Origin of the sequence: uncultured Gilvimarinus sp. (genome assembly GCF_963972205.1) — a bacterium.
In the GTDB taxonomy this organism is placed as follows: Bacteria; Pseudomonadota; Gammaproteobacteria; order Pseudomonadales; family Cellvibrionaceae; genus Gilvimarinus; species Gilvimarinus japonicus.
The window spans coordinates 1-57,671 of record NZ_CAXAUC010000009.1 but is presented as its reverse complement, the minus strand read 5'-3'; the positions used below and the strand labels follow the sequence as shown (position 1 = coordinate 57,671).

Annotated in this window: 49 protein-coding genes and 1 pseudogene (1 of these 50 running past the window's edge); 14 read left to right on the top strand and 36 right to left on the bottom strand. The window is 51.0% G+C overall.

Going from position 1 to position 57,671, the window contains the following annotated elements; translation table 11 throughout:
• On the bottom strand, positions 1-57 hold the start of the coding sequence (locus AACY82_RS13545; RefSeq protein WP_339617372.1) for a response regulator transcription factor. 633 nt of this gene lie to the left of the window's left edge; the window shows 57 of its 690 coding nt (coding positions 1-57); it begins with the start codon at positions 55-57; its stop codon lies beyond the left edge, outside the window.
• 149 nt (positions 58-206) lie between these two features.
• On the opposite strand from AACY82_RS13545, the gene AACY82_RS13540 reads away from it, so the two are divergent.
• Positions 207-782: a hypothetical protein gene (locus AACY82_RS13540; RefSeq protein ID WP_339617371.1), complete on the top strand. Its 576-nt coding sequence runs from the start codon at positions 207-209 to the stop codon at positions 780-782.
• An 18-nt stretch (positions 783-800) separates the two neighbouring features.
• Here AACY82_RS13540 and AACY82_RS13535 read toward each other — a convergent pair whose 3' ends face one another.
• From AACY82_RS13535 to AACY82_RS13520, 4 genes are all read right to left on the bottom strand, one after another.
• On the bottom strand, positions 801-2,780 hold the full coding sequence (locus tag AACY82_RS13535) for a glycoside hydrolase family 97 protein (protein WP_339617370.1): 1,980 nt from the start codon (positions 2,778-2,780) through the stop codon (positions 801-803).
• 98 nt (positions 2,781-2,878) lie between these two features.
• Positions 2,879-5,041, bottom strand: a complete 2,163-nt coding sequence (locus AACY82_RS13530) for a CBM35 domain-containing protein (protein WP_339617369.1) — start codon at positions 5,039-5,041, stop codon at positions 2,879-2,881.
• A gap of 81 nt (positions 5,042-5,122) precedes the next feature.
• Positions 5,123-7,864 (bottom strand): TonB-dependent receptor, encoded by a 2,742-nt coding sequence (locus tag AACY82_RS13525; RefSeq protein WP_339617368.1) that lies wholly within the window; start codon positions 7,862-7,864, stop codon positions 5,123-5,125.
• 223 nt (positions 7,865-8,087) lie between these two features.
• Positions 8,088-9,950, bottom strand: coding sequence for a glycoside hydrolase family 13 protein (locus AACY82_RS13520; RefSeq protein ID WP_339617367.1), 1,863 nt, complete (start codon positions 9,948-9,950; stop codon positions 8,088-8,090).
• Positions 9,951-10,165: 215 nt separating this feature from the next.
• On the opposite strand from AACY82_RS13520, the gene AACY82_RS13515 reads away from it, so the two are divergent.
• Positions 10,166-11,665 carry a tryptophan halogenase family protein gene (locus tag AACY82_RS13515; protein WP_339617366.1) on the top strand — a complete coding sequence of 500 codons (1,500 nt, stop codon included), beginning with the start codon at positions 10,166-10,168 and terminating at the stop codon, positions 11,663-11,665.
• Positions 11,658-11,945, top strand: coding sequence for a transposase (locus AACY82_RS13510; protein ID WP_339617365.1), 288 nt, complete (start codon positions 11,658-11,660; stop codon positions 11,943-11,945). Before AACY82_RS13515 ends, AACY82_RS13510 begins: the two co-directional genes overlap by 8 nt.
• An 84-nt stretch (positions 11,946-12,029) precedes the next feature.
• Here AACY82_RS13510 and AACY82_RS13505 read toward each other — a convergent pair whose 3' ends face one another.
• The 5 genes from AACY82_RS13505 to AACY82_RS13485 all read right to left on the bottom strand — a co-directional run bounded on the left by AACY82_RS13505 (position 12,030) and on the right by AACY82_RS13485 (position 19,642).
• Positions 12,030-15,455, bottom strand: coding sequence for a CBM35 domain-containing protein (locus AACY82_RS13505; RefSeq protein WP_339617364.1), 3,426 nt, complete (start codon positions 15,453-15,455; stop codon positions 12,030-12,032).
• A 508-nt stretch (positions 15,456-15,963) separates the two neighbouring features.
• A complete protein-coding gene (locus tag AACY82_RS13500) occupies positions 15,964-17,259 on the bottom strand; it encodes a TRAP transporter large permease (RefSeq protein ID WP_339617363.1) in 1,296 nt (431 codons plus the stop codon).
• 10 nt (positions 17,260-17,269) lie between these two features.
• Complete coding sequence (locus AACY82_RS13495; protein WP_339617362.1) at positions 17,270-17,746, bottom strand: TRAP transporter small permease; 477 nt, start codon at positions 17,744-17,746, stop codon at positions 17,270-17,272.
• A complete protein-coding gene (locus AACY82_RS13490; RefSeq protein WP_339617361.1) occupies positions 17,746-18,714 on the bottom strand; it encodes a TRAP transporter substrate-binding protein in 969 nt (322 codons plus the stop codon). Before AACY82_RS13490 ends, AACY82_RS13495 begins: the two co-directional genes overlap by 1 nt.
• A gap of 22 nt (positions 18,715-18,736) precedes the next feature.
• On the bottom strand, positions 18,737-19,642 hold the full coding sequence (locus tag AACY82_RS13485) for a sugar kinase (RefSeq protein ID WP_339617360.1): 906 nt from the start codon (positions 19,640-19,642) through the stop codon (positions 18,737-18,739).
• A gap of 250 nt (positions 19,643-19,892) precedes the next feature.
• Between AACY82_RS13485 and AACY82_RS13480 the strand changes: the two genes are divergently transcribed.
• The gene (locus AACY82_RS13480; RefSeq protein ID WP_339617359.1) at positions 19,893-20,588 is read left to right on the top strand and encodes a FadR/GntR family transcriptional regulator; all 696 of its coding nucleotides are present in this window, start codon (positions 19,893-19,895) and stop codon (positions 20,586-20,588) included.
• Between the two features lie 47 nt (positions 20,589-20,635).
• On the opposite strand, the gene AACY82_RS13475 is transcribed toward AACY82_RS13480, so the two are convergent.
• Together AACY82_RS13475 and uxaC are read right to left on the bottom strand one after the other, a co-directional pair.
• Positions 20,636-22,111, bottom strand: coding sequence for a mannitol dehydrogenase family protein (locus tag AACY82_RS13475; RefSeq protein WP_339617358.1), 1,476 nt, complete (start codon positions 22,109-22,111; stop codon positions 20,636-20,638).
• On the bottom strand, positions 22,108-23,514 hold the full coding sequence (uxaC, locus tag AACY82_RS13470) for a glucuronate isomerase (RefSeq protein WP_339617357.1): 1,407 nt from the start codon (positions 23,512-23,514) through the stop codon (positions 22,108-22,110). Before uxaC ends, AACY82_RS13475 begins: the two co-directional genes overlap by 4 nt.
• 372 nt (positions 23,515-23,886) lie before the next feature.
• On the opposite strand from uxaC, the gene tpiA reads away from it, so the two are divergent.
• The 3 genes from tpiA to AACY82_RS13455 are packed head-to-tail and all read left to right on the top strand — an operon-like array spanning position 23,887 to position 26,732.
• Positions 23,887-24,663 carry a triose-phosphate isomerase gene (tpiA, locus tag AACY82_RS13465; protein WP_339617356.1) on the top strand — a complete coding sequence of 259 codons (777 nt, stop codon included), beginning with the start codon at positions 23,887-23,889 and terminating at the stop codon, positions 24,661-24,663.
• A gap of 16 nt (positions 24,664-24,679) precedes the next feature.
• Positions 24,680-25,762 (top strand): class II fructose-bisphosphate aldolase, encoded by a 1,083-nt coding sequence (gene fbaA / locus AACY82_RS13460; protein ID WP_339617355.1) that lies wholly within the window; start codon positions 24,680-24,682, stop codon positions 25,760-25,762.
• Positions 25,755-26,732: a class 1 fructose-bisphosphatase gene (locus tag AACY82_RS13455; RefSeq protein WP_339617354.1), complete on the top strand. Its 978-nt coding sequence runs from the start codon at positions 25,755-25,757 to the stop codon at positions 26,730-26,732. The genes fbaA and AACY82_RS13455 overlap by 8 nt, the downstream gene beginning before the upstream one ends.
• A gap of 78 nt (positions 26,733-26,810) precedes the next feature.
• Here the strand turns inward: AACY82_RS13455 and AACY82_RS13450 are convergent, their stop codons facing one another.
• Positions 26,811-27,236, bottom strand: a complete 426-nt coding sequence (locus AACY82_RS13450) for a helix-turn-helix transcriptional regulator (RefSeq protein ID WP_339617353.1) — start codon at positions 27,234-27,236, stop codon at positions 26,811-26,813.
• Positions 27,237-27,581: 345 nt separating this feature from the next.
• Here AACY82_RS13450 and AACY82_RS13445 point away from each other — a divergent pair, with 345 nt between their 5' ends.
• Positions 27,582-28,829, top strand: a complete 1,248-nt coding sequence (locus tag AACY82_RS13445) for a glycoside hydrolase family 5 protein (RefSeq protein ID WP_339617352.1) — start codon at positions 27,582-27,584, stop codon at positions 28,827-28,829.
• An 89-nt stretch (positions 28,830-28,918) separates the two neighbouring features.
• Here AACY82_RS13445 and AACY82_RS13440 read toward each other — a convergent pair whose 3' ends face one another.
• Entirely contained in the window at positions 28,919-30,268 is a 1,350-nt protein-coding gene (locus AACY82_RS13440; protein ID WP_339617351.1) for a gluconate:H+ symporter, read from the bottom strand.
• Between the two features lie 490 nt (positions 30,269-30,758).
• Between AACY82_RS13440 and AACY82_RS13435 the strand changes: the two genes are divergently transcribed.
• A complete protein-coding gene (locus tag AACY82_RS13435; RefSeq protein WP_339617350.1) occupies positions 30,759-31,655 on the top strand; it encodes a hypothetical protein in 897 nt (298 codons plus the stop codon).
• Between the two features lie 17 nt (positions 31,656-31,672).
• The gene (locus tag AACY82_RS13430; RefSeq protein ID WP_339617349.1) at positions 31,673-32,314 is read left to right on the top strand and encodes a hypothetical protein; all 642 of its coding nucleotides are present in this window, start codon (positions 31,673-31,675) and stop codon (positions 32,312-32,314) included.
• Between the two features lie 48 nt (positions 32,315-32,362).
• Here the strand turns inward: AACY82_RS13430 and AACY82_RS13425 are convergent.
• The 10 genes and pseudogenes from AACY82_RS13425 to fucP form a co-directional block, all read right to left on the bottom strand.
• Positions 32,363-32,551: pseudogene (locus tag AACY82_RS13425) on the bottom strand (DNA translocase FtsK).
• Positions 32,552-32,863: 312 nt separating this feature from the next.
• Positions 32,864-34,129 (bottom strand): GDSL-type esterase/lipase family protein, encoded by a 1,266-nt coding sequence (locus AACY82_RS13420; protein ID WP_339617348.1) that lies wholly within the window; start codon positions 34,127-34,129, stop codon positions 32,864-32,866.
• Between the two features lie 33 nt (positions 34,130-34,162).
• A complete protein-coding gene (locus tag AACY82_RS13415) occupies positions 34,163-35,008 on the bottom strand; it encodes a fumarylacetoacetate hydrolase family protein (protein ID WP_339617347.1) in 846 nt (281 codons plus the stop codon).
• 38 nt (positions 35,009-35,046) lie between these two features.
• Positions 35,047-35,772 (bottom strand): SDR family oxidoreductase, encoded by a 726-nt coding sequence (locus AACY82_RS13410; protein WP_339617346.1) that lies wholly within the window; start codon positions 35,770-35,772, stop codon positions 35,047-35,049.
• 35 nt (positions 35,773-35,807) lie between these two features.
• On the bottom strand, positions 35,808-37,028 hold the full coding sequence (locus AACY82_RS13405; RefSeq protein ID WP_339617345.1) for a UxaA family hydrolase: 1,221 nt from the start codon (positions 37,026-37,028) through the stop codon (positions 35,808-35,810).
• Positions 37,021-37,359 (bottom strand): UxaA family hydrolase, encoded by a 339-nt coding sequence (locus AACY82_RS13400; RefSeq protein WP_339617344.1) that lies wholly within the window; start codon positions 37,357-37,359, stop codon positions 37,021-37,023. The genes AACY82_RS13405 and AACY82_RS13400 overlap by 8 nt, the downstream gene beginning before the upstream one ends.
• Before the next feature lie 41 nt (positions 37,360-37,400).
• Positions 37,401-38,438 carry an aldo/keto reductase gene (locus tag AACY82_RS13395; protein ID WP_339617343.1) on the bottom strand — a complete coding sequence of 346 codons (1,038 nt, stop codon included), beginning with the start codon at positions 38,436-38,438 and terminating at the stop codon, positions 37,401-37,403.
• A gap of 136 nt (positions 38,439-38,574) precedes the next feature.
• Positions 38,575-39,363: an IclR family transcriptional regulator gene (locus tag AACY82_RS13390; protein WP_339617342.1), complete on the bottom strand. Its 789-nt coding sequence runs from the start codon at positions 39,361-39,363 to the stop codon at positions 38,575-38,577.
• A 180-nt stretch (positions 39,364-39,543) separates the two neighbouring features.
• Positions 39,544-40,374 carry an amidohydrolase family protein gene (locus AACY82_RS13385; protein WP_339617341.1) on the bottom strand — a complete coding sequence of 277 codons (831 nt, stop codon included), beginning with the start codon at positions 40,372-40,374 and terminating at the stop codon, positions 39,544-39,546.
• 4 nt (positions 40,375-40,378) lie between these two features.
• Positions 40,379-41,674, bottom strand: a complete 1,296-nt coding sequence (fucP, locus tag AACY82_RS13380) for an L-fucose:H+ symporter permease (protein WP_339617340.1) — start codon at positions 41,672-41,674, stop codon at positions 40,379-40,381.
• A 193-nt stretch (positions 41,675-41,867) separates the two neighbouring features.
• Here fucP and AACY82_RS13375 point away from each other — a divergent pair, with 193 nt between their 5' ends.
• Entirely contained in the window at positions 41,868-43,028 is a 1,161-nt protein-coding gene (locus tag AACY82_RS13375; RefSeq protein WP_339617339.1) for an L-lactate dehydrogenase, read from the top strand.
• Here AACY82_RS13375 and AACY82_RS13370 read toward each other — a convergent pair.
• Complete coding sequence (locus tag AACY82_RS13370) at positions 43,015-44,844, bottom strand: hypothetical protein (RefSeq protein WP_339617338.1); 1,830 nt, start codon at positions 44,842-44,844, stop codon at positions 43,015-43,017. The two genes, AACY82_RS13375 and AACY82_RS13370, sit on opposite strands and share 14 nt — an antisense overlap.
• Positions 44,845-44,929: 85 nt before the next feature.
• On the bottom strand, positions 44,930-46,300 hold the full coding sequence (locus AACY82_RS13365; RefSeq protein ID WP_339617337.1) for an MATE family efflux transporter: 1,371 nt from the start codon (positions 46,298-46,300) through the stop codon (positions 44,930-44,932).
• Between the two features lie 204 nt (positions 46,301-46,504).
• On the opposite strand from AACY82_RS13365, the gene AACY82_RS13360 reads away from it, so the two are divergent.
• Entirely contained in the window at positions 46,505-49,516 is a 3,012-nt protein-coding gene (locus tag AACY82_RS13360; protein ID WP_339617336.1) for a DUF748 domain-containing protein, read from the top strand.
• A 9-nt stretch (positions 49,517-49,525) separates the two neighbouring features.
• Here AACY82_RS13360 and lpxC read toward each other — a convergent pair whose 3' ends face one another.
• A complete protein-coding gene (gene lpxC, locus AACY82_RS13355; RefSeq protein ID WP_339617335.1) occupies positions 49,526-50,452 on the bottom strand; it encodes a UDP-3-O-acyl-N-acetylglucosamine deacetylase in 927 nt (308 codons plus the stop codon).
• Between the two features lie 144 nt (positions 50,453-50,596).
• On the opposite strand from lpxC, the gene AACY82_RS13350 reads away from it, so the two are divergent.
• Entirely contained in the window at positions 50,597-51,607 is a 1,011-nt protein-coding gene (locus AACY82_RS13350) for an AraC family transcriptional regulator (RefSeq protein ID WP_339617334.1), read from the top strand.
• Here AACY82_RS13350 and AACY82_RS13345 read toward each other — a convergent pair.
• The 4 genes from AACY82_RS13345 to AACY82_RS13330 all read right to left on the bottom strand — a co-directional run bounded on the left by AACY82_RS13345 (position 51,577) and on the right by AACY82_RS13330 (position 53,625).
• Entirely contained in the window at positions 51,577-52,089 is a 513-nt protein-coding gene (locus AACY82_RS13345; protein WP_339617333.1) for an N-acetyltransferase, read from the bottom strand. The genes AACY82_RS13350 and AACY82_RS13345 overlap by 31 nt on opposite strands.
• Positions 52,090-52,334: 245 nt before the next feature.
• Complete coding sequence (locus AACY82_RS13340; RefSeq protein WP_339617332.1) at positions 52,335-52,862, bottom strand: lipocalin family protein; 528 nt, start codon at positions 52,860-52,862, stop codon at positions 52,335-52,337.
• Between the two features lie 94 nt (positions 52,863-52,956).
• Entirely contained in the window at positions 52,957-53,181 is a 225-nt protein-coding gene (locus AACY82_RS13335; protein ID WP_339617331.1) for a VF530 family protein, read from the bottom strand.
• An 18-nt stretch (positions 53,182-53,199) separates the two neighbouring features.
• Entirely contained in the window at positions 53,200-53,625 is a 426-nt protein-coding gene (locus tag AACY82_RS13330; protein ID WP_339617330.1) for a DUF3010 family protein, read from the bottom strand.
• Positions 53,626-53,845: 220 nt separating this feature from the next.
• Between AACY82_RS13330 and AACY82_RS13325 the strand changes: the two genes are divergently transcribed.
• Positions 53,846-54,055 (top strand): DUF3622 domain-containing protein, encoded by a 210-nt coding sequence (locus AACY82_RS13325; protein WP_339617329.1) that lies wholly within the window; start codon positions 53,846-53,848, stop codon positions 54,053-54,055.
• A gap of 78 nt (positions 54,056-54,133) precedes the next feature.
• Here the strand turns inward: AACY82_RS13325 and AACY82_RS13320 are convergent, their stop codons facing one another.
• The 5 genes from AACY82_RS13320 to AACY82_RS13300 form a co-directional block, all read right to left on the bottom strand.
• The gene (locus AACY82_RS13320) at positions 54,134-54,823 is read right to left on the bottom strand and encodes a carboxylesterase (protein ID WP_339617328.1); all 690 of its coding nucleotides are present in this window, start codon (positions 54,821-54,823) and stop codon (positions 54,134-54,136) included.
• Positions 54,824-54,978: 155 nt separating this feature from the next.
• Positions 54,979-55,863 carry a diguanylate cyclase gene (locus AACY82_RS13315; RefSeq protein WP_339617327.1) on the bottom strand — a complete coding sequence of 295 codons (885 nt, stop codon included), beginning with the start codon at positions 55,861-55,863 and terminating at the stop codon, positions 54,979-54,981.
• Positions 55,864-56,078: 215 nt separating this feature from the next.
• A complete protein-coding gene (locus AACY82_RS13310; RefSeq protein ID WP_339617326.1) occupies positions 56,079-56,483 on the bottom strand; it encodes a nuclear transport factor 2 family protein in 405 nt (134 codons plus the stop codon).
• A 525-nt stretch (positions 56,484-57,008) separates the two neighbouring features.
• Entirely contained in the window at positions 57,009-57,302 is a 294-nt protein-coding gene (locus AACY82_RS13305) for a HigA family addiction module antitoxin (protein ID WP_339617325.1), read from the bottom strand.
• Positions 57,302-57,580, bottom strand: coding sequence for a type II toxin-antitoxin system RelE/ParE family toxin (locus AACY82_RS13300; RefSeq protein ID WP_339617324.1), 279 nt, complete (start codon positions 57,578-57,580; stop codon positions 57,302-57,304). Before AACY82_RS13300 ends, AACY82_RS13305 begins: the two co-directional genes overlap by 1 nt.
• Between the last annotated feature and the right edge of the window lie 91 nt (positions 57,581-57,671).

The following is a 57,671-nucleotide window of genomic DNA, read 5'->3' as shown; positions in this document are numbered from 1 at the left end:
CAAAATGGACTCCGCGAGGTTGCGGTCGTCCTCTATCAACAATACCCGTGTATTCATATAATCTAGAAACCTTTGCCGTTTGCAGTGAGGGTAAAAGGCATTATTGTGGTTATTTATGTCCCTATTTACCGTTGCATTCGTATGCACTACCACTTAACTGCTTATTTACGTTACATTATGGTCGCTGCACATAATAAAGGTCACACATGCGTTCGCTTCACTTGCCCATTTCCCGCTCAGCCGGTGTCTTTTCGGCGATAGGAATAATTATTATTACCGCCCTAATGGTGACGGCTTATAATGCGTGGCACCAAAGCTGGACGATTAAGCCCGAGTATACACCAGTGGTAACACTAAACACCTTTAACCAGACAGTGGGCTATAAGCTGGGGTACGATTTATTTATGCCCAACTCATTTACCGGCTGGACGCCCAACCCTAAAAATAAGCTGCATTTTAACAGCCTAACCAATACCTATGAAATATACGGCGTAAACGTTGCCAAAACGCAAGTCGATGACTGGGGTGCTCGCTTTAAAATTACCAGTATCGACTGGCAAAACGAATTTGGCGTGGCTGTGGCCGAGGCCACCAATGAACAATCAAAATTTGGGATTCCCCTCGAGGGCGCTATCGTGCACCTAACACACTATGTTGACTCACGAGATATTTACTTTGAGTTACCAAAAGCCGTTGCGGCGAAAGCCTTAAACGTCAAGGTAAAAATTACCTCACAAGACTTTCACCCAACGGCACTCCTGTACGTCACTTTAGTCGAGTAACATGGCAACAGGCCATCGCTACAAAGCGGTAAATCGAACAGCCGCGCCACCACACTCAACCAGCTGCAAATTTAGTACCTCTGAGGCAGTGACCGTACGGGTGACGATCTCATAGTTCTCGGCCCCAGCGGCGCAATCGGTTTGCGCTGTGTCTTGATAAATCTCGGCTTGATACTGTTTTTCTGGCAGCAAAAAATCCAATGGTAAGGATAGCCTTCGCGCACTCGTTCCAGTCGTGGCCCCCAACATCCATACATCACCGCTGCGCCGGGCGATGGCGACATACTCACCAATCTCACCATCTAAGACTTGTGTCTCATCTATATCCGGGTCGAAGTCGCGAATAAACTTAAACGCAGGGTGATCTATGTAATTTTCAATCATGTCCGCCATCATCTGTAACGGACTGTATAATGTGACGAGGTTAGCCAGCTGATGACTTAGGGTTGTGTGTACCCGGAATTGACCTGTTTGCGGCTTGTTTGACCAATCGTAGCGCTGCCCCGAAAATCGACTGTAATCAATATCAAAGATGCCTACGGTGTAATCCATAGGCCCGGCCAAGAGCCGGGTAAAGGGTAAAATTTGTGTATGGTTGGCGTTATTTCCCGCGCTCCAGGCATTCCACTCGCCGCCGCGCGCCCCTTCACGCGTCATCATGTTAGGCCAGGTCCGGCGAATACCCGTATCTTTAACCGGCTCGTGCACATTGAGCATAATATGATATTTAGCCGCGAGTTTAACAATACGGCGGTAATGATTTACACCCCATTGCCCCTGGTGATGCTCACCATTGCTAAAACCCTGCTCGGCGACATAACCAGTTTTTACCACCCGAATACCCAGTTTTTGGTAGAGCGAAAAAACCTCTTCAACATGTTGCTCATAGGCCTCAACATTGCCGCCTGTTTCATTGTGGCCAACAATACTAACGTTTTTTGCACGGGCGTAAGCGGCGACCTCTTGTAAATTAAAATCGTCGGTCGGTACTAAGTAAGCCTCGCGCGTACCCCAGTTATCCCAACCTTTGTTCCAACCTTCAAATAGCACACCACCAATGTTGTTAGCGGCGGCAAAGTCGATGTATTGTTTAGCCCGTTCAGTGGTAGCGCCATGGCGCGGCCCCTCTTGCCAAGTATGTACGCCAATATGAACGCCCCACCATACACCGATAAAGTTCATAGGCTCTATCCAGCTAGTATCATCAATACGGCTAGGCTCATTAAGATTTAACAGTAAATCTGATTGCAACAAACCGCTCGCGCTATCGGTGATTTGCAATGTTCGCCAAGGCGTCTGAAAAGGTGTAGCCGCTTTTACTTTAGTACCGTCCTGCCAAGGCACTAACTCAGCTTCTAGGTTGTACTCTCCTTGATGAGAGAGCGTCATGCTGGCGTAATCGGTCAACGCAGCTTCATGAATACTCACGTACTGGCCGGCCGGCGTTTTCATGGTAAGCGGTGTTTGTACCTGGCGTAACTCCGACACCTTGCTGGTCTTGTAGAGCTTTTCGTAGCTATCGTAATCAGCCGGAATCCACCAGGCTGTGCTATCTTCTGCCAGGTTGAATTGGGTCATCTCGTTCATAATCACGAATGATTTAAACGCTGACTGCTGCGGGAACTCATAGCGAAATCCCAGGCCGTCATCGTACAAACGAAACCTGACGTTAAGCTGCCGGTCGCCACGCTTTTCTTTAAACTCGACAAACAGTTGATTGTAGTTATTGATAATGCGCTTACGCTCACCCCACACTGCAGTCCAGGTGTTATCGTAAGAGCTTAGCTTTGCATCGACTAATTCAAACTTGTCGAGTGGTGGATGTCCTTTAAAGCTAAAACCTAGCTTTGAGGGGGTAATTATCGCATTACCGTCGCGTCGCACCTGATAAAACAACTCCCCTCGCTCATCCAAATGCAGCTGTACCGCCAAGTGTTTATCTGGCGATACGACTTCAAGCGTTTTACCGCCACCCAAACAACCAGCCAAGGCCAGCATACTTATTATCAGTGTAATAAAACGCCGCAAAAGTTTATCTCCGTATTTTTTATAACAAACACACAATAGGCGACCCAACAACGGGCCGCCTGGATACATCAAAATCCGCTATTGCTACCTTCTTCGATGATATTCATGCCCCAGTTATCAAGTGCTACATCGGTGGTATTTGCTACGGTTACGTTCTCAAGCGTTAGCTCCCCCTCCGCCACAGCAAGCTTTATTCCCATGCTCCCGGCGCCGTCAATCTGGCTATTGGAGAGCTGCAGCGCATCAACGGCTTGTTCGTAACTCACCAACACCCCATCGTACACGGCGTCTTTAATGGTTAAGTGATCAATCTTTATAGCTCCTGTAATTGGAGCTCCGTCCGTAAACACCCACAGTGCGCCAAAGCTGGTATTCCAACCGTAATCCCACCCCCCGGTGCGATATAGGCTATTGTTGGCAACCACCGTTGTGCCGCTAAAAGGCTTGGGGTTAAAGCGGTGGCTCAAGGCAATGCCCGCCGATGACACCACAGTATCCATAGCAATATTGTTAAGCAGCTTATTTGAGTCGCCACCGTAAATAGCAAAACCATTGGCCAGCATTGGTAATTGCGCCGTGTTGTAGCTAAACACATTCGCCGTATTGGTGGCGCTGGTGCCATTTTCTGACCACATGGCAAAAGCGTCATCGCCACTGTTGCGTACATTAAAGTGACTTACTTGGCTTCTTAGTACGCCCTGATGAAAGTTAAAGCCATCGGCGTACGTATCCCGCACACGACCATTGATCATTAATAAACCATCGGTGCCTTTAGCAATCCAGGCACCAACTTTCATATGCTCTACCCAGATGTTTTGCACGAGCGAATTAGTGCCAAAGTTACCCTCAATGGCGGCGTGATCTTCACTGTCGCGACGGCTGGTAGCATCGCCGATGATTTTAAAATCGGTTAACCTAGTGTTGCTTCCGGTGGCAAAGAACCCACCTTTACCATTACGCCCCATGATACGGGTGTGCCATATACCTGCACCCTGAATATGGACACCGTTTAAAGAGACTCGGTTAGTAATACTGTACTGCCCCGCCGGCATATACACACCGGTGCCCGCGGATTTGGCGTCGTTAATAGCATCGTTAAGCAAACTGGTAGCATCGGCGGTGCCGCTCGTATCCGCTAAGTACGGCGCTTCGGCTAGATTGATATAACCCTCGGGTTGCTCGATAGGCGCCGGCACCTGCTCTAGCTCGATCAAATCAAGCGTGTAGTAGGCGGCGGTATCTTGTGCGTCTTTTTGTAAACGCACAGTGGCACCGGCTGGAATACTGACGTGATATGCACTCTCATCATAGAAGCGATGAGCCTCACCATCACTGGGGTTATTGCTATAGGGAAAAGCGCCGTACACCCAGGCATACTTGGAGGTTACCGCGAGATCTTGCCGCTCGCCGTTTACATATAATCCAAGTGTGCTTACTGTGCCCTCACCGCTGGCGCTGTCAGGTATTGCGTAGCGCAAAACCAAACCGGATGCGGCTGCCTCGCTACTTAACTCGACGTAATCGCCGGTGTTTTTTAATTGTACCGCCCTGCGCCCCGATGCTTCAGATGCGAGCGTTTTATAAGTGGTATCAAATGCTAGTACTTCAGCGTTGGTGTTCTGTAGTTCTGCTTCAAAGGTTGTATAAACCGCACCCTTACCTCGCTCAGGCATCTCGGCGCCATTAGCCACGTAGAGCGATCCGACAAAGACATCGCCATTTTCTTGGTTGTCGGCTTGCACACTGACCGTATTCACACCGGCACGCAGCGCTAGATTTATACTGTGGCTTGCCCACGTAGCGTCACCGGTACTGGGAAATTTTACGTCTTGAATTTTCAGACCGTTAAGATAAAGCGCGAGTGGCTGCTCAGTGGTGGCAATATTGGCATAACGAATGGTGATAGCAGAGGTGTTAGCGCTGTTACTGTTAACAGAAAAAATAACCCGATCGCCGGCTTTTTTAAAGCCCCCGACGTAGCTTTCGCTCTTTGTCACAGCGCCGCTTATAAACTGATCCTCCGCCTGATAACGCGTACCCTGCTGGCTGGTGTCGTCTGTTTCTGGCACGCTTGGCGCGGTGACCTCGGGCTGTGGTTCGGGCTCGGGGGTGGGTTCGACCACCGGCGGCGGGTTAGCGGATGATGGCGCATCACTCCCGCCGCCTCCACCGCAGGCGACTAACCCCGAAAGTAAAGCCATTAACAGAATGTGGTTTCGATACTCGCGCATAGGGGACTCCTGTTGCACAAATAATGGAATAAAAAGGCATCGGGCAAACCTACGATCTACCCGACGCAATATGGAGGAGAGTTAGAAACGGTAGCTGGCCGATAACAAATAGTTAGTGCCGTACACCTGGTAGTCGCGCACCAAACGAGGATCGCCCGACGCATAAGCGCTGAATGGTTCATCCGTTAAGTTATACACTTGCAACGATAAGGTTAACCCATCAAGTGCATCGATACCGGACTCGGAAAAATCGTAGCCAATCTGCGCATCAACCACTGTGCTACCTGCAATAAGAACAGGATCGGCGTCATAGCCAAGCTCTGCCGGAAAGTCATCGCGCTGACGCATACTGGCGCGCAACTGCCAGCCGTAATTTTCATAGTAGGCGGTGAGGTTGTACATGGAGTCCGACAAACCGGGGATATTGGCCTCTTGCCCTTCTACCTCAATGCTCGAATCAAGATATGTGGCACTGGCGGTTAAACCAAAACCGTCCATCGACTCGTGAATAAGATGCCCCGGCAAAGACACCGATAGTTCGGTACCCTCAATAGTGCCGCCGTCAGCGTTATCCCACTGCCAGTAGTAACCTTGATTAAACTCTGCCACTTGGCCGTTGGGCGGTGCAATAGCGCTAAAGTCGTAATCGGTTCGTGTACTTACCTGCCAGGACTCTAAGTCTTTATAAAACGCCGCAATCGACACATAACCATCGGCCGCAAAATAATACTCGTACGAAAGGTCATAGGTGTTGGCAACTTGCGGACGCAGCTCTGGGTTGCCCCCATTTGCGCTCCAGGGAGAGGCCTCGATAGTGGCGCTAGGTGTGTTTAATACTTCATTAAAACCATAACTTAAACTGGCGTTCATACGATCCATACGCGCCCGGGACATAGTCTTAGTCGCGCCCATACGCAGCCAGTGATCGTCAAACATATTCAGGTTTAAGCTTAACGATGGTAGTACATCCGTATAGTCCGCGCCGCCGCTTACTGGGGTAATAACCACCAAGCCCTGATCATCGTTACTGGCGGCATTGCCATTTGAGCTCTGATCGGTGTTAACCGCTTGTACCCCTACGTTACCCGTTAGTACGATGTGATTGGTCAAATCGCCAGCAAAATCTGCTTGTATATAGGCCGTGGTTACACTCTCGCTCACCGACCAAGAGTTGGTCGCGCGGAAGGTAGCGGTCAAATCCTCACTGGTTTCGATGTAGTTACCATCTTGGTAAAAACCAAAGGCGTCGTAACTTAGCATGTTGCCCATACCGATAAATTCAAGCGAGGCGCTAGGCAGTAAATACTCGTCCGGTACCCTGGTCATCTCTGGGTAGCTTGGTAAAGTTAAGAAGGTACCAGAATCTCTTTTAACTTTTTCTCGTTCAGTGTAATAGACACCGCCTTCAACGCTTTTTACCCATCCGTCAAACTGGTGACTAACGCTCAACTTAAAGCTGGACAGCTCGTCATCCAAATCGATAGTCGAGATAAAACCATCTTGGTCATCCGCCGCATCGTACAGGGTATTACCGCCCCCCCAGCTCAATGCGCCACCCATCATGTACAAATCCGGGTCGCTGTAATCGTGCCCGGGGCTAAAGGTAACCCCGTAGTTACTGTCGTTCATGGTAAAGCCAATGTTGTCGGCCGGGCCCACACCATCGCCGCGACCACTACCGGCATACGATTCCATCAGCCAGCCGTCGCGCTCTACTTGCGAGTGACTAACGTCCAATTCAACCATAGTGTTGTCAGTAATGTTGTACTCAATGTTTAGGCCAAAAGCACCCAGCTCGGCGTCATTGCGGCTATAATCATTACGTACCACTGGACGAACGCCATTGATCACACCCTCGGTAACAAAACCATCTTCAACGGCTAAGGTGTCCATGGTAATGCCCGCGCCCCAACGAGCCGGAATTTCGATCCCACGTAAGATATTCTCGACGCTGTAATCAATATAGAGCGCATCGGCGGTTATGTGCAGCTGATCGTTCGGCTGATACTCCAAAACGCCCATAATGGTGTTGCGATCTTCAATACCCGAGCGAACATAGGGCTTGGCGCCGCCCAAAATAATGTTGCCGGCATCGTCGGTGGGCCACTCAGTGCCGCCCCAAGCGTTCCAACGCTCTTCTTGGTTGGGCGACGAAATGGAGTTGATCGTCACCGCAACGCCAACGGTATCGTCTGCAAACTGATCAATATACGATCCAGTAACCCGATAACCGCTGTCTTCACCGTCCGGGTTAAGCTGACCTAAACTGTTTTCTTCATATAAACCGCCAATTTTAATCACCTGCTCGCCGGTTGCCAAAGGCTTAACCGACTGCATATCAATAACCCCGGCAATACCCTGAGTAGTAAGCGAGGCCGAGGCCACTTTATGAACAGTTACTCCGCCCATAATTTCGGCAGGATACAGCGAAAAATCCACACCGCGATTGTCACCAATAGAGACCTGTTCGCGGCCGTTAAATGTGGTGGCGATGTAATCTTCGTTTAAGCCGCGCATCGAAATTGCACTGGCGCGACCATCAACCCGACGAGCCGACAAACCGGGAAGTCGCGCGATGGTTTCTGCAATACTCGGGTCGGGGAGCTTGCCGATGTCTTCGGCGGTGATCGCCTCGACGATAGTGGTGCTGTTTTCTTTAACCGCCTGACTTTTTATCAAACTGGCGCGAATACCCGTTACCACGACCTCTTCCAGAGATTCGCTATCAAGGTTAGTGGGCTCTTGCTGCGCAGACACTTGTGCGGCATGAATACTGGCGAGTGCTAGCGCAACCGTAAGCGCTTTAGGTGTGAAAGACTTCATTTGTCCTGACCTCTATTTGATTATTAATTATTTGAGTTTTTGGGGTCTTCCAATCTATTGAGGCGGCGGTTACAAAAAGGTTACCAAATGCCGCTTCTGGGCACTCTGGGATTTATTACATACGTATTCATAGATTTAGCGACACTCCACCGCAAAAAAAAGGCGCCCGAAGACGCCGATCGTGATTTGTTAATACAAAACAACAACACCTAAATATGCAGGCTTAAAGCTTTAGCACCAACCCTTGAGAAACCGCTAGTGAAAGGGACAATACCCCTTCGTCGTTTGCGATGGTCGCCCCAGAGATCAGATCGGTGGCATTCGCTTGACTCGGTAGTCGCACATTCTGAGCACGGCCACTGGCATTGATAACCACCCAAATCCGTTCATTTTTATAGCGACGCTCAAAGGCGAATATCCCTTTTTCGTCATCGGCCAGCAAGGTCTTGTAATGGCCTATGTTTAAAGCTGGATGAGTGCGCCTAACGCTTATTAGCGTTTTGTAAAAACGAAGCAAGTCATCATTTACCGCAACGTTGTCCGCCGCTCTTTTCTCTCCGTTTGGCAGATAAGTTTCGTCGCTATAGGCAATATCGTCCCATACCATCGGTTTTCGATTACCCGGATCATTTGCCCCCCACATACCCACTTCATCACCGTAGTACACCATAGGGGCGCCGACGTAGGTCATTTGCAAGATCACAAACAGCTTTTGTAGCTCTAATTCCTTTTGATTTGGTTTGCGCACTTTATAGTCAGGGTTCTGTGACACCTGCGACAGCTGATGGTACTCGCTCCAATCGCGAAAGTTCATAAAGCCGCGATTGACAATGTGCGAGCCAATGCGATTTGAATCATGACTACCGAATAAATTTTGTACAACGTAAGCAACACCCGGTGGATACAAATTGCGTAGCGCCCGCAGCTTTTGATCAAACTCTGAGGCGGTAATTGCCGATTCACCTGGATTAAATAAGAACTCTGCGGCCGCAAACGCAAAGTTATAATTCATCTCTCCGTCAAACTCATCGCCCTGCATATAGGGTTGCACATTCTCAGGGGTATCGACGATTTCCGCGGTGAGAAAAGCCTCTGGGTTAAGCGCTTTTACATGTTGACGCCAGTCCTTCCAAAAGTTATGCGCAATGCAAAAAGCAACGTCAAGCCGCCAACCATCCACGCCATAGGCGGCGCCTTTACCTTTAGGGTTCATCCAACGCTCTGTGGCCGCAAATACATAAGCGCGAGGCCCGGCCACCAAGCCGTTATCGTCCTCTTTAAACTCAGGTAAGGATTTAAAGCCAAACCAACCTTTGTAATCAAAGCCTGTCCCCTTCACCTCATCGTCAAAGCTGATAACATCAAACCAGTCTTTATAGGGTGATGCAGCTTGATTTTTCTTTAAATCCCGAAAGGCAAAGCTGTTAATACCCATATGGTTAAACACCCCATCAAAAATGACCCGCATATCTCGCTTATGGGCTTCATCAATCAAGCTCAGCGCCAGCTCATCGGCCCGAGTCCACACCCACGTATCGGGGTCGAGCGGGTCCTCCGTCGCGATCATCTTTCGGTCGCCCACCGGATCTGGGCCAAAGGTCGGGTCGACGTGGTGATAACTTTCGGCATCGTACTTATGCAGTGAGGGGGAAGTAAAAATGGGATTTAAGTAGAGCGCGTTAACACCTAAATCATGGAGGTAATCGAGCTTGTCGATAATACCTTGCAGGTCACCCCCGTAGCGCCGTCGCAATAGATGGGTGGGTAAATCTGGTTCGCCATTTTGACGCTCATAATCCTGCAACTGGTACCAATCGCTCCCCCACGGATGCACTTTCCACGCTTTTGGCGGCGACACCGGATCAGCACCGACAATATCGTCAACGGTTGGGTCGTTGTTCGGGTCACCATTGCGAAAACGTTCAGGAAATATCTGATACCAAACGGCGTGCTTAGCCCAACTTGGCACAAACTCCTGTGGTGTACGGTCAGATTCAACGGTGTTCGGGCTCGCCCCTGTCGCCGCCAGCGAAACTGCACTGAAAACTGCGGCCGCCAGCCACCAGAATCCCATTACTTTTTTCATATTACTGCCTACCCAGGTTACTGTTTCAGGCAACCTTATAAGCCGTTGAGTTACAAAGCGGTTACGCAAGCGAGTAGGCTAACAGTCGCGCGCAGCGCCGCACTATCGGGTTAACCTTGTGCACTGTAACCCATCTGTAACCGTCGGAGCTTTAAGGTTAAACAGAGGCACGGTAACTATCATAAAAGCCATACTAGATATAACCGGATAACAAAATGAAGAAGGTAGTAATCGTTGGCGGCGGATCGGCCGGCTGGATGAGCGCCGCGTTTTTAGCGAAGGTGTTAGGCGCCAGTGTACAAATCACCTTGTTAGAGTCAAAGCAAATCGCCACCGTCGGTGTGGGCGAAGCCACTATTCCGCCCATCCAACTTTTTAACCAGCTGCTCGGCATATCGGAGCCCGATTTTATAGCGGCCACTCAGGCAACCTTTAAACTCGGTATACAGTTCGAGCATTGGGGAAAAATCAATGAGCGCTATATGCACGCTTTTGGTCCCACCGGTAAACAGATGGGCTTAACGCCATTTGTACACTACTGGCTCCGGGCTCGCGCCGAGGGCGATAACAGTGTACTGGGTGATTACTCTTTCAATTCTCTGGCAGCAAAAAAACAACGTTTTGGCCAAAGCACCAAAAAAGCCGGCCCCGGAAACCCAAGCTTAGTCTACGCTTACCACTTTGATGCCAGCGCCTACGCCCAGCTATTAAAAAAATACAGTCTGGCGCAAGGAGTTGTGCATTGCGAAGGAACACTTGCCGATGTTCAGATCAACGCACTTGATGGCAACATCCAAACACTAAAGCTCACCGATGGCCATACAATATCTGGTGATTTATTTATCGACTGCAGCGGCCAGCGCTCACTTTTGCTAGGTCAAGCGCTGAAAGTACCGTTTGAATCGTGGCAGCATTGGCTGCCCTGTAACCGGGCCGTTGCCATACAAAGCGATGCCCAGCTGGCTGCGCCTTTTACCCGCGCCATCGCCCATAGCAACGGTTGGCAGTGGCAAATACCACTGCAAAATCGTACCGGTAATGGTTTAGTATATGCCAGCGACTTCTGCAGCGACGCGCAAGCAATACGCACATTAGAGCAACACTTACCCGGCAACCCCATAACCGACCCTAACGTGTTGTCGTTTAAAGTGGGTCGCTACCGCGATCAGTGGCGCAACAACTGCGTTGCTATAGGCCTTGCCAGCGGCTTTCTAGAGCCACTGGAGTCGACCAGCTTACACATGGTGCAATCATCTTTGGTCCGTCTAGCAAAGCTTTTCCCTGCTCAAGAAATACTAGCCACAGATGTCGCAGAGTTCAATCGACAAGCAACGCTTGAGGCCGAGGGAATTCGAGATTTTATTATTCTTCACTACCGGCAAACACAACGGCAAGACTCTGACTTTTGGCGCAACATTCACTCCACCCCAGCGCCTGAGTCTCTGCAAGATCGGATAGATACATTTTTAGCGTCAGGATACCTAGCTCGGCGCAATGATGAGTTATTTGATGAAAACGCTTGGACGCAAGTACTTATAGGTCAGGGGCTTATCCCAAAACGCTACCATGTATTGGCGGAACAGATGCCTAAAAGCGATTTAATCGTGTTTTTAAGATCATTGAGGCAGCAAGTCGATACCTTTAGCGAGACCTTAAGTTGTCATCAATCGTATGTTAAAAACCTCGTGGATAAAAAGGTCCGTAATTATGCCTAGCAAACACTCCGATGATATCAAAAAACACGCGATTCACCTGGTCATTGACGGTGGCATGTCGATAGGCGATGCCGCCGATAAACTGCGTATTGGTTCTCGCTCTATTTACAACTGGATTAATGAGCTGAAAAAATCGGAAGCGAGCACTAACGATCTACGCGAGTTTATTCATTTGCGTAACGAGCTACTAAAAGTGAAAGCGGAAAGAGATCTACTGCGCGATCTAGTATTGAAAATGGCGGCCAATAAAGACGAACCAAACGAGGTGAGGTTTTCGTAAACATCTATCCGTTGATCAAGTCGGCACGCCACTAAAAAAACAGCTTAAAGCTAACCCCAGTAATCACTGGGGTTAGCTTTCTACTTATAGGCCAGTAACGCCTTCACCGTATTCTAGCAAAAAGTCCGGCCACGCGGTGGCAGGGCCAGCTACATTTTGCGCATTAACCCTTTCTAGGTAGGCGTTGCCAGTAGCGTTGGCCTCCAACACAGTGCTACCAGTGCCATTGATATTAACGTCACCAATGTACAAACCTTCTACCCGTTTTTGCCAACTAATTAAAAACGCTTGGTAGGTGCTATCGACAATATCAGTATTGGTAATACGAATAGGAGCAGTGATATCCAATGAGTCCGCAAAGATCCAAATTGCCGGCAACTCAGTCTCCCAGTTGGGCTCATAGCCACCGGTGCGGATTAACTCGCAGTTATCAACAATAGTGGTTCCCGTCAGCGGCGTCGGGTTAAAACGCGTACCGATAGCGATACCAGCTGAGCCCGTTAGGGTGTCGCGAAAGATATTATTGCGCACTTGATTAGCTGTGCCGCCGTAGATACCCGCACCATTACCCAATAGCGGCGTTTGTACGGTATTGTTAATAAAAGCACTGCGGGTCACAGCTTCCCCCTGGGACCACATGGCTAGTGCATCGTCGCCGGTATTACGTATAACTGATTGGGTGATATGCGTATCTAAAATACCTTTATTTAGATTTACACCATCGGCAAAAGTGTTGCGAATGCGCATCTGAGTTGCCAGCAAACCCTCCGTACCGCTGACTGTCCACAATCCGACTTTAGTGTGTTCGACCCAAACATTTTGAATCAGCGATCCCCGCCCAAAGTTTCCCTCAAACGCCGCGTGATCGGCTCCATCATTACGCTCAAAGGTTTCACCACTGACCATAAAGTGGGCCAGCGTAACGTTACCACCGGTGGCGTAAAAACCGCCTTTACCATCTTGCCCCGCAATAACTGAGTACCAAGGGCCAGCCCCGGTAACGGTGATATCGGCAACATTCACGCGATCACGCAATGTGAAAGTGCCCTGAGGTAACCATACGCCCGTACCGGCATTGCGCGCAGCAATAATCGTATTCAGCACACTGTCGTAATCATCGATACCGTCGTTGGCAACTGCGCCATACTCGGTAACGGATATAAAACCGGGCGGTTTTGCACGCGGTGGCTCGAGCATTTCTAACTCGATTAAATCAATATCGTACCACTCGGCGTTGGAGTTACTATCAACCTGCAAACGCAAAGTGGTACCAGCTGGCAGCACCTGCGCAAACTTAACACGGGAGTCATCAAAATAACGCTGCGGGCTGCCCTGCGAAGGTTGGCTAACATAGGGATAGCTACCGTAAACCCAACTGTAGTAACTGGTCACTTCATGGTCTAGCAGTTTATTGCCATTTGCATACACGGCTATCGTTTGCGCCTGACCTACACCATCTAGGGTATCGGGAATTGAGGCCCGCAAAACCATAGCGTTGGCCGGCTGCGTCAACGTAATTTCTACATACTGACCCACTTGGTTTAAACGTACGGCTTTGCGACCTGAGGCCTCTGCCTCCATTTCGTGAAAGATCCGACTGGGTCCTCGTACAACGGCATTTGTTGAGCCCTCTTCGGCTTCGTAGGTTTGATACCCAACTGTTGCGCCCCGATCCGCCAACCCCGAGCCATCTTGCAGCGTAATGCGATCCAGCAAATAGCCGCCAGTGTTGTCGTCTAAAGCATGCAAACTTATCGTACCGACGCCACGACGCAACGGCATGTCGTACGCCAAGGTTTGTAGGCCGCTGGTAGGGGCTAGTTCGATCTCACCTGCCACTAAGCCATCAATACGCAACTGCGCCACTTTAGTATCGTTGGTGGGGTTGTCGTAATGAATACTCACCACTTGACGGCCGGTAGTGCCAGCATTCACCGTAAAAATTACCCGTGAGCCGGCCTGGTTACCCTGAGCCACAAATCCGGTGCCCGTAAAACCGCTAACATCGCTGCGCACTTCGGCACCGCCGCTAAAGAATCCGCGTTCGGCTTGATAGTCAGCCCCGCCCACCGGAGTTGTCGGCTCAATGGGATCAACCGGGTCAGGATCAGGTGGCGTCACTGGGTCGGGATTGTCCTCTCCTAAAAAGGTCACATCAACGGCATCAATATTTATGTTGCCCGAATCCGTGTTCGCAAAAAATAGTTCAACTTCTTGTTCACCACTGGCTAACCAGCGATTAACCGTTACTTGCTGCCAGGTTGCCCATCCACCACTTGCAGGGAAGGACACTTGCGCGCCGGCGGGCGTGCCACCTAAAACACTCAAGGTTTGCGTGGTAGGTGTGCCATTGGCGTAACGAATGGTTAATGCATGATAGCCAGGCTCACTGATTGCCAACGTAAAACGCGCTCTTGCCAGGTTTTTATTGGCATCAATAAACCCGCCAACAAAACCTGTACCATTGTAGCCCCCATGCTCCGACTGCAAAGAAGTACCACCCGATAATGTCATAGCACCTGCGTCAACATTTCCCACTGAAACTGGCTCAGTGGGGTCAGGGTCTACCGGGTCCGGGTCAGCGATAATTTTTTGCAGTGCGATATTATCAATATTGACATTGCCAGTGTCCGTCGCGCCATAGCGAAAACTGGCTGGCTGTACACCTGCTACTAGCGACGCCGAAAAGCTAACCGTGCCATAATCACCCCATCCAGCGGTAGCGGGCAACGCGAGGGTTTGCGCCGCACCGTCAACCACAAACGTAATTGATCGGGCACTTCCCGTACCATTGGCATAGCGTAAGGTAAAACGGTAATCACCTGAATCTGCCAGGCTCACATTAAAATCTGCTTGGGCACTGCCTTGGTTTGCGTCGGTAAAACCACCTACATAACCGTCACCGGAGTAACCGTCGTGCTCCACCTCAATGCGGGCACCACCGCTTAACCCCACATGCTCTAACTGCAACAGTGAGTCGACGGTTAACTCGCCATTGGTTACCACCGGCGCATTGCCCTCGATACTAAGCCGATCAAGGTTAACATTACCGCTGTTATCATTGTTAAAGCGTAAACTGACGATATGCGAGCCCGGATCTAATGCAATAGATTCACTTGCCGTTTTCCAATCGCCCCAATGAGCGCCAGCGTTAAAAGTGACCGTGCGCCAATAAGTGTCATCAAGATACATCGCAAGGGATTTCGTCGATCCGGTACCATTGGCATAACGAATATTGGCGACATAGTCACCCTCTTTTGGGGCGTCGACGATAAAGTCTACTGCCGCGCTACCACGCTCGCTATCGGTAAAACCGCCAAGAAACCCGGTCCCCGAAAAGCCATCGTGGTTATTCTCAACCCGCGCACCGCCGTAATATCCGGCGTTCTCTGCCTCGTAACTTGCCAAGGTTTCGGCGGTCGCCGACAAACCCTGTATCGCAGCTAACACACCCACTACTAAACTCGTTAACGCCAGCCTGCGGCTGGCTATCGTTGTTACATTACGCATATAAGATTCCAGTTATTATTGGTTTATGATCGTATTTATGGAGAGTCGCCTGAGACTAGTTTCACGGCCTACATATGACCGCTAGCAAGCTCAAACAGCATCTTGGAGTGTAACGACAGGAAGAGCTTATTCAATGTTCGTGAAAACGTATTCAGAAGAGAGGTAATTCAAGGATTAACCGCACAAAAACACCTATACCGCGTCGGCTATTTTATTATTTTTTTTATATTGAATGTTAACAGCTAATAAAAAGTGATGAAAATCATAGGCATGACAATAAAATTATAACCAATGATACATTAATAGACGATGTCACACTTAGAAGCGAGCGTTGCAACGTATTTCTTGAATACGTATGCATAGGTTATTTCGCTAAATCACAGAAATGTCGACCGCCTCACAAAGCCAGAGTACCACGATAAAGAGACAGTACTTCAGCTCTGTGAGCGATGATTTACACGCTTGCGCATTCTAGGCGAAAACTAACCTCAGTAAAAACAAGAAAAAATTACAGGCCAAACACCATAGGCAACCAAGTCGACAATGCGGGCACACAAATAATAATCAACAGTGCGATAAACATAGCTAAATACAACGGTAGGAGCGGCGGTATCACTTTCGCCAATGACGTTTTACCAATACTACAGCCCACAAACAGTACGCTACCCACCGGTGGAGTACATAAACCAATAGATAAGTTTAGAATCATAATAATGCCAAAGTGAATTGGCGAGATGCCTAATGCCTCTACAATTGGCAAGAATATTGGAGTGAAAATTAACACCGCTGGTGTCATATCCAAAAACGTACCTACCAGCAGCAGCAAGATATTGATCATTAGCAGAACAATAATAGGGTTGTTGCTAAAGCTCAAAAAGAAGTCGCTAATAGATTGCGGAATATTCTCATACGACAAAACCCAAGACATCGCTGACGAGGCCGCAATAAGCAACATAACGATAGCCGTCGTACAAACAGACTTATTCAAAACGCCTGATAGGTCTTTTATTTTTACTTCTTTGTAAATCAGAGTAGACAACACAAACGAGTAAAGAACGGCAATGGCGCCCGCTTCCGTTGGCGTGAAATAGCCAGATACAATACCGCCAATAACCAATAATACTAGAAATAAACTCGGGATCGCATCGAGCGTCTTTTTAAGCAGCTCGCCCGACTGTTTTTCCGAGGCGATACCATAGCCTTTGGCTTTAGCGTAAATTGCGCTTGCAATCATTAAACACAAGGCAACGAGCAGGCCCGGAAGATAGCCGGCCAAAAACAAGGCCGCAATAGACACGCCGCCACTGGCCAGAGAATACACAATAAGAATATTACTGGGCGGGATCAACATACCCGTGGTGGAGGCCGTTACCGTTACGGCAGTAGAGAACTCCCGACTATAACCGTCTTTTTCCATCTCCGGTATAACAAAACCACCGATGGCAGAAGTGGCCGCAACAGCCGACCCCGAAATAGCGCCAAATAGTGTACAAGATAAGATATTTACAAAAGCCAAACCGCCAGGCAAACGCCCCACTAAAATTTTAGCAAATTCAATAAGCCGATGAGCAATACCACCTTGCCCCATTAGAAAACCAGACAAGATAAAAAAGGGAATCGCCAACAGTGCAAAGCTGTCAACCCCAGCCGACATGCGCTGCGCCATGGTGGTTGTGGTTGAGACAAAGTCCAAACTTAACAACAGCGAGAAAAATCCCGACAGCGCAATAGCAATGCCTATTGGTACGTTAAGCAGCAGTAGCGCGACAAAGCTTGCGATTAGAATAACAACGGATATATCCATGGGCCTTCCACTAAATATTAGAGTAGTTTTTAAAGGATTCGGCTGAAAACAAAAGAAACAATACGCCACTTACGGGAATTGCAAGGTAGACAATACTGATAGGCAACCCCAAAGATGCAGAGGACTGGTCCAGATCCCAGGCAAGATACGCCAGAGAACTGCCACCGATCAGCAGTATGCAAACGCTAAATATCACGACAAACACTAGAATGGTTTTTACAATTTTATTCTGGGCGTCTGGCGAAAATTTTTCGACAAAATAATCCAACCCAAGGTGAGCACCCTTTCTAAAAACATGAGCCGCACCAAGAAATGCTATCCAGATAAGAAAGAAGCGAGCTAACTCTTCTGTAAAAGAGCTTGGATTGTCGGTAAAAAATCTGGTAACCACCTGCCATGTCACATCTAGAACCAGACCAACCATAAGCGCACTGGTAAACACCTCTAAAAAGTAATCTACCCGATTACACACCTTAGCTAGAGACATTAGCGAACCTCTCGTATGTTGTTAAACAGTTTGCCATACTCGGAGCTTTCAATCGCCTCGTGAATCGGCTTAACACTCTCGACAAACGCACTTTTATCGGCCTCGATTACTTTTACACCGGCTTCTCGAACTGCCGCCAAAGACTCCTGACTTACCTTGTGCCAAAGTTTTCGCTCATAAGAAACCGAGTCACTCATCGCCTTAGCAACCCATTCGCGCTGTTGATCGTTAAGTCGGCCCCAGCTTTTTGTACCCGTAATCACCACATCGGGTATGGATGTATGCTCATCAAGAATTAAGTACTTGGCGACTTCATAGTGCTTTGAGAGATAGAAACTGGGAAGGTTGTTTTCTGCCCCATCAACCACACCTTGCTGCAGAGAGGTGTAAAGCTCGCCCCAGGATATCGGCGTAGGTGCGCCGCCCATGCTTTTTACCATGGCCACGGCCGACGGACTGTTCATCACCCGGATTTTCATGCCTTTTAAATCTGCGGGCGACTCGACAGGATTTTTAGTGGTGTAAAAGCTACGACTTCCCGCGTCGTAATAGCCCAGCCCTTGTATTCGGTAGGGCGTGCCCGAATCTAGCAGTTCTTTACCGATTGGCCCATTGAGCACTTTCCATAAATGTTCGCCATCGCGAAACAAGTATGGCGCGCTGAATATCTTCATTTTAGGAATAAAGGGCTCTAGAGAGCTGGCCGATACTTTGGTGAAATCGATACTGCCAATCTGAATCAGCTCGATTAGCTCACGTTCACTACCCAACTGGCCCGACGGGTATATTTGTACCTGCATCTCACCGCCGGAGTATTTCTCCAGCTGCTCGGCAAAGTACACCATCGAGAGGTGTACCGGATGTTTCGCATCCAAACCATGGGCTAGTTTTAGAACACGGACATCGTGGCTTTTACTGCAGGATGCGAGCGCCACAACCGTAAACGCCAATAGCGCTAATTTTATCATTATAGTTTTCACAAGTTTTATCTCAGTGTTTAATGTTTTCTCGTGCGACTATGGCGCCAGGCTGCTGTATCACGTAAGCCGCACAAGCCTGACCCGCAGCGATAGAGTCCGCCACAGGCTTACCCATTGACTTAGCCGCCAGGTAGGCACCATTAAAGGAATCCCCTGCCGAGGTTGTATCAACCGGCTTTACTACGGTTTTTAACGGATGGTGCGAAAGCTCGCCAGCAATAAGCGAATAGCAGCCATTCTTGCCGTCTTTAATAACGACTTCGTTTACGCCCAATTGACGATAGTGCGCGACACACTCATCTAGGTTGGAAAATCCAAATAACGCTTGCTCATCATCCAGACTGGGTAGAGCAATATCGACCATCGACAAAAGCGCCGTAATGGCCTCTCTCGCCCGTGAAGGAGATTCCCAGCCCTTTGCGCGATAATTAGTATCGAAAGCTACTAATCCGCCGCCTGCGCGAAACTCGCGTAAGAAGTTGTATATTTTGGCGCGATCGTATTCACCAAACAGCGACAGAGTAATCCCGCTGAGGTAAAACATATCAACGTCACCCATCTCGGCAAACAGCTCAGGTTTTAGTTGGATAAGGTCTTTAACCGGTGCCGCCGAGCGCCAGTACTCAAAGCTGCGCTCGCCATGATCATCGGTATTAATGACGTATAGCCCGGGCACCTTACCCTCAAAACGGGTCACCAAACTCGTATCGACACCTTCACGGCGCCAACAATCGAGCAGATAGTCGCTGTATTGATCAGTGCCTAGCGCGGTTAGATAGCGCACGTCTGCTCCTGCACGAGCCATATACACGGCCGCGTTTAGCGTATCGCCGCCATAGGCGAGGCGGTAATCACTGAGGTTAAGCTGAGATAGCTCCAGCATGCATTCGCCAAAGGTCACTATTTTATTTTTCATCACGTTATTTCACGCTCGCCACTTGTTCATTGGCCACAATTGGTAATGCCACCTTACCATGATACGATACAAACATACAAAAACAAAAACAAGGCTTTAATTTTGGTCAAACAGGTTCAATGATTGCGGTAACTTGGTTAATATATGCTACAAATCATAACCAGCTTCGCCAGGCACTGAGCTTTCGGTTCATGGCGATTATCGGATGCCTGGCAGCAGGCTTCTCCCAAATTTTCAGTGGGTTCGTACAGTGGAATTTCGCACGATTAAAACAGACCGTTTGTATATCAAAGTGGCCGAGCAGCTTTCTGGCTTGGTTAAAGACGGCACTCTCAAGCCTGGGGATAAATTCCCGCCCGAGCGTGACCTTGCAGAAAAGCTGGGCGTTAGCCGCCCGACGATTCGCGAGGCGATGATTGCCATGGAGCTATCCGGCATTATCGAAATTCGCACCGGCTCTGGTATTTATGTCTCTAACAAAAAGCCCAAGCTAGACACTGGCGATAAAGGTGTTGGCCCTTTTGAAATTCTGGAAATTCGCTACATTCTGGAAGCGGAAGCCTGCGCCTTAGCGGCCGCGCGGATTACAGACGAGCAAATCGCCCAGCTTAAAACAGCAGTGCGAGACATGGCCGAAGAGGAAAAGCACGAAGACGCCTCTGAAAAAGCCGACTGGACTTTCCACAAAATTATTGCCGATGCGAGCCAAAACAGTGCGATATCGGCCGTAGTTGATTGGCTGTGGGAGCTGCGCAACGAATCCGAGCTGAGCACGGCGTTTCTCGAGCGCTTAAGGCAAGAAGGCGTGCACCCTTCGATAGAAGATCACAAACGCATTGTCGAAGCACTAGAACAACGCAACCCAGAAAAAGCCCGCAACGCCATGCGAGTACACATCGACAACGCCTCTGAAGCGGCCTCAACCTACTTTGACCGGCCAAATTAGTTTGGCCGGTCTGCCACCACTTAAGCCTTAACGCAAAGCCACTAAACTTAACCCGTAACCGCCTCGGCAATTGCTTTATCTATGCCCATTGATGCGATATTTTTTACGTGCTTGATCAGCAAGCACTCGAACATCACATCGTCTTGAAGCTCCTCAGGAAACACCCCAGACTCAGCCATCAGGCTTTTTACCAGCTGAACGTCATCGTCTGCGTTCGCGGCCATAATACTCGCCAGCCCTGCTAAGTTCGGATCACTCACCGGATAAGCGCTGCTTTGCTGGTAGCCCACCAGGTAGCGAATCCAGGCCGCAACAGACAGCGCGATCAGGTTTGGGGTTAAACCTTTTTTCCGCAGGTCAATCGCCGCGAAGAGCAACCGCTGCGGCAACTTTAACGAGCCATCGGTAGCCACTTGAGCATTGCGGTAGGGCACGTGTTTATTGGTAAAGCGCTCGACAATCGCCTTGCTGTACTCGAGCACATTAATTCCATCGGGCACCGTAAGCGACTGGCTTTGCTCATCGCGCATTAGCCGCTCGATAAACTCTTGCACCACCGATCTGGAAACCGTTTCGTGAATATACTCATCCCCCAGCAGCGACCCAATATAGGCGATAGACGAGTGGCTGCCATTAAGCATACGCAGTTTGAGCTTTTCATAGACCGAAACATCGGCCACCAATAGTGCGCCGGCCAACTCCCAGGCGGGCCTTGACCCCACAAAATTATCTTCGATAACCCATTGCCGATAGGGCTCACACAAAAGCGCGCCGTCATCGATCAGCCCTACCGCCTCCGAGACCGTATCGATGACTTGCTCTGTGGCGGCAGGCACTATTCTATCTACCATGGTGGAGCAAAACTTCACGTTATCGTCAATCCAGTCTCGCAAATCAACGTCAAGATTATCGGCAAAATCTTTGACAACGTTTTTAAGAATCTCGCCATTATCGGGCAAGTTATCGCAGCTAATAATGGTTAAACCGCCCAACCCCTTATTGCTACGCTTTTGCAACGCATGGGCTAAATACGCCGGCATAGTAGTGGCTTCGCCCGACCGAATATCGGCCATCACATCGGGGTTTAACTCGTCTAAACGCTGGTTTTTCTGACAATAGCCTTTCTCCGTCACCGTAATGGTGACAATCTTGGCCGACTCACTCGCTATTTGCTCAATCACGCTGCCAGCGTCTTCGCTACCCACTAAAATGTTCTCTAGGCAGGTGATGCAGCGCACGTTTTTCTCGGTCAAAGAGCGCTCCATTATCGTATACAGATAATCCTGTTTCTTTAAGATATTGCGCACGCCGGGACTGCGTAAGCTAACCCCGACAATCGACCAATCACTGTCGGCTTTTTCATTGGCAACCTGGGTATACAGTGCTTGGTGAGCTCGACTAAAAGCCCCAATACCAATATGCACAATTTTATGATCTGAGGTTTTTTTATCCCGTGGCAAGCTCGTAAAGTTCGGTTTAGCTTCTGCAAAGTTCACGAGATTTAAAGGCTTTTGTGGTTTCATAAATGGTACGCCTTTTTCGCTAAGTTGTAGGTTAGATCAACAGCCGCCTCGTGCGCGTCTTGCAAACTCAGGCGCCCGGTTTTAACTAATCCGGCTAAAAAGGCACAGTCGCAGCGCCGGGCCACATCGTGCCGCGCCGGAATCGATAAAAACGCCCGGGTATCATCGTTAAAGCCGACGGTATTATAAAAGCCTGCGGTTTCGGTCATTTGTTCGCGAAACCGCTTCATTCCCTCGGGGCTATCATGAAACCACCAAGCGGGGCCCGCTTTAAGGCTCGGGTAGTGACCGACCAACGGCGCAATCTCACGTGCGTAGTTAGTTTCATCCAACGTAAACAAAATGATCTCTAAGTTTTTGTGGTTACCTAACGTCGATAACAGCGGCCTAAGGTTATTCACAAATTCGGCTTTTACCGGAATATCCGCACCTTTGTCGCGACCAAAGTTTTCATACACAGATTGGTTATGGTTTCTAAAACTGCCCGGATGAATTTGCATCACCAATCCATCATCAATACTCATTTTTGCCATCTCGGTCAGCATTTGCGCCCGAAACAACTCCGCCTCTGCGGCGCTAAAATCACCCGAACGCACCTTAGCGTAAAGTGCCGCAGCCTCTTGTTCGGATAAATCGGCCGTGGCTGGCGTCGGGTGCCCATGATCGCTTGAGGTAGCGCCGTGCTGCTTAAAGAACTCGCGTCTGACTCGCAGCGAATTTAGATAACCGCTATAGCTCGATACACTTTCACCGGTAAGACTTTCTAGCTGATCAATATTATCGTTAAAGCCTGCGTGCTCGGGATCGACCACATTGTCTGGCCGAAAGGCGGTAATCACTCGGCCACCCCACTCCGACTCGGCAATGGTGCGATGATGCTCAAGCGAGTCTAGTGGCGACTCAGTGGTCGCCAACAACTCAATATTAAACCGATCAAACAGCTGACGCGGCTTAAAGCTGTCTTGCGCCAAGCACTCTAAAATTGTGTCGTAGTACAAATCGGAGGTTTTGTCCGACAGTACGACGTCCAGCGCAAAGACATTTTTGAATACATAATCCAACCACGTACGGCTAGGGGTTGCCCGAAACAAATAATAGTGGCTGGCAAACAGGCGCCATGCCTCGCGAGGGTCTACCGCCTTGCCGGCTCGGCCTATTCCCAGCTCGGCCAAATCCACACCCTGACTGTAAAGCATGCGAAACACGTAATGATCCGGTCTAACGAGCAGCTCGGTAGGATTCGAGAAATTAGCATTGCCCGAAAACCAGCTAGGATCGGTGTGACCGTGAGGGCTAATAATAGGCAGGTTATAGACGCTGTTGTACAGCTCGCGGGCAATAGCGCGCTCGCCCGGTTCAGTCGGAAACAACCGATCTTCATTTAAGACTAAGGGTGTATTCACTGATTACTCCAAATTCGCAAAGGCGCAAGCACGGCAAGTGACGTCGTATCGCCCAATAAATGGTATTACCACCTTGCCAATATACCTAGACAGAGCACTGTTTACAACAAATCGTCCTGCTCTTGCGAGCTGATAGCGCCCCTAACCGCCATCATCCCTGCCTAAGCGCCCCCTTAAATACGGCATTTTTTGTATAAAAAACATGCTTATCGCTCACTATAGCGACAACTTTATCCGCCAGAATGACCTCTACTGAAAACTGGTAGGGTTGTCTTACCAATATTTTTACTCTATGATTTGCTCAGATACTGTACGACCGGTTGCCAGCCAAGACCGGGCAATAACATCGTTAATCTTTGGGATAGATATTCAGTGACCAATCAAGACAGCTCTACCACGCCTCGCCGATCATTAATCATCGCCAACTGGAAACTCAACGGCGGTATTGATCTTATGTGTAACTCAATTGCGTCATTGGTAGGCAAAGAATTTGATACTGATATCGCCGTCTGTCCACCCTACATCTATATAAGGGACATGCTCAGCTTGCTGCACCACTCCGAGGTAAAAATCGGCAGCCAAAACGTGAGCAAGTTTGAATCCGGCGCTTATACCGGAGAAACCTCTGCCGAGATGCTAAAAAAAGTTGGCTGCTCCCTTTGCCTTATTGGCCACAGCGAGCGGCGCCAAATGTTTCGCGAGAACAACATCAGCTGCAACATCAAAGTTAAAAATGCACTGACCCACGGTTTAATACCCGTGCTTTGTATAGGTGAAAACTTAGAAGAAAAAGATGCGGGAATCACCAAAGACATTATCTTTCGGCAATTAGACGAAGGATTAAACGCGATAGACACAACCACCGGCGAGCTATGCGTTGCCTACGAGCCAATCTGGGCGATAGGCACAGGAAAGTCAGCAGTACCCGACGAAGCGCAAAGCGTGCATAAATTTATTCGTGAGTGTATTACCGAAAAGTTCGGCAATGACTTTGCGCAGAGAACCAGAATTCTCTACGGCGGCAGCGTTAGCCGCGAGAACGCCTGTGAACTTTTGGATAAAGCGGATATTGACGGCCTGCTGGTAGGCGGCGCCAGTTTGGATCCAGCGCATTTTTTGCAGATCTGCACACAATGCGAATTAAAATAACTATCACGGAGTAGCTATGAACACAGCAGTAAAAAACATAAAACCTGGCGTTGTCAGTGGTGCTGATGCCGACAGCATTTACAATGACGCGTTAACCCGTGGTTATGCCCTGCCCGCGGTTAACGTGGTTGGCACCAATTCGGTTAATGCCGTCCTCGAGTGCGCTAAAGCGGTAAATTCGCCGGTTATTATTCAGCTCTCTAACGGCGGTGCGGCATTCTTTATTGGCAAAGGCGTGGGCGCCGATGCTATAGAGAACTCGGTGCGTGGCTCTATCGCGGCCGCAGCTTATATTGATATCGCAGCAAAATTTTACGGCGTTCCCGTTATATTGCATACCGATCACGCCGCTAAAAAATTGCTGCCTTGGATTGACGGGCTTATCGATGCTAACCAGAAAAGTTTGACCGCTACCGGCCGCACTTTATTTAGCTCGCACATGCTTGATCTATCGGAAGAGCCGTTGGCCGAGAACATTACCACCTCGGCGCAGTACTACAAAAAACTGCACACCTTAGGCATGGGTATCGAGATCGAGCTGGGGTGTACCGGCGGTGAAGAAGATGGCGTCGACAATAGCGATATGGACAGCAGCCAACTCTACACGCAACCCGATGAAGTCGCACAGGCCTACCATGTGTTATCGAGCATTGGCCCTAACGTTAATATCGCGGCCGCATTCGGTAACGTTCACGGCGTGTATATGCCCGGCAACGTGCAACTGCAACCCGAGATACTGAAAAATTCACGCGATTATTTACGCGATCTGCAAGGTACTGCCATTAATCCCCCGCTGCGATACGTTTTTCACGGTGGCTCTGGCTCTTCGTTAGCGGATATTCAAGAGGCCATTAGCTATGGCGTCGTAAAAATGAATATCGATACCGATACCCAGTGGGCAAGCTGGCAAGGGGTATTTAATTACTACAGTGAAAACGCGGGTTATCTTAAAGCGCAAATCGGTAATCCCGAGGGCTCGCACAAGCCCAATAAAAAGTTTTACGACCCTCGGGTATGGCTACGCAAAGCCGAGGTTTCTATGATCGATCGCTTAAAAACTACCTTCTCTGACCTTAATTGCTGCAATCGCTATGAATAGTCTACATTTTAAAAGCTTTGAGAATTTCTTACTCTCCAGTGCCATAGAGCTGGATTTGGCATCCGTCGTAAAAGATATCATCGCCGCCTGCGTGGATATCTCAGGGATTTTGTCTCACAGCACTATTGAGGGGCTTACCGGCTCGGTAGATCAACAAAACAGCTCTGGCGAGACGCAAAAACAGCTGGATGTGCTGAGCAACCAGATCTTAAAAGATAAATTGCGCCTGAATAAATCGGTGAAATTTATCGCCTCTGAGGAGGAGAATAACGTCGTTACGGCCGCTCCCGCGGGCGCCTATGCGGTCGCCTTTGACCCGCTGGACGGCTCAACTAACATCGATGTGAACGGCGCTGTGGGAACTATCTTCTCGATTTTACCTGCGCTGAATGACGGCCACCCAGAGGCCTCGTTTTTACAAAGTGGCAACCATCAATTGTGTGCCGGGTACGTGCTTTACGGCCCGGCGACGCAACTGGTAATTACCTTTGGCAAAGGCACTTATATCTTTACCTTACAAGCCGAGGCCAACATGTTTATGCTGACCGATGCAAAGGTCACCATCGCTAAACAAACCTCTGAGTTTTCCCTTAACATGGCGAATACCCGTTATTGGAAACGTGAATTTGGCAACTACGTACAGCACTTATTGGATGGCAGCGGCGGCCCTCGGCAAAAATCGTACAACATGCGCTGGACTGGTGCGATGGTGGCGGATATTCACCGCGTGATTTGTCGTGGTGGAATATTTTTGTATCCATCAGATAAAAGAGAAAAGGTAATATCGGGCAAACTTCGGCTTATTTACGAGGCCAGCCCGATGGCGCTAATTATTGAAAACTGTGGCGGCAGTGCCTTTGATGAACGCACCTCTTTATTAAGCATCGTACCAACGTCGCTGCACCAAAAGGTGCCCGTTATTGCCGGCTCAACCAATGAAGTACACACGTGCCTAAACTATATGGAATAGCAAACTATCCGATACCGTTCGGCACCAATGATAACGCCACCCGCAGAGGGCAAGCCTGGCCTTCTGCGGGTGGCGCTGCTAAATCGTAACTTCCTTTTGCTCACGTCTATTGGCAAACACGCCAATTGCTGCGCAACAAAAACCACAAAAGGCAGCGCTGCCGCCATAATATAATCCTGCCAGGCTAGCGGTTATATCGCCCGAGACAAAAGCTACCGTAATCCCAATATAGGCACACACAAGCCCTACGCCAGCGCCCGCTAGCCCGTAATTCCGCCCCCGCTGCTGCAAGGCCAGCACCTCGGCCGCCGTGGTATCTACATCCAAGCTGCTGGCGCTAATGGCAAAAACGGCGGCTAGAGCCTTTTTGGACTCCAAAGAACAGCTACCTTCGTTCTCTATTCTTTGCACCGTACGTAAGCTAAGCCCTGAGACAGCGGCGAGCTGATCTTGTGACCAAGACCGATTGTTGCGAAGTTTTTTGATCAGATCTTTATTTATCATTTTCTCCAGGCTCTTTTCCCTGTAGCGATTGATGTGAGCCCATCATCACCCGAACTAACAGGTTTTGGTTACGACAACTCAACGCCAATCGTACGACACTAGCCCAGTAAGCTGCGTAATAGTATCGCATTGACGAATACCACCACCGGCCGAACACAGCATACGTGAGCCCACACCACAATGGCCTCCACCATTATGGTAAAAGCCGGGCCGGCATCAACCGCCTCTGCTATCAAAGTGGCTTATTCAATGAAAAGCGACCGGCAATATTGCCCTCAAAGCTACTTTCTAGTATAAAATACAATTTAAATATAAAAACAACTGATCACAATAGCGAGAGCCCCATTGAAAACACCTACCTTACTTATCGCACTTACCTTAACCTTGGTCTGCACGGCTTGTGGCAGTAGCGGCGGCACCTCAAATCCTGCCAACAATGGCTTCAGTTCCAGCGCAGAACCCGCCGCAAGCGCCAGCTCAGAATCATCTACCGTTGCCAGCTCCGAGTCAGCCAGCTCAATCGCCTCATCAGATGACTCCTCTAGCTCAGACGCTAACGCCTCTCTCACCAGCGTCGCACTCACCCAAAAAATGGGCGCAGGCTGGAACCTCGGCAACACACTCGAAGCCATTGGCAGCGAAACCGCCTGGGGTAACCCCGAGGCATCGCAAAAGCTGATAAACGCGGTAAAGGCTGCCGGCTTCGATACTATCCGCCTACCCGTCGCCTGGAGCCGGTTCTCAGATGAAGCCAACTTTATTATTGAACCAAACTGGATGGACCGAGTAGAAGAGGTGGTTAACTACGCCCTCAATGCCGATATGTACGTACTGCTTAACATTCACTGGGACGGCGGCTGGATGCAACCGACCTACGCCGAGCAAGAGTACGTCAATGAGCGACTTGCCATCATGTGGGCCCAGATTGCCAACCGCTTTAACGACTACGACAAACGTCTACTCTTTGCCGGCACCAACGAGGTCCTGGTAGAGGGCGATTACGGCACTCCAACTGAGGAGTACTACACCGTGCAAAATGGCTTTAACCAAGTGTTTGTCGACACCGTCCGCGCTACCGGCGGCAACAATGCCTCGCGCTTTTTAGTCGTGCAGGGCTTTAATACCAACATCGACCACACGGTAAACTTTGCCGTTATGCCAACCGACCCAACCCACGATAAGCTGCTGATGGAAGTGCACTACTACGACCCGTTTAACTTCACCTTAAATGAAGATAGCACTATCACCCAATGGGGCAGCACGGCCACTGATCCGGCCAAAGCCGAGAGCTGGGCGCACGAGGATTTTCTTAACGCGCAAATGCAAAAGATGCAGGATAAATTCGTCGCCAATGGCATTGGCGTTATTCTGGGCGAGTACGGCGCCATCCGCCGCGAGCAAATCACCGGCCACGAGGCTTACCGTATCGAATGGAACAAAGCGGTAACCGAGTCGGCCCTCGCTCATCAAATCGTTCCCGTGTACTGGGACAACGGCGTGACTGGTAACCACAGCATGGGGCTGTTTAATCGGGCAACCGGTGAGCAAGTTTATCCAGAGCTGATTGAGGCGATAACTAACGCGGCGGAATAAAACCCTATTACTCACCCTCACAAAAAAGGCGACCCACTTATTAAGGTCGCCTTTTTTGTGAGGGTAGCCGTATTTATGGTACGAGCCGCCTACAGCAAAAAACTCAGCACTAGCACCACGGTAACACCTACCAAACCCAAAATGGTTTCCAGTACAGTCCAGGAGGCCAGCGTTTGCTTCTCGGTCAGACCCATATATTGTTTTACCAGCCAGAAACCTGAATCGTTAACGTGGGATAACACCGTCGCCCCGCAGGCAATGGCGATCACCACACAAGCTACCACCGGCTCGGAATAACTACCGGCCTGCACCAGCGGGGCGATCAATCCAGCAGCGGTTACCATCGAGACGGTTGCCGAGCCCTGCGAAACCCGAACCACCGTGGCAATCAAAAAGGCAAACAGCACCACTGGCAGGTTAGAGCCGCTCATCGCCTCTACCAGCGCATCGCCCACTCCGGCAGTAATCAGTACTTTGCCAAACACCCCGCCGGCGCCGGTAAGCAAAATGATCATACCCACCGGCTCCATAGAGCGGGTGGCAACGCGCTGAATCTCGTCGCGACTAAAACCCAGCCGTGTACCTAAAAAATAGAACGCCAACAAAGTCGCCGTCAGTAAAGCCGTAAAAGGGTGGCCGACAAAAGCCATAACGTCCACCAACGGATGCTCCTCGGCCAGCCAAACCTTGGAGGCGGTGTTAAGCAAAATCATGGCAAGTGGCACCAAAATAATACTCAACACCAGCGCAAAGCCCGGCTGGGGCCTGTCAGGTTGGTTCTGTGAATCGAGGTGATCCTGGGCAAACTCGGGCAAAGGCACGTGGATGCGCCCACCGATAAAACGCCCAAACACAATACCGCCGACAATCGCAGCGGGAATGCCCGCCATCAGACCAATCAGTATCACCCAGCCCAGATCCGCGCCCAACAGAGAGGCTACCGCCACTGGCCCCGGCGTGGGCGGAATAAACGAGTGAGCCACCGCAATACCCGCCACCAGCGGAATGCCGTATAACAACAAAGATTTACCCGTGCGCCGAGCCAAGCTGTAAACCAGCGGGATAAACAGGATCAGCGCGACCTCAAAGAACACCGGTATCGCCACAATCAGCCCCAGCGCCATCAGCGCCCAGGGCGCTCGCTCGGTACCGGCCTTCCGAGTCAGGGTATTGGCAATTTGCTGCGCCCCACCCGAGACCTGCAAAATCTCACCAATCATGGTCCCCAAGCCAATCACAATGGCAATATAGCCCAGAGTACCGCCCATACCCTGTTGAATAACACTGGTCACCTCCGCCAAAGGCACACCACCGGCGATGGCCACCGCCATACTCACCAGTAACAGAGCGACAAAAGCCTGCAAGCGTAAAACAATAATCAAAAACAGCAGCAAGGCAATGCTGGCGACGGTCATCGAGAGTAAATAGGTAACAGACATGTTTTTATTATCTCCAGAGCTTTATTGGGCCATGGGCGGGCCGTGTTTTTATTTTACGGTACTAGTGTACCCGCTGTATCTTCGGAAATGTTTTCGGGACATCCAAAAGTTGGATACTAGGATACGTGCTCGACAGAGGGTACGCCATATTCAATGCGTAAAGTTTAGATTTGGCCCTTATCTGCCTCTTGTGCGCTAGCTTTCTTCACGCGCTTTAAGGTCTTTCTCACGCTGTGCGATTTCTTCAGGCGTCATGGTGGTATCTCTACTGGGCCCGTTAAAGCTTGCGCTGATCGTCTTAAAGCAGCCCTTGCTCACCATTTCAGCAAAGTCTTCATCACCTGGCGTGGGGTTGCATCAAGGACGCGTTCCTCCGAAAATGCCAAACTAGATATCCAGCCATAAGCCGGTAGATTGTACTTGGGGTGGCCCACGGTATTGCATGGACCTAATAACCTGAACAGGAATTCACTTATACAGGCACACAAATATGGATTTATTCACTCTTTTACTTGAAGCTTTTGCTGCATTAATTAACATTGCTGCATACGGCATGATGCTCGCAGAAAATTGGGCAGGCATAATACAAACGGCTGCTAGCTGTGCTATTGCCCTTTGCGCGGTACTGGGCACTCGTGCTGCATACAAGGGATTAGACGCCTGGAGGGAAGAGCACGACGGAAAATCTAAGCTGGATTCGGCAAAAAAAATATTGATAATCCTTCACAAGATTTCCGAGTTCCCTACTGCTTTATCTTCACATTACGTAGGTCTTAATAACTTTAAGTTCCCAGAAGAAGGCAAGCGGGATTCTCCAATACAATCAAGAGCAATGGCCATTCAATTAAATAGCTTTATAGATCAAATAGAAGATGAAAATAAATTTGAAGAATATATAACAATACCTGACAAGATAAACAACCAAAGCGGAAGATACACATTTAACCCACCCCTTTACGAAGAATTATCCAAAACCATTGAGGACAAAATATCTGCTTATAACAAATTAAAAGAGGAATCACATTTAGACGTTTTTGATGCAAGCATCACCATCAATAAAGAAATTAAGCCATTATACGAAGAACTCCTAAGAACCTTAGACGAAATGTTTGACACTTATCGACGCGTACTTGTGATTTTAGACCCAAAAAAACAAGAATTCGACAAGGCCTTAAAATACGAAATTATTTACAATAAATTTTCCATGAAGTGCAACTACAACAAAAGGAGACTCCCTGACGAACCTTATATGTCCGGCTTTATCAGAGAGTTTAATGCAAAAAAAATAAAAATAGAGAAGCTAGCAGTGGATCCTCTGAACCACAACCAAACTTCAGAAAAGTTAAGCTGGAGACGAATTTTGAAACGTAAATATAAGAAAATATAAAACTTAAGGGTAATAGGATGATTTTTTACGAATGGGCTTGCTCTATAAACTGGCCGGGGTTTTGGGAAACCATAAGAAACATCGTATTAACTTTGAGCTCTGGAGGAGGGTTTACTCTGGCTCTTTTGAGTTACAACAAGTGGATTAAAGAGCATAAGGGTAAGGATAAGTACGATATAGCGAAAGACATAACACTCTATATTTATACTTTCAAACGCCAAATTGAGAGAATGAGTAAACCTTGGTGGATTACTCTACTGATTACCTACTCTGACTTAGAAAAAGTTTTTGAATCCCTTAAAATCACAGATGAACATAAAGAGAACGTAATCAAACAACATGAAGATCAGATTATAAAAATTAAAGAAACCTGGGTCAGCCTAGAAAAACAACTACCATTCGCTAGAGTTCATTGGGGGCAAGCCACAGCAACGAATATAGAAGAACTCGAAGACTACATGCATCGAATTACAGAGTATCTAGAGTGCTTTAACTTAGCTCTGCAATCTAACAGCACCGGCGCCCTAGTATGTAAGAAAAATCTCATCTCTATGAGCGATAGGCTGGCGCTAAAAACACCAAAATCCCAAGATTATCACGATAAATGGCTCAGAAAGTTTAACGAAGCGATTAGGCCATTCGAGACCTACATAGAGTAAACAAATCGCCTGAAGGCGGCAAAGGACGAAAACTAACATAGTAGGCAGCTAAGCCGCCGAATCATTGTGGTACATCTCTCGGGTACCGGTATCACTCATAGCCGACACAACTCCGTCGGCTTCCATCTGTTCGATCATGCGCGCGGCGCGATTTTAGCCTATTCTAAGGCCACGCTGTACTAACGATATCGCTGCACTGTTCTTCTCTCGCACGAACACCACCGCCTCTGAGTACAAAGGGTCTTCATGATCCCCGGTATTATGATCGCCGGCTATTAAATCTGGCTATTCAGGCTCTGCCGTTAGCGCTGAGTCGGTGTTACCGAATTCGTCAGGATCAGGCATTACCACCATTACTTTGCGCCCCTCACAGTTAACCAGGCCGTGTGCCCCTTCTATCCGAATTGGCACCTTAGGCGCCAGCGCTACATCGGCCCGATGCCGATGCACGGGGCAGCAGTATAGGAGGCGGCGAGAAGCCGAAACAAAAAAGGCGGCCAGACTTTGTATCTGGCCGCCTTTTTGGCGTTATCGCGCTAGCGCAGGGGTTTACCGATCCATGTGCTTCCGAATAAGCGGAATTAACTCATTTGCCAACAACTGATAACCGTATTCGTTGGGGTGGAGTAGATCGGGCATAATCTCTTCCGATAAATTGCCGTCTTTATCCAAAAACACACTGTTAAGGTCGACAAAAAACACTCGCTCATCATCGGCGAAGTTGCGTAGCCGCGCATTGGCTAACGTGTTGTTGCGTCGGGCGTAATCATCGGCGGTGGCGCCGCGTGGGAATATCGCCAGCATGAGGACTTTGGTATCGGGCAAGCGGCGCTGTAGCTCGGTAAGGATTTGCTCGACGCCACGGGCGATGGCGATAGGTTCATCTTGACGATGACCGGTGTTGTTGGTGCCGATCATTAGTACGACCAGCTCGGGGTCAATATCTGCCACTTCACCGTGTTGTAAACGCCATAGGACGTTCTCGGTGCGATCGCCGCTAAAGCCTAAGTTTAAACTGGGCCACTCGGCAAAGGCTTGCTGATAGACGGGCTTGCCCGACTCCTCCCAACCCTGAGTAATAGAGTCGCCGATAAACACTAACTGCGGATCGCTTGCGGACGCGACTTTTAATTTTTGCTCATGCCGCGGTATCCACCAGCTTTTGGCCCAGTGCTCCGCCAACGGCGCCGGTGTTACCGATGCGGTTTGGTAGTCGGGGCAATTAAAAACGATATCGACTTGAGGCGTGCGCGTCTCTATACGCACATCGCTCAGCGTTAGCTGGCCGGCACCACCCGTGGCAAAGCGCAACGGGGTGCGCTCGGCAAACAAGGTGTCGTTTTCGCGCACAAGGCACGACATGGGCACCGCCACCGTTTGTGGCCCCTGCTTAATGAGTGGCACGACTTGATCGGTTAACGATACTCGGCGCTCGCAACCTCCGCCACACAAACGCGCAAAATCAAAGCCGGCGTTGTCAAACTGCTCAAGGTTTAAATCAAACACATAGGCACCGTGGCGGTAAGCGGACAAATTTTTCGGCGCTGAGAATTCAATTTCAAACCCGGTCCACCAGCTATCGTGCCAGCTTACCTCGATACCAGCGGGCGACCTGTTAACGCTGATAGCGCGCGCGTCATCGCCCAACGTCAATGCGCCCGATGCCATTGTTTCGCGCTCATCGTGGGTAAATAGTGTTAGCCGCGTATCATCGCCAGATAATAAGTGCAGCGCATCCGGCTGAGTGTTTTGATTCACTGTAGAGCAGGCGGTTAAGGTCAACGTCGCCACACTTATTAGCAATGCTTTAAACATGCTGCTACCTTTTATTTAGAGCGCGGCCAACCGCTAGGGTGATGGCAAAACCGTTTGGGTTTGTTCGCCAAGCCCCGCCACACCCAAGCTAATTTTATCACCTACGTTTAAATACACTGGGGGCGTTTGCCCCAAGCCAACACCTGGCGGTGTACCGGTCGAGATAATATCACCCGGCTGCAAGCTCATAAACTGGCTCAAGTAAGACACTAACTTGGCCGGTCCAAACACCATATTTTTAGTGCTGGAGTTTTGATACATCTTACCGTTAACACTGAGCCAAATCCCTAAATCCAATGGATTTTCGAGTTCATCAGCGGTGACTAAATAAGGGCCGATAGGCCCAAAGGTATCGCAGCCTTTGCCTTTGTCCCACTGGCCACCACGCTCTAACTGAAAGCTGCGTTCGGACACATCGTGCACTACACAGTAACCGGCGATATACTCAGCCGCATCGGCTTCGTCCACGTAACTGGCCTCGCGGCCAATCACGATACCCATCTCCACTTCCCAATCGAGCTTATCTGAGCCACGCGGTTTTACCACGCCATCGTTGGGGCCGGTTATAGCGCTGGTGGCTTTCATAAAAACCACCGGCTCTGCCGGTACTGCTTGGCCGGTTTCCTCGCAGTGATCGACATAGTTCAAGCCAATACAAATAAACTTACCTACACGGTTCACACAGGCGCCGATACGCTGCGCGTTGCTTACCACGGGCAGCGTTGCAATATCACAGGCTTTAATACGGGCGATACTATCGGGCGATAAACTATCGCCATCGATATCGCTCACCACTGAGGATAAATCGCGAATTTGTTGTTGGCTATCGAGTAATCCCGGTCGCTCTTTTCCCGGCTCACCAAAACGCAATAATTTCATAATTACACCTTGCTTTATAGATAAATTTTCGCGGGCTGTTAGTTGCTCCAACCGCCGTCGATAATATTAATGGTGCCGGTGGTAAAGGCACTGTCGTCGCTCGCTAAGTATAAAGCCAGCTTGGCAATCTCCTCGGCCCGGCCCATGCGCCCCATCGGTTGGCGCGCCACAAAAGCTTGGTAGGCCGAGTCGTAATCGCCAGTGGCGGCCAGGCGCTGCTCGAGCGAAGGTGTTTGTACGGTGCCGGGGCAAATGGCGTTAGCGCGAATACCCTCGGTTATAAAATCGGCGGCGACAGCTTTAGTCAGCCCAATTACGGCCGCTTTTGTCATGCCGTAGGCGCAGCGGTTGGGCGCGCCTTTGATAGAGCTGGCGACCGATGACATATTAATAATTGAGCCGCCGCCGGCACTGCGCATGCCCGGCAAAAACGCTCGTATGGTGTAGTACATCGAGTTGATATTGATATCAATCGAGCGCTGCCATTCGCCCGGTTCGCAATCAAGAATACTACCCGAGTGTACGTAACCGGCACAGTTAAACAAAATATCTATTCCCCCAAGCTCGGTAGCCAACGCGCTTACGGCAGCGCTATCGGTCACGTCCAGCTGGTGGGTTTCGCAATCGAGGTTTGCTAACGCATCGCCGTTGATGTCGGTGGCGATCACCCGTGCGCCCTCGGCCATAAACTGCAGCGCGGTAGCGCGGCCAATACCTTGGCCGGCGGCGGTTACCAACGCGGTTTTATTGTTTAATCTCGCCATAGTTTTATCAGCCGTTGCGGTGAGAAAGTTGGCCCTTAACTGACGTGCCGTACGGGCAAGCAGCCGGGGCCAATAGGCTCAAACGATTTGTAGGTAAGGATAAATTCTTGGTGGCCAAGCGCCTCCGATACGCTGCGCTCACCGCCGGCGACCGCCAGCACGGCGCGGTAAATGTCATCGCCCACTTCATCCAGACTGGCCTCGCCGGTAAGAATACGACCGGCGTTAATGTCCATGTCATCGGCCAAGCGCTGGTAAGTTTCGGGGTTGGCGCAAATTTTTAGCACCGGTGAAATGGCCGAACCCACGACCGAACCACGGCCGGTGGTAAACAGTGTCAAATGACAACCGCAGGCGATCATTTCAACAATCTCGGCGTTGTCGGCGATATTGGGAAAACCAAAACGCGGCTCGCCATCGGGCACCACATCCAACAAATATAAACCGCCGCTGGGCGGTACATCGCCGGGCTTTATTAAACCGCTAATGGGCGACGAGCCCGATTTGGAATAGGCACCCATGGATTTTTCTTCAAGGGTGGTTAGCCCGCCATCGGCGTTACCGGGAGCAAAACTGCCAAAACCCATAGTGCGATAGTAGCGCTCGGCTTTTGCCACACATGCTTGAATCAAACCGCCAAGTTCAGGGTTAACGGCGCGCTCGGCCATAATATTTTCACAGCCAATTAGCTCGCCGGTTTCTTCAAATACGCAGGCGACGTCTCGCTCTACTAACTTATCAAAACACCGCCCCACGGCCGGGTTAGCGGTGATACCGCTGGTGCCGTCGCTACCGCCGCAAATCGTGCCGACAACCAATTCACTCAGCGCCATTGGTACCGGCTGCTGTGCGGCCAGCTGCCGGCGCATACCGTCAACCAACGCAATGCCGTTAGCAATACTCGCCCGGGTACCGCCGCGCTCTTGAATCACCAGCAGCTCCACCGGCCGACCACTGGCGGCCACGGCCGCGCGCAGCGCATCGCGATCCATGCTTTCGCACCCCAGCGAGACCAGTAACACAGCACCAACGTTGGGGTGGGTACACACAGCGCGCATCATAGCGCCAGCGTATTCGTTGGGATAACAACCGGGAAACCCGATAAGGTGCACATCTAAATCGTCAAAGTGGCTGCTAATTCGGCGGCTGACGTGGTGTGCGCACTCGACTAAATAAGCGACTACCACCACGTTGCGAATACCTTTGCGGCCATCGCTGCGCATAAAACCGTGCAGGGCGGGTTGGGATTCACTCACCGTTTGGGCTCCTGTTTGAGCTGTTGCCAGAACCGCTCTGGCGCGTATGGCTGGCCAGATAATCGCTTTGCAAGTTGTGCATATGCACCCACTCACCCGCTTTTACCGAACGCGATAACGAGCCTATCGGGGCACCGTAACGCCGTATTTTCTCGCCTGCGGGCATATCAAGCCGCGCAATTTTGTGACCGACCGCTATGGGCTCGACTATCTGATAGCGCACCCCTTCGGCGTCAACCTCGGTGCCAGCGCGCAGGCTTTGCACACTGACCAAGACGTTATCCGCCGGGTGCAATAGCAGCAGCTGTAGCTGGCCGGAGGCGTTACTCATAAATAGCGATTACCCATAAATTTTGTGACTCACAATAAGCATTAGCACCCGGTGGCGGGCAGCGGCACATCCGGGTCAAGTAAACCCCGCTCGCGCAAGCGCTGCCAAAAGGCCGCCGGAATAGCGTGAGCTAACCAACGCTTAGCGCTTGCCACCTCGGCGGCACTGGCAAGGCCGGCAATCACCGACACCACTTGCGGATGGGCCGCCGGAAACTGCAGCGCCGCCGCACTTAAGGGCACTGCAAATTCGGCGCATACCGCCTCGATGGCCCGCACCCGCGCGACAACACTTTCGGGCGCGGGCTCGTAGTTGTAATAGTGCGGCCCCTCGCCCATCACACCGCGGGCTAAAATGCCCGAATTAAAGGGGCCACCCACAACGACCGATACGCCGGCCGCCGCGCATTTATCTAATAACGGCGCCGCACTTTGCTCCAGCAAGGTGTAGCGCCCTGCGAGTAACAACACATCTAGCGTTAACTCGTTAAGCGCCCGCTCGCAAACAGCGGTTTCGTTGACGCCTAGGCCAATGGCGCCAATCCGGCCCGCCGCTTTTAACGTTTGCAAAGCGCGATAGCCACCCTCGACAAACTGCTGCCAGTAAAAATCATCGTCAGGGCCGTGGGTTAGTGCCCCTAAATCATGGGCGTAGACGATATCAATTCGCTCGCGCCGCAAACGCTCGCAAGAGCTGGCAAAAGAGGCCATCACTGCCTCATAGGTGTAATCAAATACCGGCTTTAAATCGGGTGTGTCGGCAAAGCCCTGGCGAACCTCGGCACGCTCGGCGGCGCTAATTGGCACCAGTAAGCGCCCTACCTTGCTGGACACCACGGCATCTGCACGTAAAGCTGGCCCCAAACGGCTCTCGCTTAAACCAAAGCCGTAATGTGGCGCGGTATCAAAATAGCTAAAGCCCGCCTGTTGCGCCGCCGCCAGAGCGCCTTGCACTTGCGTATCCGCCACCGCGCGGTACAAATTGCCCAGCGGTGCGGCGCCAAAACCAAATGGCGGCAAATACACATCGCTGCCAATTAGCCGAGTAGGCCTGTCAGATAAGCTCGCAGTCACAGCCATCCTTTTTTATAATTAAAAATTGAATCATAAATAAAAACACTTTGATGAGCAAGACGAACCGGTTACTCCACCATAAAAAAACGGGCAAATACCACAAGGTATTTGCCCGTTTTTGGTACCCGTCAGAGCGGTGCTACTAACTGTATTCCGACATTTGACGAGAGATTTTTTCGGCCGCCGCGCGCAAATGCTCCAGCGCTTGCTCTAACGTACAAACCTGCGGCTTCGTTTTAACGTAAGGCACAGTAATAGCAGCCAATGCCCCCCGCGAGCCCAGTACCGGGGCCGATAAATCGGTCACCCCCGCTACAAAATCGCTGGCATCGCTAACGTAACCGCGCTCTACGGTCTCATCGGCCTGTCGCACAAAAGCCTCGATACTGGCCGCGTCAAACCCCTCTAGTTTATCGAGCATTAAAGCGCGGGTCTCGGGTGACTGAAAGCCAAACAGGGGGCGCCCTGACGTCGCCTGAATTAGCGGCCGGCGATAACCTACCCGCACTGAAAAGCCTAAATCGCCTGGGCTTTCGATACGACCAATCACCACCACTTGATCGCCCGAAACCACCGCTACATGACAAGACTGACCGATTTGACGGGTCAGCTCGCTCATGACCGGCAGGGCCACTTCCAATAGGGTTTTGCTGGGTGCGCGGGCAATGCCTAAGGTAAATAGCTTATTGCTCAGGGTATAACCGTCGCGGCCATCGTCAGAGGCGACAATATAACCGCGATACTCCAGCGCCAACACCATGCGAAACAGCTCGCTCACCGAGCGACCTAGCTGAGTGGCCATTTGCGAGGTGGTTAGCGGATTACCGCTGGCGGCCAGCAGCTCTAGAATATCCAGGCCTTTTTCAAGCGCGGGCGCTTTGTATTTACGGTTGTCAGCGTCACCGGCCACATCTTGTGCTTTGTCAGTCATTTTGTGTGCTCAACTAGTCTCTTGTTGGTAGATTAACCTGTCTGGGTCTGGGGCGGCGACTGCTAGCGATAATCACATGCGTCGCTCTATAGTGCGCTTTTATTCAGCCTCACTGCGGTCTAGTTCAGTGGGGCTGCGCCTCAATATCGCCGAATTATCCGGCAAATACCAGTGCAGTGGTTATTGTATCCGGTATAGCCGCTTGGCGTTGCCTGCCAGCACCGCCGCCTCAGCCTCCGGGGCGTTAGCGTTTAACCATTGCCGGCAAAACGTCAGCCAACTGGGGTAATCGCTTTGCAAATTTAGCACCGGCCAATCGCTGCCCCACAGCAGCCGGTCGGGGCCAAATAGCCGCCACAGCGCCTCGATGTAACGACCGGTTTGTGTCAGCTCGGCTGACGTGGCCGCCTCGGTAATCAAGCCCGACAACTTGCAGCTAACATTGGCTTGCGCCGCCAGCGCGGCCAGCGGCTCGTACCAGTCGCCCCATTGGCCCTCAGCAATATTAGGCTTGGCGCCGTGATCGATAATAATATTTAGCTCGGGGTAACGCGCTGCCAGCTGGCGAATGGCCCCCAGATGGCGCGAGCTAATCAGGGCATCTAAACTCAGGCGCGCGGTAATCATTGCCTCCAGCCCCGGCGCTTGCGCCGGCTGGATGATCCAATCCGGCTCGGCAATGCACTGCAACATGGGCCGCAAACCGCGCAGTTTGCGGTGTAGGGCAAGCTGCGCGATACAACGGGGCGACTCGGGCGCGGCTAAATCGGCCCAGCCGACGACGGCGCCAACGCCAGCGTTAACCTCTGCCTGTTGTAGTAAATACTCGGTGTCGGCCGCACACGGCTGCGACTGCACCAATACCGAGCCGCTCACCCCCACGGGGCCACTAACAGCGTTAAAATCGGCCGCGCTAAAGTCGCGGTAAATAGGCGTTAAATCTGGCGTAGGCCACTGGCATTCGAGCCGGGCCAACTGCCACAGGTGCTGGTGGGCATCGATAATCTCCACCGCGTTAAGCCTCTTGCTGTGGCCAGCTTTGTCGCTCGCTGGTGCGGGCGAATAAGGCGATCACCACAAAGCAAATCAATGGCACCAACACCGCCGTGTGAATGCTGCTAATGTCAGACACCAGCCCCATCACGGCGGTAAGAATCGCCCCGCCAATAATGGCCATAATCAGCAGCGATGAGCCAGCTTTGGCCTCGGCACCCAAGCCTTTAATACCCAAGGCAAAAATGGTGGGAAACATCAGCGACATAAAAAAGCTCGTGGCCGCCAAGGCGATTAACCCGGCTTGATTTGCGCTAAACATCGCCAGCGCACACAGGCCAATATTGACCACAGCGTAAATCAGCATCAGCCGCGCGGGCTTGATATAGCCCATCAGCCAAGTCGAGACAAAGCGGCCCACCATAAACGCCACCAGGGAAAAACTCAGGTAAGTCGCCAGAGCTTTCTCCCCCGTGTCGGGCATCGCCTCTTGGCCATAGCGGATCATAAAACTCCAAATGCACACCTGCGCCCCGACGTAAAAAAACTGCGCCGTCACCGCCGCGCGGTAGTAGGGCCGCTTAAGCAGCGCGCAAAAGTCTCGCTTGCGCAATACCGGCTCGGTATCGTCGCAATCTTTGGCCGTCGCCGGAAACTTCACCCAAGCCACCAACAACGCCCAGGCAATCACCACGGCGGCAATGACCAAATAGGGGCCCTGCACCGCTTGCACCTCAGTGGTATAAAACGCGGTTTGCTGCGCGGCCGATAGCGCCGCGAGCTCATCGGGGCTGTGCTCGATACCCGACAAAATAAACTCGCGGCCAACCAATACGCCCGAAATGGTGCCAAGAGAGTTAAACGATTGGGCAAAATTAAGGCGGCGCTCGGCGGTATTTGGGTCGCCCATCGCGACAATTAAAGGGTTGGCCGAGGTTTCTAAAAACGCCAAACCACTGGCGATAATAAACAGCGCCGCCAAAAAAAACAGATACTCGTGCGCTTGTGCCGCCGGGTAAAACAGCAATGCCCCAGCGCCGTATAACAGTAACCCAACAATCACCGCCGCCTTGTAACCAAAGCGCTTCATGGCGAGCGCAGCGGGAATCGCAAACACAAAATAACCAAAGTAAAACGCCGACTGCACCAAGCCCGACTGCAAGTCGCTTAACACAAACGCTTTTTTAAATTGGGTGATCAGAATATCGTTAAGGTTATTTGCCACGCCCCACATAAAGAACAGGCTGACGATCAGAAACAACGGTAACCACAGCGCTAAGCCACCTACACGATGTGCCCGATTATTGTTATAAGGCATTGCTTCTCCTGGATACGAACCGGCCCTTAAGCCACCACGCTGGCAATTGTTATGGTGCTTTGTATACCACGACAGGCTTTACATGTAAAATATAATTTATATTTAAAATATATCGCTCGTAGGGTGTTACACTTATTGGCTGCAACTAACACCCCATAATAATACCTTGTTAACCACTTTACAGGCACCGCCCATGATACCGGCCAGCGTCAGTGATTACCGCCTACTTGCCAAAAAGCGCCTACCCCATTTTTTATTTGAATACATCGACGGCGGTGCCTTTAGTGAAACTACCCTGACGCGCAACAACCGCGACTTTCAGCAACTGGCATTGCGCCAGCGGGTACTGCGCGATGTAAGCTGCGTTAGCACCGCGAGCACCCTATTGGGCCAGCCAGTCAGTTTGCCCCTAGCGCTGGGGCCAGTGGGCATTGCCGGCTTTAACGCGCGCCGGGGCGAGGTGCAAGCCGCCCGTGCGGCCGAGCAAGCCGGTGTACCTTTTTGCCTGTCGACCGTATCGGCCTGCTCCATCGAGGAAGTTAGCGCCGGCACCCAAGCGGGTTTTTGGTTTCAACTCTACATGATGCGCGATCGCGGCTTTTTGCAAGCCACCCTCGAGCGCGCCTGGGCCGCTGGCTGTCGCACCCTAGTGTTTACCGTCGACATGCCCGTGCCCGCCACCCGTTACCGCGATATTCGCTCGGGGTTATCGGGCGGCAGCGCCTGGCAACGACAGCTGGCCCGCGTGTGTCAGGTATTGGCGCGCCCGCGCTGGGCAATGGATGTCGGCCTCATGGGGCAACCACTCTCTCTGGGTAATGTCGCCTCGGTGTTGGGCGACAAAGCCGGCATCGACGAGTTTTGGCGCTGGCTGGGCGAGAACTTCGACGCCAGCGTCACCTGGAAAAGCTTAGAAACCATTCGCCAGCACTGGCAGGGCAAGCTGGTAATCAAAGGTATTCTCGATCCGGAGGATGCCCGCGAGGCGGCCCAGCTCGGTGCCGACGGCATTGTCGTGAGTAATCACGGCGGGCGCCAGCTAGACGGTGCACTCTCGAGTATCGTCGCCCTGCCGCGGATCGTCGATGCAGTTGCCGGCGAGCTAGAAGTTTTATTGGACTCCGGTGTGCGCTCGGGGTTGGATATCGTCCGCGCCTTAGCCCTGGGGGCCAACGGCGTGATTATCGGCCGCCCTTGGGTTTACGGCCTAGCCGCCCGGGGCGGTGCTGGCGTGCGCGATATTATCGCCATTTACGAGCGCGAGGTTCGCGTAGCCATGGCGCTGACCGGCTGCAGCAGTATTGCCGAGTTAAGCCGCGAGATACTAACCACCGATACTCTTACCCTTGACTGAGCAACAACAAAAGCCACACCAAACTCAACACGCCAATAGCTGGCCCACTGGCAGCCAATAATGCGGCAAGCCCAGCGCGACGGCGTTTAAACGCCAGTGCCGACCAATACACCAGTGGCACTAGAACCATATAGATATACCTAAAATCGGTATTGCACGACAGCGGGACTTTAATGCGATACGCGAGCAGTAATAACAGCGGAAACACAATCGCCAGCAGCCACGGCAACGCCCGGTACACACAGCGCAGCCGCTGGCCGTTATTCAATACCGCATTGCTTACCGCGGTAAAATAAAACTGGCCAACCAACATCAGCAATAACAACACACCGCTTACTATGCCCCACCACTGCAATGGATTACCCGAGTAAAAAAACTCTGACGATAAGCTCGAGCGAAACACAAAGTTCCAAAAGTATTGCCGTCCGTAATGATCATCCCAAGTGCTGATAAACGGCTGCTGTAAAAAGGTCGCCAGATCAAACACCAAATAATTGGCGGGCTCGTTGCCCACTTTAAGGCCACTGTGAATCGTCGTACTGACATTAGAGAGCAACCAGTCGGACGACTCGCCCTTAAGGTAATACCAAATGTTATCGCCCAAATTTAGCGCCACCGCTACGGTAAAAAATAACGCCAAAATACCCAGCGATGCCACACTGCGCCGCCGAAGGTAGAGCCGCGCCAATGGATTGCGCCCTGAATGCAGCGTGCGCGCCCACCACAAACAACCCAATACCGCCCACAGGGCCAGCGCGTTCGATTTAGCTAACAACGCAGCTGCCGCCCAAAAAGCCGCCCACACCAACAGCTTAGTGGCGCCGGTGCGCCACCAGCGCAAGGTAAAATAAAACCCCAGCGCGTAAAACGCGTACAGCGGCACATCGTTACCAATACGAATACTGTGCACAATCCCCGACGGCCAAAAACACACGGTAAAACTGGCCAACCACAACGCCCAGCGATGCGCGCGAAAAGCCACACGCAACACCGCCAGTGACGCCCATAAAAACACCACCCACAACCATAGGGCCAACCACTGCGCCCAGCGGTCATCCGCAATCTCGGTATCGACTAGAGCACTTTTCGCCAGGGCGGCAATCGCGTAGTACAGCGGCGGCTGGTGGTACTCCCACCCCTCGGAGGCCAGCGGCAAACGGTGATGATCAACAAGGTAGTGAATATAATCGCGATGGCCGCCGCCCTCGTAGACATCAAAGGTGCGAGTGTAAGAGTCGGTCACACTCAAATATGCCACCGATGCGGCCAAACTCCCCACTAGCAATAACCCTTGCGCCCGCGACACAGGCATATGCCGCGCCAGCGCCCAGAGCAACAAGGCAAACGCCAGCAGCGCGAGCGCTATTTGCGTGGCCGTCACCGGCGCCCCCGCGCGCAAGTCAAAGCCGGCGGGATTGCTTTGGTTACGCAACGTAAAACGCACATAGTTAAGGCTATTGGGGGTTAGCTGGGGCAGCGCGATCACCACGCCTTTGTTGTAGTCGCGCAGCGCCTGCCGGTTAAAACCACTCAGCGAAACCGGAGCGCCATTAACGCTTAGGGCCAGCAGTTCATCGTCGGGGATAACGCGTAGGGATAACCTAGTATGGTTGCCTGGATTAATATCGGCGCTTACCTGATACTCGCCAATCAAATTTTGTTTTAAGGGCAACTCGGCGATGTCTGAGGTGCGGCCCTGTTGCTCTAGCTGCAGGTTGTGTACCACCAAGCGAGAGCTATTGTTGGCAAACAACAAAAGTCCAAGGCTTGCCAAGAGCAAGCAGCAGGTAAGTGTGTAGCGAGTGAGCGTTGCCATTAAAAACAGTCCGTGTCATCAATTTTGCTGGGCACACTTTAGCAGGTCGGGCACAACACAATGTTACAAACTGTAAAAACAACCGTTAAGAGTGGGTGAGGTTTTTGACCCAAATACCCCGCCCCACTCGCCAGCGGATGGGCAGCCACTTTAAAGCATCTTCGATATAGGTAAGCGCGTACAGCACCACAAACGAGTAATCCGTCCAGAACACCGCCGCCAAGTATATAGGCACGCCAAACACCCACATCACAATCACATCTACCACCAAGCAATAGTGGGTGTCACCGCCGGCGCGCAAAATACCTAAAATGCGCAGCATATTTAAGACTTTGACCCACACACCCAAACAAAACACCGCAAGGGTCTGCTCAAGCAGCGCCGTGGTTTGCGCATCGACATGAGCAAACACAGCCAACACCCAGGGCTTGGCCAACCACAAACCGCCGGCAAAACTAAACACCAGCACCAGTGTTAAGCGATTAAAAAACCGATAGAGCTGCCAAGCGCCCGGCATATCACCGCGACCTAAGGTTTGCCCCACCAGTACCGCTGCGGCATTGGCCAAACCGACAAACAGCGCAAAAAAACTACTCTCGATGGGAACCATAACCCCCATTACCGCCAATGCATCAGTGCCGGCAAACCCCGAGACTACATGATAGGCGGCGTTACCCACCGCCCAGATCACGTGATTAATAAGCAGCGGCAAGGCAAACCATAAAAAGCGTTTAAGAGGCGCCCACGCCAGCGCCCGGATAAAATCCATAGCGCGCAGCGCAAAATCGTGTTTTACCCCATAAAGCCATGCCAGGGTGGCGCCAAGTTGCACCAGCCGCGATAGCAACGTGCCCCAGGCCGCGCCGGCAACCCCAAGGGCAGGAAACCCAAAGTGGCCAAAAATAAGCACATAATTAAGGCCGATATTCAGCGCCACCGCCAGCGCGCCCATAATCAAAGGCACCGTGGTATTACCCAGCGCCCGCAAGGCCGCCTCATAAACGGTAATCCACTGAGTCAGTAGCAATACCGGTGCGCTAATCAGCAAAAAAGTCACCGCCAGTTGTACCACGGCGACATCGGGGTTAATCAGCGGTAGCCAAACACCACCCAAAGCAAACGCCAAGGTAAACGGCAGCATAAACACCGTGCCAACCACCAGCGCCATCGCCAAGGTGCGCTGGCCTTGCACGCGATTACCAGCGCCGCAGTACTGCGCCACTAAAATGGCGCAGGCAGTGGCAACCCCCATCATGGTAACCAGCATCAAAAAGTGCAGCTTGGCGGCCAAGCCCACTGCCGCGACCGCCTCGGCGCCTAGCCCGCCGACCATTATGACGTCGGCCATACCTAAAAAAGACTGCAGCAGCATTTGCACCGCCACCGGCAGTGCCAGCAGTAACACGCGGCGCCAAAGCGAGCCGGTCACCGCAGTGGTTGCGCCTGAATTACTCATAGGGCTGCTTCATAAAAGGGTGGGTTTAACAATCGCAAGCGGCAAACTATAGTACAGTGGGGCCTTTAGAGCATACTACCGGCGGAGTTTACTCCGTAAAGAATTGTTCCCGACGCGATAGGGGCGGTCGACTAACCGGCCAACCACGCTACACTTATTATTCCGGCCGCTATGGCGGCCACCGCTGTTACTGAGGTTTTTGCCATGGATGCCATACAACGTCGGCGCTGGCTGCGCTTAAGCACTAAGACTTTGCTTATTGTCTTGGTCGTGTTGTATTTTCTGTATGTGTTGCTCGGGTATTTTTACCTGCCCGGCAAGCTTAAGTCACTGGCTGAAACCCAAGGCACGCAGATGCTCGGGCGCAGCGTAAGCGCCGAGTCGTTCTCGTATAACCCCTTTACCTTTGAGCTAAAAAGTGTGGGTTTTGCCATTGCCGACGAGCCCGAGCACCCGCTGCTAAGTTGGCAGCAATTGCGCATTAATGCGGGCTTTTGGGCAACCCTGTGGAACCGCCATTTAGTTATCGAGGAAGTCGAACTTACCAAACCCGATAGTTATATTCACCAAAATGAAAAGGGCTTTAATTTTGACCCTATTATCGCGCGATTAAACGAGCGAGCCAAAAGCGAGCCTGCTCCCACAACCGACGACTCATCAAGTTTTGCGTTTACCATCGCCCTAATCACCATCGATAAGGGTGACGCGCGTTACCGCGACAGCAGCGGTGATGTAAACGCCGACCTCAATATCGCCAATCTATCGCTTACGTTTAACGATTTGTACATAGCCACAGGCGACGAACTGTTAAACCCCTTTAAAGTCAGTGCCGCGCTTGCCAATGGCGGGCAATTATCCCTGACCGGCGAGTATCGACTACAGCCACTGTTATTTGACATCGACTTGCAAGCCGAGCGTTTAAACCTAACGGCATTTGCCGATTTTTTACGCAATAAAATTAACGCTGATTTAACCAATGGCGCACTGGCTGCCAGCGCGCAAATACATATTGCCCACAACAGCGCAAACGATGGCACCACCATCAACCTCAAGCAAGGCTCGCTAACGCTGACCGATCTCGCCCTTGACGACGACGTACAAGATCCTCCTATGCTGCGCGCCGAGAAACTCGGCGCCAGCGGCATTGAGCTCGATTTACTGGCCCGCAGCCTAAGCATCGAGGCACTAGAGTATCGCGGCATGCTATTAAACCAGTGGCAGACTAAAGACGGTCAGTTTCGTTATGAATCGCTTTTAGTAAAAACCGGTACCGATAGCAACCAAAAAGCCAACGCGCCAGATGAGTCCACACCGAAAGATCAATGGTCCATTGTCGTTAACGATTTTGTGTTGGCAGACAGCACCATGAACTTTAGCGACCAACACGTAACTCCGGCGGTCAGCTGGCAACTCAGTGATATCGACATTCACGCGACGCCGCTGCATCTAACCGAAGCACACACGGCAGACCTTACCGCCAGCGCCGTAATCAACCAAAACACCAATCTATCAATGACGGGTGAGCTGATACCCGTACCATTAAAACTAGACCTGGGCATCAAGCACGGCCCGCTGCAATTAAGCGTTTTTAACCCCTACCTCGACCCCCACTTACAAGCGGCGATTACCCAAGGCACACTTGCCAGCGACAGCACACTTAAATTGACGTTAAAGCCCGAGCTAAACATCGACCTGCAAACCAATGCCCAGATGCAAGCGTTCACCTTAATAAACAGCGCCACAGAGGGCGAATTACTCAGCATCGATAACGTCGACGTCAGTCGCGTCCAACTCAATGTGCCCAGCCTTAACACCCAGATAGACGCTATCAACATACAAAAACCCGAGGTAACGCTGATAAGAGACACGCCCGCCAACTGGGACTTGCTCGCCAAAAGTTCAGAAGACACAAACGCTGCGGCGAACAACGCCAGCCAACAAGCACCTAAAACGCCGGAAACCGAAGCGACTGAATCTGCCGCTAACACACAGAAGCATTCACCCACATTTTCGCTGAACAAATTTACCCTCGAACAGGGCAAAGTTAACTTTACCGACCGCCTCCAAAACCCAGATTTTGTCTCGTCCATTAATGAGTTGTCGGTCGAGCTTTCTGAGTTAAGCACGGCCGCCACAAACCCATCGAGCATTGCCGTGAGCGCCTTATTTAACCAACACGCCCCGTTCCAGTTAAATGGCCAACTAGGGCTTAACCCCGAGCACCTAGGTGTTGATGTTAAAGGCAGCTTAAAAAACCTAGAGCTGGCGCCTATGTCGAGCTACACCGGAACTTACATTGGCTACCAAGTCGATGACGGTAAACTGAGTTACAACTTCAATTATAAAATCGACGGCAACAAGCTAAACGGTGAGAATAATATTCTGGCAAAGTCCTTTAATCTGGGCTCGTCGGTCGACAGCGATAAAGCCATTAACGCACCCATAAAATTAGGGCTGGCGCTACTGCGCGACTTGCAAGGCAATATCGATTTAGATTTAGACATCAGTGGCGACACCACCGACCCTAGCTTTAATGTTCCAGGGCTTATTGCTAAAGCCTTTGTCAATATATTGGTAAAAGCCGCCGCCTCGCCATTTACGTTGCTGGGTTCTTTGGTCGATAGCGATGACGATCTAGGAGCGATAACCTTCGCGGCCGGCTCGGGCCAGTTAAATAGCGACAACCAAGATAAGCTGCAACAGCTCATCAAAGCACTAAACAAAAAGACCAACCTTAATCTGGTTATACGCGGTAACGCCGGTAAACTAGAAGAGCGTCCGGCCATTCAAAGGCGACACTTGGCCGCACTGCTAAACGACCCCGAGGCCGATACAAATATCGCCACCTTAGCCGCTATGGATTATGACCTTGAGGCTCTTTTAGACAACGACACAATGTTACAGGCCATAGAGGATTACTATCGGCAACAAACCGACAATCAGTTCACTGATCAGCTTGATGCCATAATGCAAGAGCAATCGATCACTAAAGAGCGCGCTCGGGTATTACTTGCCGAGAAGTTATTTAAAGAAATGGCGGCAAATATTAAGATCTCCAGTGACGATATGGAGAGGCTTGCCAATGTTCGCGCGCAGGCCATCACCACCTACTTAACCGATCGGGGCTTAGCCTCGGGCCGCATCAATAGCGAGCCGGCTTACAGCGCGGCACTAACCGGCGCCACGGTAGAGCTAACCGTGGCACCCAATCAGTAGCGCGAGTCATCACGCGCTATTGCGGTAGTTGATAGTAGCCCAATAAGTCTCGGCAAATTCGCGGTCGGTAAAGGTAAAATTATTCGTATCACTCAGCAGCTTGGCCACCAACCGAGCGTTGAGCCCGTGGCCAATTTTTTTACCTTTAAAGTGTCCAATAATCTGCGCACCGGCCAGCGCCAAATCGCCGTATAAGTCCAATACTTTATGGCGCACAAATTCATCTTTGTAGTGCAATCCCTCTGGATTAATAACCTTGTCATCGTCAACCAGTATCGCGTTTGTCAAAGATGCGCCCTGCGCTAACCCCTCGGCCATTATCTTCTCTACATCGCGCTGAACGGCAAAGGTTCGGGCATCGCGTAAGCTCGCAATAAAAGTTGCCTCATCTAACGCAATACCCTTCAAACGTTGCCGGCCAATCGCCGCCGACGGAAAATCAATTTCGACATCTGCCGTGGCCTCGGGCGAGGGTAACAACCGGACGAGTTTATCACCCTCTTTCACCTCGACAGGTTTGCGCACCACAATCACCCGGCGCCTTGCTGACTGCACCCGGCGACCAGAACTTAAAATTAGATCTGAAAAAGTGCGCGCGCTTCCCTCCAGTATCGGCACCTCTGGCGCGTTTAATACGAGCCGGGCATTATCGATTCCGTGAGCCTTTAACGCTGCCAACACATGTTCAACGGTGCTCACGCTGGCGCCAAAGCGATTCCCTAATGTCGTGCTTAACTGGGTGTCCCGCACGTTAAACCAAATCGCCCGAATTGCATTTTCACCCATCGGTAAATCCCGGCGCACAAACGTCAGTCCGGTGTTTGGCTCGGCGGGTAAAACTCTCATCACCACCGCTAAACCTGTATGCAAACCTCGCCCAAAACAAACAAATGGCTCATTTAGGGTGTGCTGAAAATAATTAATATCGTGGCTCATAATGTTCTCTCCTTGCTGGTCAATCCAGATTAAGAGTTTTAGGCCATGATTTTTTTGCCACACCCGCCAATCGTTTAGCTTTGGGCGCCACTTCCGGCGCAGGGGCTACTGCCGTACAATTATCCAATAGCCAAGGAGCCTTTCATGCGCTACTCCACACTGACCAGCTGGGCCCAACTATTGTGGGAGACCCTACAGGACGAAGGCATCGAGCCGCGCTCTGTGTTTGCCCAAGCGGGGCTCAACCCGGCGCTACTCGGAGATGGCAACGCCCGTTACCCCACCGATCAAATGCACCAGTTGTGGCGCCTATCCGAGCAAGCGAACGGCAATGATTTACTGGGCTTACAAGCGGGGCAGCTCTGGCACAGCACGACGTTTAATGCCCTGGGCTTTGCTTGGCTTGCCAGTGATACACTGCACGATGCCCTGGGGCGCCTGGTGCGTTACGCGCGCTTAATAAGCAACGGCTTGCAGGTGACTATCGAACAGCGCCAAAACCTTTACTTGCTTAGCTTTGATGCCGATTTAACGCCGCAGCGATCGGCCAACCTTGCAGCGGTAGCGGCCGTCGTCACCATGTGTCGCGCCTTATTGGGGCCTAGCTTTAGCCCGGTTGCTATTCACCTAAAACACCGCTATCACGACCCAGCTAATGCGATCGGCCAGTTTTTCGGCTGCCCAATACAACCCGGTGCACTGCACTCGACCATCGCACTTGACGCGCAACAGGCCCATATCCGCCTTCCCGGTGCCAATGCGCAACTTGCACTATTAAACGAACAAGTCGCGCTGGAAAACCTCAACCGTCTGGTGCTCGACAACTTACCCGCGCGCGTCGCTGAACGGATGCTAAAACACTTGCCTAGCGGAAATATTAGTGCCGCGATAATTGCCCAAGATCTGGCAATGAGCAGCCGCAGCCTGCAACGCAAGTTACAGGCCAAAGGCACTACCTTTAATGATTTATTAGAGCGCGTTAGACAACAGCTGGCGCGGGATTATTTACCGCAATCGCAGCTGGCGTTAAGTGAAATAAGCTATTTATTAGGGTACGCCGACCAGGCCAATTTTAATCGCGCCTTTAAACGCTGGTTTAACACCACGCCGCGGCAGTACCGCCATCAGGCATTAGCAAGGGCAAACGCTGGATGATACTGAACCTCACCCGCAGGTAGAGTTTTTGTGAACGGCAGCGCCTGAAAGTATTCCCCGGTAACTCCGGGAAAGCTCAACTGAGGCAACGACTGAAACCCAAACCGCCCGTAAAAATTCGGCTCGCCCAATACCACACACCCCTCGGCATCCTGGTGCTGCAAATTCTCTAACGCACCCTCAATAAGCCGCGAGCCGACGCCGCGCCCCTGATACACCGGGGCGACTGCCACTGGACCCAGACCATACCAGTATTGGCCACCGCCACTAAAGGTAACGGGTGAAACGGCAATATAACCCACAATATTGCCCTGAATTTCGGCCACAAGAGATACCGTTAAGGCTCCAGCGTCGCGCAGTGCCATCACAATTTCGGCCTCGGTTTGATCCGAGTAAGCAATATCGCAAAATGCGGCTTCCAGCAGCGAATAAATGGCGCCTATATCATCAGGAACCTCTTGTCGTATACTGAACTTCGTCATTCTTACACCATTCATTGTTATTAGATTGTCGGTGATACCAGCAAAAAACCACTCTTACTAATACAGCATAGCAAATCAGTACACATCTCGCTTAGGCATCAAGGCCCGCCAAGAAACGCTGCCGGCAAAAAACCTCAGGTACCATCTAAAATACACATCATAACGACGCGGTACAGCCGGCCGAAAAACCAAAAACCCCCGGCCACTTGGCCGGGGGTTTTTATCTCGCTAACACTCACGTGGGGTTATTTATTTGGCGCCTGATCGACATAAATCAAATCATCTGTCGCAAAACCTAGCGCTTTAGCGCGGCGCTCAAATAGCTGAATAATATCTTCCGATACCGTGGGTTGGCGCGATAGCAACCATAAATAACCGGTATCTGGGCCAGAGACAAACGCGTATTGGTAATCATCGTCTAGCTCAAACACAATATAAGAGCCGTAAAACGGGCCAAAAAACGAAACTTTTAAAAACGCTGTGTTTTGGTCGGCAACAAACTTCGCCTTACCTTCCGCTTCGTCCCACTCGCCTTTTTCCGCCTCAAACCCCCGATTGATCACTTTAACGCTGCCATCGTCATTAAGACTGTAGCTTGCTGTTACCTGCGTTAGGCCCTCTTCAAAACTGTGGTCCAATCGGGCAATCTCGTACCACTGGCCAAGGTATTGCTCGACATTAAAATCGGTCACCGGCTCTACTCTATCGGGCTTTCCCACACACCCTATTAACGCAACCATTAGTACCAGCAACCCTATTGACGTCATTTTCATTTTCGTACTCCTGCATCCCAATAGATCACGTTAAACAATACGAATAAACTCATCAGCTGGATTACCCGCAGCCGTCCATTACCGACAAAAGGGTTCAGGCCTCAGAAAAGGTCGATACGTACAAAGCCTCTACTTTCTCTCTGGCCCAAAGCGTCTTACGTAAAAACTTTAGCGATGACTTAATAGACGGGTCACTTTTAAAACAGTTGATATTAATTCTCTCGGCCAGTCCGCTCCAGCCGTAACGCTCAACCAGTTGCGTTAACACCGCCTCTAGAGTAATGCCATGCAAAGGGTTATTGGGTTGCTCTTTATTCATAGTCGATACTCGCTTTATTCATGCCGACATATGAGAGGCATAAGCCACGGTAAAGGCCGCCTCTTGAAAAGATTTTAGTCCGGTCTCTGAAAATAGAATCGGTAGCGGGTTGTCCGATATCGCCTGTTTGATCGCCGCCGGCGAAAGCGTGTCAACCTCAATATCGGTCATAAGTTGGATGGCCGCTTCTAACTTAAAGCTCACCGCCCCTCCGGCAAACTTGCCTTTCGTCATACGCTCGCGAATAACGACTTTGTCCACTTGGTAATCTTCCATCAATTTAGCAAAAGTCGCTTGAAACTTTTGTAAGTCGTCACGAGTGTGCTCTTTAGGCAGGCTTAACTTTCGCACACGACAGTCTGGTAACATAAACTGTTGTTGCTCCAAACTAAGTAGACAGACCACGGCATCGTTTGCCGTTAGCTCAACACCACAAATCTTCATCACTATACCACTCTAGTATCTGTTAATAGTCCCATACGACGGGGCTCGTATGCATAGACGCCACCCGCCGCTCATAAGCAGTAGCGGCCAACCATACCGCATAATAGCCGTATTATAAGCAAACCGCTCAGCCCGTAAAAAGCGGTTGCCTGTTCGCAGCAAGCGTGCATAATGCAGGCACTTAATACCGCAGACAGCACCGCTAGGTGCAGGAGCACATATGGCCACAGGCAAAAAATTTGATTACCAAATCACCGAGGTTGACGGCACATGGCGCGCAGAACTGACTCGTCGCGCCAGCGCCCGCAAAACCGTTATCTCTAAGACTCAAGAGGGTTTCAACACAGAAGCCGAAGCAGTTACCTGGGCCGAGACCGAGCTAAAAGCGCTATTGGCCAATGTCCGCGCTCGCCAAGAAGCCAAAAAATAGCAATATAGCCCCTTTTTATTGCAGCCCGACGCAAACGCAAAATGTCCACACGGATGTGGCAAAGCACAGTCGGGGCAGCTAACCCAGCACAGGCAAACAACGATTAATAAACGCACTGATATCGCTAATTTGTTCGCCACATACCTCGTGCGCCATCGGGTATCGGTGAGAATCAAACTGATACCCCTGCGCCTGCAAAACAGACTCCGCCCGCACGGCCAACTCAGGCAACACCACCTCATCTTGTAAACCGTGCTGGATCGATATGGCAAGGCTCTTATTTGCGGCCGAAAAAGTACAGGTATCACTTGTAGCAAAATAGGTCGAGAGTGCCATTAAGCCCGCCAGTGGCCGCGTACAGTTAAGCGCCACATCATAGGCAACCGCCCCACCTTGAGAAAACCCCGCCATTAAAATCCGCTCACTGGTAATGCCTGCGGCGACTTGCTGCTCGATCAATTCATTTATCGCAACACTGGCCTGCGCTAAATGCTGTGCGTTAAATTTTCGATCAACATCCAAACTCTGCAGGTCGTACCATGCAGGCATTTGGTAGCCGCCATTCACGGTTACCGCCAGTTGTGGCGCTTGGGGAAACACGAAGCGAATACGTGCCCCGGCCGATAAGCTCAGCTGTGGCAGCAGGTTGGCAAAATCATTACAACTGGCTCCCAAACCGTGCAGCCAAATCACACACGCATCGCTTGGGCCGGCGTTCGGGTTCTCAAGCGTTAAGCACTCTAATGCGGCGAAGGGATTAGCAGACATATCAGGCTCTCTCGGGTAAATAGTGGTATTGCGGCATCACCGCCAACCGGGGTACGGGGCATATTAATGCAGGCGCAGGTCAGAAGCAAAACGGGGATTTAGGGTGATTAAGCCACTCTCACGCCAACGCAGAGTCGCCGTAAGCATGGTATTCGCTATACCGTGGCGGGCAAGAATACCGACACCCGATTACCGCCCGCCTTTTTTGCGCGGTACATGGCTTGATCGGCACTATGGATTAACTGCTGCTCATCGTTGCCATGTGCGGGGTAATGGGCCACCCCAATACTCGGGGCAAGCTGCAAAAAAAGGCTATCCACCTCAAACGGCTTACCGAGTTCAGCGCGAATTTTTTCGGCAATCATCTCAGCATGCTCGCACTCTGAAATCCCGTTAAGCAGCACCAAAAACTCATCGCCACCTAAGCGACCCACAGTATCCGACTCCCGCACACAACCGCTCAATCGCTGGGCGATTTTCTGCAGCAGCGTATCGCCGACCGCATGGCCATAACTGTCATTCACTTGCTTAAAGCCATCCATATCGATAAACAACAAAGACAGACACACTTGCTCACGCCGCGCGTGCGCTAACCCGGACAACAACCTATCTTGCAATAGGACCCGGTTGGGTAAATTGGTAAGCTGATCGTGCCCCGCCATATGCGTCAACCGATCTTCCATCAGCTTGCGCTCGGTAATGTCATGGGCCACGGCGATTCTCGCCTGATACTTCTCAGACCACCGCGCCGTCCACAGTACATGTACCACTCGGCCGTCTTTACGCACCCAGCGGTTCTCAAAGTGAGGGCTCGACTCCCCCTCTAGCAGGGCCTCGACTGTCCCGAGTGTCCGAGGACGATCATCTGGAAGCACCAAATCAATCATGGACTTGCCGACAACTTCATCGGGGGCGTAGCCAAAAATCTGCTCAAACGCCGCACTGACAAACACAAAGTTTCCATCCCGGTCGACCACGCAAACCGCATTTAGCATCAAATCCATTACATCGGCTAGGTCAACCAGCAAGTCGGTTTTCATTCAGCAGCCCCTCTAGCCCTTCAATATTGATAAATTGGCCGTGTACGGCTCGGACACACTCGCGCCTATAAACTACCAATATACGCCATCTAAGCAGTCCGGTACCACCGCTAACCTCATACTAGCTACTAAATAGCCTGCCTCAGAGTGAGAGGGCTACCACTATTATGGCAGCACGGGGCTGAGCACCGCCAATACAAAAAAGGCCCAGGACGTTACCACAGGGCATTGCTATAACGCGGGTTATTGAAAGAACCAGATATTCTGAATTTTATTATCCCTAACTTCATATACTGCGGTCGCAAAAAATTCTTTGCATCAACAGCGTCGGACACGAGCTCTTTATAAATAACAAAATTACCTTGAATAATTTCTTCAGCTACTTCTGCGTGAAGATCCGGATGCGCCTCAAAGTATCCAGCATAAGCCTTCTCTACAGCTTTGATCCCAGATATTTGAAGCTCATCACCTTTGCCATAGGTCTTTACGTTCGCAGCAAAAGTATTGACGAAAGCCTTAATATCGCCTTTGCTGTAAGCGGCAACCTGTCTACCAACAACCTCTTTCAGAGAGATCGCCAACGGCGTCAAACCCTCACCTTCATCTGCAAAGCAAGACAAGAAAAAATCATTAGCATCAGTGATGTCATAATAAATTTTACTCGGATTAACACTTTATGTCTGAGATAACCGGAGGTTTTAAACAGAAATAATTTTTTAGAGGATTACTCCGATATCGCTGCCTCGTACTCGACTACCTCGCTATTTATTGCTCGATAAAGAAGCCAGATACTACCAAGCGCGAATAGATTGATATTAAGCTGCCACAGGTGCTTCGCTTGAAATAGCAAAGCCTTAAATACGCTACCAACGAAATCTCGTGTTCAAGCTAAACGCGCTAAGACTAACGAACACGATAAAATTGAATTCACTACTAAATAGGTAAACTGCAACAGGGCCCAAAAATACTGGAAGTTGAAAACACCAAAACGTAAACAAACCTCGACTGGGCAGTAACCTACTCTGTAATAGCCAACACACCTCTGGTTCTACGTTGGTACGTTTTTTTGATTATCCTAACGCCCGCCATAAACGGCCGAGTGAAAAGAGGTCCGGCGCCCGGAGGGAGCGTATTTAATGGCTTGGTTATGCGGCGTCGAGTTCAATTTTTTGCACCTTGTCGAGCTTAACGCTTTTGCCTGCTACCCAGAGATCATACATGTCTTGCATCGCCAGCCAGCTTTCAGGCGTCCGGCCCAATGCCTTGGAAAGACGAAGCGCCATCTCCGGGCTAATACCGCTCTGCTGCTTAAGCAGACGGTTTAACGTAGACGGCGATACATCCAGCCGTCCTGCCAAATAACGGCAACTAAGGCCAAAAGGCTCCATATAGGTAGCCAGAATGAACTCGCCAGGATGAGGGGGGTTATACATTTTCATCAGTGGTAATCCTCATAATTGAGTACATAGGCATTACCGTCGGAGAATTCAAACGTCAGCCTCCAGTTCCCATTAACGGTAATTGCCCAGACACCCTTTCTATCACCTTTAAGAGGGTGAAGTTTGTAGCCAGGAATATCTAAGTCATTGCTTTCCTTGGCGGTATCCAGTGCTGCTAGTTGCATTCTAAGACGCTTCTCATGCTTGGCCTGGATGCCCCGAGCGCTACCTGTCTCGTAAAAGCGCCTTAATCCTTTGTGTTTGAATGACTTGATCATGGAGTTATTGTAGCGCGTTGCGCAACAGTGTCAAGCCACATAACGCCCGCAGCACGCGTGGCTTTGTAGTGAAGGCGAAGCCGCAACGAAA

Excerpts from the sequence above, each read along its gene's own strand:
- AACY82_RS13515 (WP_339617366.1), top strand. The coding sequence starts at position 10,166 with ATGAAGAAGGTAGTAATCGTTGGCGGCGGATCGGCCGGCTGGATGAGC.
- AACY82_RS13495 (WP_339617362.1), bottom strand. The coding sequence starts at position 17,746 with ATGTCTCTAGCTAAGGTGTGTAATCGGGTAGATTACTTTTTAGAGGTG.
- AACY82_RS13410 (WP_339617346.1), bottom strand. The coding sequence starts at position 35,772 with ATGGCGAGATTAAACAATAAAACCGCGTTGGTAACCGCCGCCGGCCAA.
- AACY82_RS13510 (WP_339617365.1), top strand. The coding sequence starts at position 11,658 with ATGCCTAGCAAACACTCCGATGATATCAAAAAACACGCGATTCACCTG.
- AACY82_RS13520 (WP_339617367.1), bottom strand. The coding sequence starts at position 9,950 with ATGAAAAAAGTAATGGGATTCTGGTGGCTGGCGGCCGCAGTTTTCAGT.
- AACY82_RS13315 (WP_339617327.1), bottom strand. The coding sequence starts at position 55,863 with ATGAAAACCGACTTGCTGGTTGACCTAGCCGATGTAATGGATTTGATG.
- AACY82_RS13345 (WP_339617333.1), bottom strand. The coding sequence starts at position 52,089 with ATGACGAAGTTCAGTATACGACAAGAGGTTCCTGATGATATAGGCGCC.
- AACY82_RS13455 (WP_339617354.1), top strand. The coding sequence starts at position 25,755 with ATGAATAGTCTACATTTTAAAAGCTTTGAGAATTTCTTACTCTCCAGT.
- AACY82_RS13330 (WP_339617330.1), bottom strand. The coding sequence starts at position 53,625 with ATGAAGATTTGTGGTGTTGAGCTAACGGCAAACGATGCCGTGGTCTGT.
- AACY82_RS13365 (WP_339617337.1), bottom strand. The coding sequence starts at position 46,300 with ATGAGTAATTCAGGCGCAACCACTGCGGTGACCGGCTCGCTTTGGCGC.
- AACY82_RS13340 (WP_339617332.1), bottom strand. The coding sequence starts at position 52,862 with ATGAAAATGACGTCAATAGGGTTGCTGGTACTAATGGTTGCGTTAATA.
- AACY82_RS13540 (WP_339617371.1), top strand. The coding sequence starts at position 207 with ATGCGTTCGCTTCACTTGCCCATTTCCCGCTCAGCCGGTGTCTTTTCG.
- AACY82_RS13530 (WP_339617369.1), bottom strand. The coding sequence starts at position 5,041 with ATGCGCGAGTATCGAAACCACATTCTGTTAATGGCTTTACTTTCGGGG.
- AACY82_RS13535 (WP_339617370.1), bottom strand. The coding sequence starts at position 2,780 with ATGCTGGCCTTGGCTGGTTGTTTGGGTGGCGGTAAAACGCTTGAAGTC.
- AACY82_RS13390 (WP_339617342.1), bottom strand. The coding sequence starts at position 39,363 with ATGACTGACAAAGCACAAGATGTGGCCGGTGACGCTGACAACCGTAAA.
- AACY82_RS13325 (WP_339617329.1), top strand. The coding sequence starts at position 53,846 with ATGGCCACAGGCAAAAAATTTGATTACCAAATCACCGAGGTTGACGGC.
- AACY82_RS13370 (WP_339617338.1), bottom strand. The coding sequence starts at position 44,844 with ATGGCAACGCTCACTCGCTACACACTTACCTGCTGCTTGCTCTTGGCA.
- AACY82_RS13415 (WP_339617347.1), bottom strand. The coding sequence starts at position 35,008 with ATGAAATTATTGCGTTTTGGTGAGCCGGGAAAAGAGCGACCGGGATTA.
- AACY82_RS13475 (WP_339617358.1), bottom strand. The coding sequence starts at position 22,111 with ATGAAACCACAAAAGCCTTTAAATCTCGTGAACTTTGCAGAAGCTAAA.
- AACY82_RS13490 (WP_339617361.1), bottom strand. The coding sequence starts at position 18,714 with ATGATAAAATTAGCGCTATTGGCGTTTACGGTTGTGGCGCTCGCATCC.
- AACY82_RS13360 (WP_339617336.1), top strand. The coding sequence starts at position 46,505 with ATGGATGCCATACAACGTCGGCGCTGGCTGCGCTTAAGCACTAAGACT.
- AACY82_RS13375 (WP_339617339.1), top strand. The coding sequence starts at position 41,868 with ATGATACCGGCCAGCGTCAGTGATTACCGCCTACTTGCCAAAAAGCGC.
- AACY82_RS13485 (WP_339617360.1), bottom strand. The coding sequence starts at position 19,642 with ATGAAAAATAAAATAGTGACCTTTGGCGAATGCATGCTGGAGCTATCT.
- AACY82_RS13320 (WP_339617328.1), bottom strand. The coding sequence starts at position 54,823 with ATGTCTGCTAATCCCTTCGCCGCATTAGAGTGCTTAACGCTTGAGAAC.
- AACY82_RS13350 (WP_339617334.1), top strand. The coding sequence starts at position 50,597 with ATGCGCTACTCCACACTGACCAGCTGGGCCCAACTATTGTGGGAGACC.
- AACY82_RS13335 (WP_339617331.1), bottom strand. The coding sequence starts at position 53,181 with ATGAATAAAGAGCAACCCAATAACCCTTTGCATGGCATTACTCTAGAG.
- AACY82_RS13505 (WP_339617364.1), bottom strand. The coding sequence starts at position 15,455 with ATGCGTAATGTAACAACGATAGCCAGCCGCAGGCTGGCGTTAACGAGT.
- AACY82_RS13300 (WP_339617324.1), bottom strand. The coding sequence starts at position 57,580 with ATGATCAAGTCATTCAAACACAAAGGATTAAGGCGCTTTTACGAGACA.
- AACY82_RS13500 (WP_339617363.1), bottom strand. The coding sequence starts at position 17,259 with ATGGATATATCCGTTGTTATTCTAATCGCAAGCTTTGTCGCGCTACTG.
- AACY82_RS13450 (WP_339617353.1), bottom strand. The coding sequence starts at position 27,236 with ATGATAAATAAAGATCTGATCAAAAAACTTCGCAACAATCGGTCTTGG.
- AACY82_RS13395 (WP_339617343.1), bottom strand. The coding sequence starts at position 38,438 with ATGGCTGTGACTGCGAGCTTATCTGACAGGCCTACTCGGCTAATTGGC.
- AACY82_RS13305 (WP_339617325.1), bottom strand. The coding sequence starts at position 57,302 with ATGAAAATGTATAACCCCCCTCATCCTGGCGAGTTCATTCTGGCTACC.
- fucP (WP_339617340.1), bottom strand. The coding sequence starts at position 41,674 with ATGCCTTATAACAATAATCGGGCACATCGTGTAGGTGGCTTAGCGCTG.
- fbaA (WP_339617355.1), top strand. The coding sequence starts at position 24,680 with ATGAACACAGCAGTAAAAAACATAAAACCTGGCGTTGTCAGTGGTGCT.
- AACY82_RS13420 (WP_339617348.1), bottom strand. The coding sequence starts at position 34,129 with ATGTTTAAAGCATTGCTAATAAGTGTGGCGACGTTGACCTTAACCGCC.
- AACY82_RS13525 (WP_339617368.1), bottom strand. The coding sequence starts at position 7,864 with ATGAAGTCTTTCACACCTAAAGCGCTTACGGTTGCGCTAGCACTCGCC.
- AACY82_RS13440 (WP_339617351.1), bottom strand. The coding sequence starts at position 30,268 with ATGTCTGTTACCTATTTACTCTCGATGACCGTCGCCAGCATTGCCTTG.
- AACY82_RS13430 (WP_339617349.1), top strand. The coding sequence starts at position 31,673 with ATGATTTTTTACGAATGGGCTTGCTCTATAAACTGGCCGGGGTTTTGG.
- AACY82_RS13400 (WP_339617344.1), bottom strand. The coding sequence starts at position 37,359 with ATGAGTAACGCCTCCGGCCAGCTACAGCTGCTGCTATTGCACCCGGCG.
- AACY82_RS13435 (WP_339617350.1), top strand. The coding sequence starts at position 30,759 with ATGGATTTATTCACTCTTTTACTTGAAGCTTTTGCTGCATTAATTAAC.
- lpxC (WP_339617335.1), bottom strand. The coding sequence starts at position 50,452 with ATGAGCCACGATATTAATTATTTTCAGCACACCCTAAATGAGCCATTT.